At 74.8% G+C, this 48,244-nt stretch carries 41 protein-coding genes, 2 tRNA genes and 2 pseudogenes; 31 read left to right on the top strand and 14 right to left on the bottom strand.

The window, feature by feature from the left end:
* Window positions 1-107 precede the first annotated feature (107 nt).
* Window positions 108-521, bottom strand: a complete 414-nt coding sequence (locus ACWGB8_RS17950) for a winged helix-turn-helix transcriptional regulator (RefSeq protein ID WP_452214455.1) — start codon at window positions 519-521, stop codon at window positions 108-110.
* 106 nt (window positions 522-627) lie between these two features.
* Between ACWGB8_RS17950 and ACWGB8_RS17945 the strand changes: the two genes are divergently transcribed.
* The 12 genes and pseudogenes from ACWGB8_RS17945 (at window position 628) to ACWGB8_RS17890 (ending at window position 13,054) form a co-directional block, all read left to right on the top strand.
* Window positions 628-1,266 (top strand): FMN-dependent NADH-azoreductase, encoded by a 639-nt coding sequence (locus ACWGB8_RS17945; protein ID WP_452214454.1) that lies wholly within the window; start codon window positions 628-630, stop codon window positions 1,264-1,266.
* A gap of 253 nt (window positions 1,267-1,519) precedes the next feature.
* Window positions 1,520-2,530 carry an MBL fold metallo-hydrolase gene (locus ACWGB8_RS17940; RefSeq protein ID WP_452214453.1) on the top strand — a complete coding sequence of 337 codons (1,011 nt, stop codon included), beginning with the start codon at window positions 1,520-1,522 and terminating at the stop codon, window positions 2,528-2,530.
* Between the two features lie 42 nt (window positions 2,531-2,572).
* Window positions 2,573-3,142, top strand: a pseudogene (mobA, locus tag ACWGB8_RS17935) (molybdenum cofactor guanylyltransferase); the annotation flags it as partial.
* A gap of 127 nt (window positions 3,143-3,269) precedes the next feature.
* Window positions 3,270-3,548, top strand: a pseudogene (locus tag ACWGB8_RS17930) (DUF6457 domain-containing protein); the annotation flags it as partial.
* Window positions 3,545-4,741, top strand: coding sequence for a molybdopterin molybdotransferase MoeA (locus ACWGB8_RS17925; protein ID WP_452214452.1), 1,197 nt, complete (start codon window positions 3,545-3,547; stop codon window positions 4,739-4,741). The pseudogene ACWGB8_RS17930 and the gene ACWGB8_RS17925, both read left to right, overlap by 4 nt.
* A 17-nt stretch (window positions 4,742-4,758) precedes the next feature.
* Window positions 4,759-5,814 (top strand): potassium channel family protein, encoded by a 1,056-nt coding sequence (locus tag ACWGB8_RS17920; RefSeq protein WP_452214456.1) that lies wholly within the window; start codon window positions 4,759-4,761, stop codon window positions 5,812-5,814.
* Window positions 5,814-6,374 (top strand): YbaK/EbsC family protein, encoded by a 561-nt coding sequence (locus ACWGB8_RS17915; protein WP_452214451.1) that lies wholly within the window; start codon window positions 5,814-5,816, stop codon window positions 6,372-6,374. The genes ACWGB8_RS17920 and ACWGB8_RS17915 overlap by 1 nt, the downstream gene beginning before the upstream one ends.
* 47 nt (window positions 6,375-6,421) lie before the next feature.
* Entirely contained in the window at window positions 6,422-7,399 is a 978-nt protein-coding gene (locus tag ACWGB8_RS17910) for an NAD(P)H-quinone oxidoreductase (RefSeq protein WP_452214450.1), read from the top strand.
* A 234-nt stretch (window positions 7,400-7,633) separates the two neighbouring features.
* Window positions 7,634-8,770 carry a hypothetical protein gene (locus ACWGB8_RS17905; protein WP_452214449.1) on the top strand — a complete coding sequence of 379 codons (1,137 nt, stop codon included), beginning with the start codon at window positions 7,634-7,636 and terminating at the stop codon, window positions 8,768-8,770.
* Window positions 8,771-8,934: 164 nt separating this feature from the next.
* Window positions 8,935-9,537, top strand: a complete 603-nt coding sequence (locus tag ACWGB8_RS17900) for a bacterial proteasome activator family protein (protein WP_452214448.1) — start codon at window positions 8,935-8,937, stop codon at window positions 9,535-9,537.
* A gap of 266 nt (window positions 9,538-9,803) precedes the next feature.
* A complete protein-coding gene (locus ACWGB8_RS17895; RefSeq protein WP_452214447.1) occupies window positions 9,804-11,195 on the top strand; it encodes a protein kinase domain-containing protein in 1,392 nt (463 codons plus the stop codon).
* A gap of 110 nt (window positions 11,196-11,305) precedes the next feature.
* The gene (locus ACWGB8_RS17890; protein ID WP_452214446.1) at window positions 11,306-13,054 is read left to right on the top strand and encodes a protein kinase domain-containing protein; all 1,749 of its coding nucleotides are present in this window, start codon (window positions 11,306-11,308) and stop codon (window positions 13,052-13,054) included.
* A 47-nt stretch (window positions 13,055-13,101) separates the two neighbouring features.
* On the opposite strand, the gene ACWGB8_RS17885 is transcribed toward ACWGB8_RS17890, so the two are convergent.
* Window positions 13,102-14,190, bottom strand: coding sequence for a phosphotransferase (locus ACWGB8_RS17885; RefSeq protein ID WP_452214445.1), 1,089 nt, complete (start codon window positions 14,188-14,190; stop codon window positions 13,102-13,104).
* 65 nt (window positions 14,191-14,255) lie between these two features.
* A complete protein-coding gene (locus tag ACWGB8_RS17880) occupies window positions 14,256-14,915 on the bottom strand; it encodes a response regulator (RefSeq protein ID WP_452214444.1) in 660 nt (219 codons plus the stop codon).
* 390 nt (window positions 14,916-15,305) lie between these two features.
* Here ACWGB8_RS17880 and pdhA point away from each other — a divergent pair, with 390 nt between their 5' ends.
* The 7 genes from pdhA (at window position 15,306) to ACWGB8_RS17845 (ending at window position 24,745) form a co-directional block, all read left to right on the top strand.
* Window positions 15,306-16,460, top strand: a complete 1,155-nt coding sequence (pdhA, locus tag ACWGB8_RS17875) for a pyruvate dehydrogenase (acetyl-transferring) E1 component subunit alpha (RefSeq protein ID WP_452214443.1) — start codon at window positions 15,306-15,308, stop codon at window positions 16,458-16,460.
* A complete protein-coding gene (locus tag ACWGB8_RS17870; protein ID WP_452214442.1) occupies window positions 16,460-17,434 on the top strand; it encodes an alpha-ketoacid dehydrogenase subunit beta in 975 nt (324 codons plus the stop codon). Before pdhA ends, ACWGB8_RS17870 begins: the two co-directional genes overlap by 1 nt.
* Before the next feature lie 15 nt (window positions 17,435-17,449).
* Window positions 17,450-18,898, top strand: a complete 1,449-nt coding sequence (locus tag ACWGB8_RS17865) for a dihydrolipoamide acetyltransferase family protein (protein ID WP_452214441.1) — start codon at window positions 17,450-17,452, stop codon at window positions 18,896-18,898.
* Between the two features lie 245 nt (window positions 18,899-19,143).
* Window positions 19,144-20,304, top strand: coding sequence for an alkaline phosphatase PhoX (locus ACWGB8_RS17860; protein ID WP_452214440.1), 1,161 nt, complete (start codon window positions 19,144-19,146; stop codon window positions 20,302-20,304).
* Between the two features lie 245 nt (window positions 20,305-20,549).
* Window positions 20,550-21,779, top strand: coding sequence for a benzoate/H(+) symporter BenE family transporter (locus ACWGB8_RS17855; RefSeq protein ID WP_452214439.1), 1,230 nt, complete (start codon window positions 20,550-20,552; stop codon window positions 21,777-21,779).
* Between the two features lie 268 nt (window positions 21,780-22,047).
* Window positions 22,048-23,280, top strand: a complete 1,233-nt coding sequence (locus tag ACWGB8_RS17850) for a M64 family metallopeptidase (RefSeq protein ID WP_452214438.1) — start codon at window positions 22,048-22,050, stop codon at window positions 23,278-23,280.
* Between the two features lie 76 nt (window positions 23,281-23,356).
* A complete protein-coding gene (locus ACWGB8_RS17845; RefSeq protein ID WP_452214437.1) occupies window positions 23,357-24,745 on the top strand; it encodes an MFS transporter in 1,389 nt (462 codons plus the stop codon).
* 101 nt (window positions 24,746-24,846) lie between these two features.
* Here ACWGB8_RS17845 and ACWGB8_RS17840 read toward each other — a convergent pair whose 3' ends face one another.
* Window positions 24,847-25,668: a maleylpyruvate isomerase family mycothiol-dependent enzyme gene (locus tag ACWGB8_RS17840; protein WP_452214436.1), complete on the bottom strand. Its 822-nt coding sequence runs from the start codon at window positions 25,666-25,668 to the stop codon at window positions 24,847-24,849.
* 171 nt (window positions 25,669-25,839) lie between these two features.
* On the opposite strand from ACWGB8_RS17840, the gene ACWGB8_RS17835 reads away from it, so the two are divergent.
* The 3 genes from ACWGB8_RS17835 to ACWGB8_RS17825 all read left to right on the top strand — a co-directional run bounded on the left by ACWGB8_RS17835 (window position 25,840) and on the right by ACWGB8_RS17825 (window position 28,658).
* A complete protein-coding gene (locus tag ACWGB8_RS17835; protein ID WP_452214435.1) occupies window positions 25,840-26,637 on the top strand; it encodes a carbon-nitrogen family hydrolase in 798 nt (265 codons plus the stop codon).
* Window positions 26,638-26,778: 141 nt separating this feature from the next.
* On the top strand, window positions 26,779-27,885 hold the full coding sequence (locus ACWGB8_RS17830; protein ID WP_452214434.1) for a GntR family transcriptional regulator: 1,107 nt from the start codon (window positions 26,779-26,781) through the stop codon (window positions 27,883-27,885).
* A gap of 125 nt (window positions 27,886-28,010) precedes the next feature.
* Window positions 28,011-28,658, top strand: a complete 648-nt coding sequence (locus tag ACWGB8_RS17825) for a hypothetical protein (protein ID WP_452214433.1) — start codon at window positions 28,011-28,013, stop codon at window positions 28,656-28,658.
* Between the two features lie 111 nt (window positions 28,659-28,769).
* Here the strand turns inward: ACWGB8_RS17825 and ACWGB8_RS17820 are convergent, their stop codons facing one another.
* A complete protein-coding gene (locus ACWGB8_RS17820) occupies window positions 28,770-29,558 on the bottom strand; it encodes an SLATT domain-containing protein (protein ID WP_452214432.1) in 789 nt (262 codons plus the stop codon).
* A gap of 513 nt (window positions 29,559-30,071) precedes the next feature.
* On the opposite strand from ACWGB8_RS17820, the gene purD reads away from it, so the two are divergent.
* The 4 genes from purD (at window position 30,072) to ACWGB8_RS17800 (ending at window position 36,239) form a co-directional block, all read left to right on the top strand.
* Complete coding sequence (gene purD / locus ACWGB8_RS17815; protein ID WP_452214431.1) at window positions 30,072-31,319, top strand: phosphoribosylamine--glycine ligase; 1,248 nt, start codon at window positions 30,072-30,074, stop codon at window positions 31,317-31,319.
* A 569-nt stretch (window positions 31,320-31,888) separates the two neighbouring features.
* Window positions 31,889-33,442, top strand: coding sequence for a hypothetical protein (locus tag ACWGB8_RS17810; protein WP_452214430.1), 1,554 nt, complete (start codon window positions 31,889-31,891; stop codon window positions 33,440-33,442).
* Window positions 33,443-33,688: 246 nt separating this feature from the next.
* On the top strand, window positions 33,689-35,230 hold the full coding sequence (locus ACWGB8_RS17805) for a N,N-dimethylformamidase beta subunit family domain-containing protein (protein WP_452214429.1): 1,542 nt from the start codon (window positions 33,689-33,691) through the stop codon (window positions 35,228-35,230).
* Between the two features lie 109 nt (window positions 35,231-35,339).
* A complete protein-coding gene (locus tag ACWGB8_RS17800; RefSeq protein ID WP_452214428.1) occupies window positions 35,340-36,239 on the top strand; it encodes a phosphoribosylaminoimidazolesuccinocarboxamide synthase in 900 nt (299 codons plus the stop codon).
* A gap of 45 nt (window positions 36,240-36,284) precedes the next feature.
* On the opposite strand, the gene ACWGB8_RS17795 is transcribed toward ACWGB8_RS17800, so the two are convergent.
* The 7 genes from ACWGB8_RS17795 to ACWGB8_RS17765 all read right to left on the bottom strand — a co-directional run bounded on the left by ACWGB8_RS17795 (window position 36,285) and on the right by ACWGB8_RS17765 (window position 41,148).
* Entirely contained in the window at window positions 36,285-36,905 is a 621-nt protein-coding gene (locus ACWGB8_RS17795; RefSeq protein WP_452214427.1) for a response regulator, read from the bottom strand.
* A gap of 74 nt (window positions 36,906-36,979) precedes the next feature.
* Window positions 36,980-38,242, bottom strand: a complete 1,263-nt coding sequence (locus tag ACWGB8_RS17790) for a sensor histidine kinase (protein WP_452214426.1) — start codon at window positions 38,240-38,242, stop codon at window positions 36,980-36,982.
* A 187-nt stretch (window positions 38,243-38,429) separates the two neighbouring features.
* Window positions 38,430-39,272: an ABC transporter permease gene (locus ACWGB8_RS17785; RefSeq protein ID WP_452214425.1), complete on the bottom strand. Its 843-nt coding sequence runs from the start codon at window positions 39,270-39,272 to the stop codon at window positions 38,430-38,432.
* Window positions 39,269-40,276 (bottom strand): ABC transporter ATP-binding protein, encoded by a 1,008-nt coding sequence (locus ACWGB8_RS17780; RefSeq protein ID WP_452214424.1) that lies wholly within the window; start codon window positions 40,274-40,276, stop codon window positions 39,269-39,271. Before ACWGB8_RS17780 ends, ACWGB8_RS17785 begins: the two co-directional genes overlap by 4 nt.
* 222 nt (window positions 40,277-40,498) lie before the next feature.
* Window positions 40,499-40,574: transfer RNA gene (locus ACWGB8_RS17775), tRNA-Gly, on the bottom strand.
* Window positions 40,575-40,614: 40 nt separating this feature from the next.
* Window positions 40,615-40,687, bottom strand: a tRNA-Gly gene (locus ACWGB8_RS17770).
* 143 nt (window positions 40,688-40,830) lie between these two features.
* Window positions 40,831-41,148 (bottom strand): histone-like nucleoid-structuring protein Lsr2, encoded by a 318-nt coding sequence (locus ACWGB8_RS17765; RefSeq protein ID WP_452214423.1) that lies wholly within the window; start codon window positions 41,146-41,148, stop codon window positions 40,831-40,833.
* A gap of 466 nt (window positions 41,149-41,614) precedes the next feature.
* On the opposite strand from ACWGB8_RS17765, the gene purS reads away from it, so the two are divergent.
* From purS to ACWGB8_RS17745, 4 genes are all read left to right on the top strand, one after another.
* Complete coding sequence (gene purS, locus ACWGB8_RS17760) at window positions 41,615-41,869, top strand: phosphoribosylformylglycinamidine synthase subunit PurS (protein WP_033250393.1); 255 nt, start codon at window positions 41,615-41,617, stop codon at window positions 41,867-41,869.
* The gene (purQ, locus tag ACWGB8_RS17755; protein WP_452214422.1) at window positions 41,866-42,543 is read left to right on the top strand and encodes a phosphoribosylformylglycinamidine synthase subunit PurQ; all 678 of its coding nucleotides are present in this window, start codon (window positions 41,866-41,868) and stop codon (window positions 42,541-42,543) included. The genes purS and purQ overlap by 4 nt, the downstream gene beginning before the upstream one ends.
* A complete protein-coding gene (gene purL / locus ACWGB8_RS17750) occupies window positions 42,543-44,798 on the top strand; it encodes a phosphoribosylformylglycinamidine synthase subunit PurL (RefSeq protein WP_452214421.1) in 2,256 nt (751 codons plus the stop codon). The genes purQ and purL overlap by 1 nt, the downstream gene beginning before the upstream one ends.
* Window positions 44,799-44,863: 65 nt before the next feature.
* Window positions 44,864-45,691 (top strand): sterol carrier family protein, encoded by an 828-nt coding sequence (locus ACWGB8_RS17745; protein ID WP_452214420.1) that lies wholly within the window; start codon window positions 44,864-44,866, stop codon window positions 45,689-45,691.
* An 18-nt stretch (window positions 45,692-45,709) separates the two neighbouring features.
* Here ACWGB8_RS17745 and ACWGB8_RS17740 read toward each other — a convergent pair whose 3' ends face one another.
* Together ACWGB8_RS17740 and ACWGB8_RS17735 are read right to left on the bottom strand one after the other, a co-directional pair.
* A complete protein-coding gene (locus ACWGB8_RS17740) occupies window positions 45,710-46,414 on the bottom strand; it encodes a hypothetical protein (RefSeq protein ID WP_452214419.1) in 705 nt (234 codons plus the stop codon).
* 132 nt (window positions 46,415-46,546) lie between these two features.
* Entirely contained in the window at window positions 46,547-47,335 is a 789-nt protein-coding gene (locus ACWGB8_RS17735) for a DUF3152 domain-containing protein (protein ID WP_452214418.1), read from the bottom strand.
* A gap of 437 nt (window positions 47,336-47,772) precedes the next feature.
* Between ACWGB8_RS17735 and ACWGB8_RS17730 the strand changes: the two genes are divergently transcribed.
* Window positions 47,773-48,192: a DUF3151 domain-containing protein gene (locus tag ACWGB8_RS17730; RefSeq protein WP_452214417.1), complete on the top strand. Its 420-nt coding sequence runs from the start codon at window positions 47,773-47,775 to the stop codon at window positions 48,190-48,192.
* The last annotated feature ends 52 nt before the right edge of the window (window positions 48,193-48,244 follow it).

The raw sequence follows: 48,244 nt of genomic DNA, 5'->3' as shown, positions 1-48,244 counted from the left end.
CGGCCCGGGCCGGGCGGGTCCGGTTTGGTCTCGGGGCCGGCCCCGCCCTGTGCAGACAGGCGGGCCCTTCCGCTTTCCGCACTCCGCTTTCCGGGTCCCGGGGGTGCTCAGCAGCCGGTCGCCGGCTTCGCGGGGACGGCCGGCAGGTGCAGTTCGGCCCAGCGGGAGAGCTCGGACAGGGCCGGGCCGAGCGCGGCGCCGGCCTCGGTGAGCTGGTAGCTGACCCGCAGCGGCGGGCCCGCGTCGACGTGCCGCAGCACCAGGCCGGCCTCGGCGAGCTCGGTGAGCCGGTCGGAGAGCATCCGCTCGCTGATGCCGGGGATGGCCCGGCGGATCTCGGAGAAGTGCGCGGGGCCGTGCCGCAGGACGGCGACCACCAGGCCCGTCCAGCGCTTGCCGAGCAGGGCGAACACCCGGGTCAGCGCGATGTCGACGCCGGTACAGACGGGCGCCGCCGCCTCGGTGCACGGGTGGGCGCCGTCGGCGCCGACCGTGCTGATCGCTGCTTCGTGCTGGGCCATGACTACAGCCTACTCGGCAGGAACATAGTGACTGCAGAAAAGTAAGCTGCTACGGTGATTGCAGTTGCAGCGGAATTCGCAGCTGCTTACTACTTGGAGGTACGTCATGGCCACTCTGCTGCACCTCGACGCGTCCGCATTCAGCGAGGGCTCGGTCTCCCGCGAGGTCTCCGCGGCCTTCCGCGCGGCCTGGCAGGCGGAGAACCCGGACGGCACGGTCGTCCACCGGGACCTCGCCGCGCAGCCGCTGCCGCACCTCGACGCCCACGGCATCTCGGCCGGCTTCGTCCCCGCCGAGCAGCGCACCCCGGAGCAGGCCGCGGCCTTCGCCCTGCGCACCGAGCTGATCGAGGAGCTGGAGCGGGCGGACGTCCTGCTGATCGGCACCCCGATGTACAACTTCACGATCCCGTCCAGCCTCAAGGCCTGGCTGGACCAGGTGATCCTGGTCGGGCGCACCGCCGGGGAGAAGCCGTCGGCCGCGGGCAAGAAGGTCACCGTGGTGTCGGCGCGCGGCGGCTCGTACGCCCCGGGCACCCCGCGCGAGAGCTTCGAGTTCGTGACCACCTACCTGGAGAAGGTGCTCACCGGCATGCTCGGGCTGGAGGTCGACTTCATCGTGCCGGAGTTCACCCTGGCACCGACCACCCCGGCGCTGGCGGACTTCGTCGAGCACGCCCGGACGTCCAAGGAGCAGGCACTCGCGGAGGCGGCCCGCAAGGGCAAGGCGGCGCTCGCGGCCTGAGCCGGCGCGGACGGCCGGGCGGCTCCGGGGCAGCGGGACGGCGGGGGAGCGGGGAGCACGGGGAACGGGGAGCACCGAGGGGGCGGTGCAGGGGAAGGCGCGTCCGGCACCGGGCGCGCCTTCCCGGCATTCGGCGGCCGGTGCTCCCATGCTGTAGGGCGCGGACCCTGCGCCGGCGGGACCGTCCGCCGACCCGTCCGACCTGCCGATCCGTCCGACCCGCCGACCGCCGGCCGACCCGAGGGAGCACCCCGTGACGTCGTCCCCGCCCGACGAGAGCGCGGACCGCGCCGCCGAGCCCGGAGCGGACGCCGCGCCCCTCCGCCCGCTGGAGACCGCCGTCTTCACCGGACCCGAGTCGGCCTTCTTCGCCACCTCCACCCTGATCCTCGGCGAACAGGCCGCGATCCTGGTCGACGCCCAGCTCACCCGTAGCGCCGGCCGGGAGCTCGCCGAGTGGATCGCCGGCAAGAACCGCCGGCTGCTCGCCGTGGTCATCACCCACCACCACCCCGACCACTACTTCGGCGTGGAGGAGGTGCTGAAGCTCTTCCCGGACGCCCGGCTGCTCGCGGCGCCGCCGGTGGTCGACGGCATCCTGCGCACCGCCGCCGCCAAGGTCGCCCAGTGGAAGCCGGTCTACGGCGACGACATCCCCGACCACCCGCTGGTGCCGGCCCCGCTGCTGCCGCAGCCGCTGGTGCTCGACCGCCAGGTCATCCCGGTGCTGCTGCTCGGCCAGGGCGACTGCGGCGGCTCCACCGTGGTGCACGTGCCCAGCATCCGCACCGTGATCGCCGGCGACTTCGTCTGGAACGGCACCCACGTCTGGACCGCCGACACCGACCCCGAGGAGCGGATCGAGTGGGGCCGCAACCTCGGCCGGATCGCCGAACTCGGCGCCGACAGGGTGATCGCCGGCCACCGCGCCCCCGACCGGGGCGACGACGCGGCCCCGGTGCTGGCCTTCACCGGCGAGTACCTGCAGGACTTCGACCGGCTGCTGGCCGAGCACCCGGCCGACAGCGAGGCGCTGGTCGCCGCGATGGGCGAGCGCTACGGCGAGCTGACCCTGCCCGGGGTGCTGGAGCTGTGCGCGGCGGCGGCCGTCGCCCGGCAGGCCGCGGAGGAGGCCCCGGCCGAACGGGAGGCCCCCGCGGCCGCCGAACCGGACGGGGCGGGCGGGCCGGACGGGGCGGGCCCCGGTGCGGAGGCGGCGGACGGCGGGGACGAACGCGGCGAGGGGGCGACCGGACCGCGCTGAGGCCGCACCGGGCCCGTACCGAGCCCGCGCGATACTGGCCGCATGACGCCGTACGACGCGATCGTCCCGGCCGGCGGCGCCGCCCGCCGGCTCGACGGGGCCGACAAGCCCGGCCTCACCGTCGGCGCCGCCACCCTGCTGGACCGGGTGCTCGCCGCCTGCGCCGGCGCCCGCACCACGGTCGTCGTCGGCCCGGCCCGGCCCACCGCCCGCCGGGGCGTGCGCTGGACCCGCGAGCAGCCCCCCGGCGGCGGACCGGTGGCCGCCGTCGCCGCCGGACTCGCCGAGGTCACCGCCGAGGTGGTGCTGCTGCTCGCCGCCGACCTGCCCTTCCTCGACGAGCCGACCGTGCACCGTCTGGTCGCCGCCCTCGACGCGGCCGGCCCGGACACCGGGGCCGCCGTCCTGGTCGACGCCGGCGGACGCGACCAGCCGCTCGCCGCCGCCTACCGCACCGCCGCCCTGCGCGGCGCGCTCGCCGCGGCCGGCGACCCCGACGGGCTCCCGCTGCGCCGCCTCACCGGCGCCCTGCGCACCCTCCGGCTGGCCGACCCCGACGGCGCCTCGGAGGACTGCGACACCTGGGACGACCTGGCCCGGGCCCGCGAGCGGGCGGGGAGCCCGGAGCGCTGACCCGGCGCCGCCGGAGCGCGGCCCGACGGCTCACGGCGCGCCGCACCGACCGGTGAGCGAAACGACGCGCGCCGCTCACGGCCCGAACATTCCCGGCGCACCGACGATCAGGCAGCATGGGGCCATGGAGCGCACGCTGGACGAGTGGATCGCCGAGGCCCGGGACGAACTGGGCATCGAACTGGACGTGGACGTCCCCGGACTGCTCGACCTGGCCAGGGTGGTCGCCCACGGGGTGGCCCGGCCCGCCGCCCCGCTGACCGCCTTCCTCGTCGGCTACGCGGCGGCCCGGCAGGGCGGCGGCCCGGAGGCCGTCGCCGAGGCCGTGCGCCGCACCGGGGCGCTCGCCGAGCGGTGGGCCGCCGCCGGCCCGGAGCAGACGTGAGCGCCACCGTGGCCGGGCCGGAGTCCGCCGTGACCGCGTCCGGCTGGGCCCGGGCCCGGGAGCGCGCCCGCCGCGCCGGACTGCGCCCGCTGCCGCCGCAGAGCCTGCCGCTCGGCGAGGCCCTCGGCCGCACCCTGGCCGAACCGCTGGCCGCGCTCACCGACCTGCCGGCCTTCGACACCTCCGCGATGGACGGCTGGGCCGTCGCCGGACCGGGGCCCTGGCGGGTCGCCGGCCGGCTGCTCGCCGGACGCCCGGCCACCGAGCCGCTGCCCGACGGCGACGCCGTGGAGATCGCCACCGGCGCCCAGCTGCCGCCCGGCGCCACCGCCGTCCTGCGCCGCGAACACGGCGTGCAGCGCGGCACCCTGCTGCACGACCGCGGCCCCGGCTCGCCGACCACCGGCCAGGACGTCCGCCCGCGCGGGCAGGAGTGCCGCCGGGGCGAGGCGCTGCTGCCGGCCGGCACCCCGGTCGGTCCGGCGGTGCTCGGCCTCGCCGCCGCCTGCGGGCACGACCGGCTGGCGGTCCGCCGCCGTCCGGTGGTCGACCTGCTCGTCCTCGGCGACGAACTGCTCGGCTCCGGCCTGCCGCAGCCCGGCCGGGTCCGGGACGCGCTCGGCCCGCTGCTGCCGCCCTGGCTGCGCGCGGCCGGCGCCGAGGTGGGCGAACCGCGCCCGGTCCGGGACGACTTCGGCCTGCTGCGGGACGCCGTCCGGCACTCGACCGCCGACGTCGTGGTCACCACCGGGGGCACCGCCGCCGGACCGGTGGACTTCCTGCACCGGGCCCTCGCCGAGACCGGCGCCCGGCTGCTGGTCGACGGCGTCGCCGTCCGCCCCGGTCACCCCATGCTGCTCGCCGAACTCCCCGGCGGACGGCACCTGGTGGGCCTGCCCGGCAACCCGCTCGCCGCGGTGGCCGGCACCGTCACGCTCGCCCTGCCGCTGCTGCACGCGCTGGCCGGCCGGGCCGTCGGGGAGCCCGACCGTGCGCCCGCCGCCGTCGACCTGCCGGGCCACCCGGCCGACACCCGGCTGCTGCCGGCCCGGCGCACCCCGCACGGCGTCGTCCCGCTGGCCTTCGACGGACCGGCGATGCTGCGCGGCCTGGCCCGTGCCGACGTGATCGCGGCGGTCCCCCCGGGCGGTACGGTGGCCGGTGAGCTCGTCGAACTCCTGGAGGCCCCGTGAGCGCCCGCAGGCCGGGTCTGCTGCGTCCGCTGAAGTCCATCACCGAACCCTGGGCGGACTCGGGCATCGTGCTGCCCGCCCGGCCCGCGGTGCCGGCGGTGCGCCAGGTCGGTTCGCGGCTGCTGATGGCCCTCGCGGTGCTGATCGCGACGACCGTCATCGTCTGGCTCGACCGCGCCGGCTACAACGACAACGCGGGCGGCGGCCTGTCCTTCCTGGACTGCGCGTACTACGCCACCGTGACGCTCTCCACCACCGGGTACGGCGACATCACCCCGTACAGCGAGAGCGCCCGGCTCACCAACATCTTCGTGATCACCCCGCTGCGGGTGGTGTTCCTGATCATCCTGGTCGGCACCACGCTCGAAGTGCTCACCGAACGCACCCGTCAGCAGTGGCGGTTGAACCGCTGGAGGTCCACCGTGCGGGAGCACACCGTCGTGATCGGCTACGGCACCAAGGGCCGCAGCGCCGTCGACACCCTGCTCGGCCAGGGTGTCCCCAAGGACGAGATCGTGGTGGTCGACCCGCAGCGCAAGGCGATCGACCAGGCGGCCCAGCACGGCTTGGTCGGCGTCGTCGGCGACGCCACCCGCACCGACACCCTGATCCGCGCCTCGCTCCCCAACGCGGCCCGGGTCGTGGTCGCCCCCGAGCGCGACGACACCGCCGTCCTCGTCACCCTGACGGCGCGCCAGCTCAACAAGGCCGCCACCGTGGTCGCCGCGGTCCGCGAGGACGAGAACGCCCCGCTGCTGCGCCAGAGCGGCGCCAACGTCGTCGTCACCAGCTCCAGCTCGGCGGGCCGCCTGCTCGGCATGTCGATGCTCAGCCCGCACGCCGGCGCGGTCATGGAGGACCTGTTGACCTACGGCAACGGCCTGGACGTCTACGAGCGCCCGGTGACCAGGGCCGAGGCCGGGCACAGCCCGCGCGAGTGCGAGGACCTGGTGGTCGCGGTGGTCCGCGGTCGACGGGTGATCAACTACACCGAGCCGGAGGCGGCGACGCTCCAGCTCACCGACCGCGTGATCGTCATCAAGGGCCCGGTCACCCCGGCGGAGGTGCGCTGATGACCGTGCAGCCGACCGCCCCCTTCGGCAGCTTCACCCACGTGCTGCCCGCGCTGGAGAGCGGCGACCTGGCCGGCCCGGTGGCCGCCCTGCTGGCCGGCTGGGCGGACCGCGACGCCGCCCGCTCGGTGCTGTACGTGGACAGCGATCCGGAGCTGGCCGACACCGCGGTGTTCTGCGAGGCGTACGGCGTCCCGGCCGAGGCGTCCGCCAACTGCGTGGTGGTGGCGGCCAAGCGCGGCGGGGAGACCACCCTGGCCGGCTGCCTCGCCCTCGCGCACACCCGCGTCGACGTCAACCGGGCCGTCCGCAAGCGCCTGGACGCGCGCAAGGCGTCGTTCGCGCCGATGGACACCGCGGTCGCCGCGACCGGCATGGAGTACGGCGGGATCACCCCGCTCGGACTGCCCGCCGACTGGCCGCTGCTGATCGACGCCACCGTGGCGGCGACCCCGTACGTGCTGGTCGGCAGCGGTCGGCGGCGGGGCAAGCTGATCCTGCCCGGCTGGGCGCTGGCGAGGCTGCCCGGCGCGGAGGTGCTGGACGGCCTGGCGGGCTGAGCCCGTCGCGCGGGATCCCGGGGGCCCGCACCCAGTAGCTTCGGGGCATGCATGCGATGACGATTCCCCGTCCCGGCGGCCCCGAGGCCCTGGTGTGGGCCGAGGTCGACGATCCGGTGCCCGGCGAGGGCGAGGTCCTGGTGGAGGTCGCGGCTACCGCCGTCAACCGCGCCGACCTGCTGCAGCGCCAGGGCTTCTACAACCCGCCGCCCGGCGCCTCGCCCTACCCCGGCCTGGAGTGCGCGGGCCGGATCGCCGCGGTCGGCGCCGGCGTGGCCGGCTGGGCGGTCGGCGACGAGGTGTGCGCGCTGCTGTCCGGCGGCGGGTACGCCCAGCGGGTCGCGGTGCCGGTCGGGCAGTTGCTGCCGGTGCCGGAGGGGCTGCGGGTCGAGGAGGCCGCCGCCCTGCCGGAGGTCGCCGCGACGGTCTGGTCCAACGTGTTCATGGTGGCCCACCTGCGGCCCGGCGAGACCGTGCTGGTGCACGGCGGCGCCAGCGGCATCGGCACCATGGCGATCCAGCTGGCCAAGGCGGTCGGCGCCCGGGTCGCGGTGACGGCGGGCAGCCCCGAGAAGCTCGCCCGGTGCGCGGAACTCGGTGCCGACATCACCATCGACTACCGGCAGCAGGACTTCGTGGAGGTCCTGTGGGAGGCCACCGGCGGCGCCGGGGCGGACGTCGTGCTGGACATCATGGGCGCCAAGTACCTGCAGCGGAACGTGGACGCGCTGGCCGTCAACGGGCGCCTGGTCATCATCGGCCTGCAGGGCGGCGTCAAGGGCGAGCTGGACCTCAACACCCTGCTGCGCAAGCGCGGCGCGGTCGTGGCGACCAACCTGCGCGGTCGCCCGACCTCGGAGAAGGCCGCGATCGTGGCGGCGGTCCGGGAGCACGTCTGGCCGCTGGTGGAGGCCGGGGTGGTGAAGCCGGTGGTGCACACGGTGCTGCCGCTCACCGAGGCCGCCGCCGCGCACCGGCTGCTGGAGGCGGGCGAGCACGTCGGCAAGGTCGTCCTGCGGGCCTGAGGGCTTGCGGCCTGAGGGCCACGGGGCTGAGGGCTGAGGCCGGGCCCTGGGGCGGGACGGGGTCGGTGGCGGGGTCGGTGGCGGGGCGGGGCCTGATCGGGCCCCGGCCGGGGCGGGAAGCGGGCGGCGGGCGTTCGGAATGCCCGGATTGCCGGATTGTGTGAGGCTGGTTCGGAGCTGTCCCGCCGCCGACCCCGCCCCCCGCGCGGTCGGCCGTCGGAAGGACCTCCGACCGTGGCCGCATCCTCGTACGCACGCCTCGGGCCGCTGCCCGCCGCGACCGTTCCCGCCCGGCCCCGCCCCGCCGTCCCGCGCCGGCAGCGGCTGCTCGCGGCGGTGGTGCTCGGACTGACCCTTCCGCTGGCCTCCGCCACCGTCGCCCTGGCCGCCCCGGGGGAGGGCATCGGCGTGCCCGCGTCGGCGGTGTCGGACGCCGCGGTACCGGAGCCCGCGCCGTCGGAGCCCGCCGCCCCCGACGACGCTGCCCCCGATGGTTCAGCTCCCGATGCCGCCGTTCCCGATGATGCGGCTCCCGAGCCGGATGCCCCTGAGTCCGGTGCGGCCGGGTCCGGGGCCCCGTCGCCGTCCACCGCGCCGGAGCCGTCCACGGCGCCGGAGCCCGGGGACGGCGAGGCCGCGGGGCCGGTCGAGCCGTCCGTTCCCGTGGTCGTCCCGCCGGCGTCCTCGCCCTCGCCCCGGACGGCCTCCCCCACCGCCGGACCCGCCGGGCCCGCCGGAGCCGCCGGATCCGCCGTCCCGGCGCTCCCCGGGCCGGTGGCCTCCGCGGTGGCCTCCCCGACCGCGGCCGCCGGTCCGCCGCTGCCGGAGCCGGCCGGCGGCGGGTGGTGGCCCGACCGGCCCGTCGGACCTCCCGGCCCGGGCGGTTCCGTCGGCGCCGCCGGTCCGCAGGGCGGCCCCGCCGAGGACCGCACCGAGGCCCGCACCGAGGACCGTGCCGAGGCTGCCGGGCAGCAGGCCGCCCCGGCCCGGCCGGCCGCGGCGAAGCCGGTCCCCGCGAAGTCGGACCACACGCAGTGGGCCGACCGGGAGCGGTGGGGCCGGGACCAGCGCGGGCACTGGCACCGGCCCGCCTCGGCACCCGAGCGGGCCGTGCCCGGCCGGGGGGCCGAGCGGGCCCCGTCGTCCGACCCCGGTTCGCAGGCGTCCGCGTCCGACCTGGCCGGTGCGGAGGACCTGGCGACCGTGGCCGGGGCCGACACCGCCGACCGGGCCGCGGCCGTCGGCCCGGTCACCGTGGTCCTGCCGACCCGGTGGAGCGACGCCTCGACGGTCGAGCTGCCGCTCGGCGTCGGGCTGGGCATGATCGGCTGCGGCCTCGCCCTGATCGGTCTGCGGCTGCGCCGGGGCTGAGTCCGACCCGTGCGCAGGGGGTGGGCGGGCCGTGCGGAAGGGCGGCGATCTGAGTATCCGTACGGATATCCGGGCCGCTGCCCCGGCGCGTAGCGTCGTGCCCGGCCGCGGCGGCGCGCCGGGGGCTTCCGCCGGAGCAACCCCAGTGAGAGAGAATGTTGTTCATGACGAATCCGATGAACGAGCGCTCGCAGCAGGAGTCGTACCAGGCATCGGGCGGGCAGGCGCACGACGGTCAGAGGGTCCTGATCGTCGGACCGGACGGGATGCCGGTCGGCCCGGGGTTCGCGGTGCCGGGGGACGGCGCGGTCGAGCCGCGTGAACTGCCGGTGACCGAGATGGTGGAGCAGCCCGCCAAGGTCATGCGCATCGGCAGCATGATCAAGCAGCTGCTGGAGGAGGTCCGGGCGGCTCCTCTGGACGAGGCCAGCCGGGCCCGTCTGAAGGACATCCACGCCAGCTCCATCAAGGAGCTGGAGCTCGGCCTGGCGCCCGAACTGGTCGCCGAACTGGAGCGGTTGTCGCTCCCGTTCACCGAGGACAGCATCCCCACCGAGGCGGAGCTGCGGATCGCGCAGGCCCAGCTGGTGGGGTGGCTGGAGGGGCTGTTCCACGGCATCCAGACGGCGCTGTTCGCCCAGCAGATGGCGGCGCGGGCCCAGCTGGAGCAGATGCGCCGGGCGCTGCCGCCCGGTCTGCACGGCGCGGACCCGGAGGACGGCGAGCCGGGCGAGGGCCGCGGCGTCCGCTCGGGCCCGTACCTGTAGCCGGACCGCCCGCCGGGGGCCCGCCGACCGCGGGAGAGCCGCCGGGAGGGTTCGCATGCACCGGATCGCGGGCCGGACACAGTATCGGCCCTGCGCCGAGCAGTGTCGCCGCGAGCCGATACCCTGACCCCTGTCGCAGGCCCGACCGAGGCCGCGGCAGGGGCGGTCGGCGCCGGGAGAGCAGTGCCGGGCCGACCGGCGAGCACGGACGAGACCGAACGTCACGGCAGCGGTGCCGCCACCGCGCCGAGGGGGAGCGAAGGACCATGAGCGAGCACGGGAACGCGGCGGTCGAGGGCTACTCCCTGGGCAACGGACGGTACGTCCTGCAGAGCCTGCTGGGCGAGGGCGGCATGGCCTCCGTCCACCTGGCGCACGACAACGTGCTGGACCGCAAGGTCGCGCTGAAGACCCTGCACACCGAGCTCGGCCGCGAGGCGTCCTTCAAGGAGCGCTTCCGCCGCGAGGCACAGGCCGTGGCCCGGCTGGAGCACCCCAACATCGTCACCGTGTACGACAGCGGCGAGGACGTCGCCCCCGACGGCTCGGTGACCCCGTACATCGTGATGCAGCTCGTCGACGGCAAGGGCCTGCGCGACGCGCTCAACGACGCGATCGCCCAGCACGGTGCGATGCCGACCGAGGAGGCCCTGCGGGTCACCATCGGGGTGCTCGCCGCGCTGGAGGCCTCGCACGAGCACGGCCTGGTCCACCGCGACATCAAGCCCGGCAACGTCATGTTCGACCGCAAGGGCACCGTCAAGGTCATGGACTTCGGCATCGCCCGGGCGCTGGAGTCGGGCGTCACGTCGATGACCCAGACCGGCATGGTGGTCGGCACCCCGCAGTACCTGTCGCCCGAGCAGGCGCTCGGCAAGCCGGTGGACGCCCGCTCCGACCTCTACACGGTCGGCGTGATGCTGTTCGAGCTGCTCACCGGGAAGCTGGTCTTCGACGGCGACTCGGCGTTCTCCATCGCGTACAAGCACGTCCAGGAGGAGGCCGTCCCGCCGTCCTCGATCAACCGCGCGGTGGGCCCGGCGCTCGACGAGTTCGTCGCCCGCTCGCTGCGGAAGGACCCGGCGCACCGGTTCCAGAGTGCGGCCGAGATGCGCGAGGAGGCCGAGCGCCTGCTGGCGGCGGCCAAGGGCGGCGGCAGCCCGCTGCAGGCCAGCCCGCTGGTGATCGGCGAGGGTCCGCGGGCGCACACCGCGGCCCCGCAGGCGCACACCCCGCCGCCGGCCCCGCACACCCCGCAGCCCTTCCAGCAGTACCAGACGCCGCCGCCGGCCTTCCAGACCCCGCCGCCGGCGCCGCACACCCCGCAGCCGTTCCCGCAACAGCAGTACCAGACCCCGCCGCCGGCCTTCCAGACCCCGGCGCCGTTCGTCCCGCAGGCGCACACCCCGCCGCCGCAGCCCATGCCGATGCCGCACCCGGTGCCGTTCCAGCCCGCCCCGGCGGCGAGCAGCGGCAACGGCTGCGGAACCGCGCTGGTGATCGTCGGCATCATCATCGGCGTGATCGTGCTCGCGATCATCATCATCGCCATCGTGGCGACCAAGGCCGACGAGAAGTCCAGCTCCTCGCGCAGCGCCGACCGTCCCTCGATCGTCCTGCACCAGGACGACCCCGCTGCCCGGAATGGCCTTCTCTGAGGCCATCCGCCCGGATCGCCCGGGAACGGTGAGCGGCCGGAGGCGGTAGCGTTCAGGGATACGAAGCGACAGGGCACCGCGATCCGAGCGACGGCCCGGGGCGAGGAGCGATGGCACAGACCCACCAGCCGGACGACGACGAGGGGGCCTGGGCGGCCGGTGCGGGCGGCGGGGCCGCGCGCACTCCGGCGCCGGGCGACGAGACCGCTGCGACCGCCGCACTCCCGCCGGTCATCGGCGCCCCCGGCGGCCAGCAGACGCCCGGCCGCGGTACGGCCGCCCCGCTCGGCACGGTGGGCGACGGCCGCTACCGGATGACGCACCGGCTGGGCCGGGGCGGCATGGCCGAGGTCTTCGCCGCGCAGGACGTCCGGCTCGGCCGCACGGTCGCGGTGAAGCTGCTCCGCTCCGACCTCGCCCAGGACGACGTCGCCCGGCTGCGCTTCACCCGTGAGGCGCACTCGGTCGCGGCGCTCAACCACCACTCGATCGTCTCGGTCTACGACACCGGTGAGGAACTGGTCGGCGAGGAGTCGACCCCCTACATCGTGATGGAGCTGGTCGAGGGCCGGACCGTCCGCGAGCTGCTGGTGGACGAGGAGGCGCCGCCGGTCGACCAGGCGCTGATCATCATCGCCGGGGTGCTGGAGGCGCTCGCCTACAGCCACCGGCACGGCATCGTGCACCGCGACATCAAGCCCGCCAACGTGATCATCACGACCGGTGGCGCGGTCAAGGTGATGGACTTCGGCATCGCCCGGGCGCTGACCGGCGCGGCGACCACCATGACCCAGACCGGCATGGTGATGGGTACCCCGCAGTACCTGTCGCCCGAGCAGGCGCTCGGCAAGCCGGTCGACCACCGCTCCGACCTGTACGCGGCCGGCTGCATGCTCTACGAGCTGCTGACGCTGCGCCCGCCGTTCACCGGCGACACCCCGCTGTCGGTGGTCTACCAGCATGTCCAGGACCCGCCGGTACCGCCGTCGCACGCCAACCCGCGGGTGCCGACCGCGCTCGACCCGCTGGTGCTGCGCTCCCTGGCGAAGAACCCGGACGACCGCTTCCAGGACGCCGACGAGTTCCGCGCCCACCTGCAGCACGCGCTGCGCGAGATGCACGGTGCGGCCGGGGCCGGCTGGGTGGCGGGCTCCGCCGCGGCCGGGCTCGCGGCGATCGGGCAGGGCGGCCGCGGCGGCGACAGCGGCGAGCTGCCGACCCCGTACGGCGGGACGGCCGGGAGCGACCCGACGGCGGTGCTGCCGTACCAGGTGCCCGGCGGGCACACGCCGGCGACGCCCTACCAGGGTGCGGGCGGCCCGTACGGCGGCGGGGGCGGCGGCCACCACGGCCACGGCGGTGGCGGCGGGGACGACGACCGCGGACGGCGCCGGCGCGGGCCGCTGGCCTGGATCGCGGGCATCGCCGCGGTGGTGGTGGCGTCCGGTGTCGGCGTCGCGCTGGCGCTCAGCGGGAACGGCAAGACCCCGGACACCACGCCGACCACGCCCCCGGTGGTGAGCACGGCGCCGACGACCGCGCCGACCACGACCGGGACGGTCCCGTCGCCCACCGGCACGGTGCCGACCACGAGCACGGCGACCCGCCGGCCCCAGCAGCCGACCGACAACAACCAGAGCCCGCCCGCGACGATGCCCGGCACCCGGACGCCCACGCCGACCGGTACGGCGACGGGGACCAGGACGCCCACCGCGACGGGGACCGGGACGGGCTCGCCGACGGCGGGGACGTCCCCCTCGGGAACCACCAAGCCGACGGGCGGGGCCACCGCGACGCAGACCAACCCCGCGCCGACGACCCCGGCGCCCGGGGGCGGCGGCGGGGGCGCCCCGCGCTGACCGCGGCGGACGGCCGGCCCCGGTGACGGGCCGGCCGCCGGGCGGGGTCAGTTGGCGAAGGCGTCCAGGACCTGTTCGTACTCCTGGCACCACCACGCCAGCTGGCCCGCGGCGGCGGGGAAGAGCGGGTCGGCCCGGTGGTCGGCCCGCTGGTAGCGCCACTGCAGCATCCAGAAGTCGTTGAGCCGCTCCCACCAGACCCGGTGGACGGCCGCCGCGAGCTGGTCGGCGCAGGCGGCGCCGGTGGCACGGTACGCCTGCGAGTAGTGGCGGACCCGGACCAGGTCGAGGACCCCGGTGGTCCGGTCGTTGAAGAGCAGGGTGGCCGCGCGGACGGCCTCCTCGGCGCGCGGCTGCGGGCCGAGCTTGTCCCAGTCCAGGACCGCCGAGACCCGGCCGTCCCGGTGCAGCAGGTTGAGCCCGTGGAAGTCGCCGTGCGTCCAGCCGGTGGGCGGGGCGGCCTGCGGGGCGGGCCGGCGGTGGGCGTACTCGGCGAGCAGGTCGAGGCGCTCGGTCAGCCGGCGTTCGGCGAGCGCGTCGAGCTCGCCGTACGGGCGGTGGCCGCGGGCCCGGTGCAGCAGGTCGCGGGCGAGGGCGGCGCTGTCGAGGGGGTCGGCGGTGCGGTACCCGGCGGGCTGGACGAGTGGGGCGCAGACCTCGTCGAGTGCGCCGTGCAGGTGGCCGAGGAGCGCGCCGAGCCGGTCGCACTGCAAGAGGTCGAGGTCGGTGCCGTGGCGGTGGCCGCCCTCCACCCAGGGGAAGAGCGCGAACAGCCGGCCGTCGGAGGAGACGACCGTGCGGCCCGTGCCGGTGGCGGCGAGCGGAGGGGTGACGGGCAGGGCGCGGGCCTGCAGGGCGGCCATCGCGCGGTGGTGGGCGGTGATCGCCGGCCGGTTGGCGGTGGCGGCGTCGACGTAGCACTTCAGGAAGTACGGGCCGGCCTCGGTGGTGGCCAGGTAGCCGCGGTTCAGCAGGCCCTCGGCCACCGGCTCGGCGGTCAGCAGGCGACCGACCCGGTAGTGGCGCAGGACCTCGGCGAGTGCGGAGTGCGGTACGGGCGGACTGAGGGTCCCTATCGGGGGAGCGGAGAGGTCGGGGCGGGCCGGGGCACAGGCGAGGGTCTGGCTGAAAGTCACAGCCAGACCCTAGGGCCCCCGCGCAGGGGTGCTTGACAATCCGTCAGGGATGTGTATCCGCAGGCTCAGTGGCGCTGGTCGGCCTGTCGCCGGGCCACGAAGGCGGCCACCTGGGTGCGTCGCTCCATGCCCATCTTGGCGAGCAGACTGGAGACGTAGTTCTTCACCGTCTTCTCGGCCAGGTGCAGCTCGTTGCCGATCTGACGGTTGGTCATCCCCTCGCCGATCAGTTCGAGGATCCGCCGCTCCTGCTTGGTGAGCTGGGCGAGCCGCTCGTCCTCCTTCTCGCCGCCCTCCCGCAGCCGCTCCAGCACCCGGCTGGTGGCCACCGGGTCGAGCAGCGACCGGCCGGCCGCGACGTCCCGGACGGCGGTGATCAGGTCGGTGCCGCGGATCGCTTTCAGGACATAGCCGGAGGCGCCCGCCATGATCGAGTCGAACAGCGCCTCGTCGTCCGAGAACGAGGTCAGCATCAGGCACTTGACCGCCGGCTGCCGGGAGCGGATCTCCCGGCAGACCTCGACCCCGTTGCCGTCGGGGAGCCGGACGTCCAGCACGGCGACGTCGGGTTCGACGGCGGGGATCCTGGTCAGCGCCTCGGCCGCGGTGCCGGCCTCGCCGACCACCTCGATGTCCTCCTCGACGGAGAGCAGGTCGTGGACGCCCCGCCGGACGACCTCGTGGTCATCGAGAAGGAATACCCTGATATGTCCGTTATCAGTCACGCCCAAAGCCTCCCATATCACCGTACAAATGACCTGCCCCGCGCACCGGTCCTACGGCGCTATCCGGCCAGAGCGGTCCGGAACCGGTCGAAACCGTTGCCGGTAACCCCCTTACGCAGCGGCCTTCGCCCGGATAACGTGCGCAGGTGTCCTGAAGGCGACCGAATTGAGAGCTGCGCCACACCCGCAGTTGTCGGAGCCCAACAACTAGGACGTCCTAGCGCAAGCGCGCCAAGGGCTGCCGCTGGGTAACGTTCTCGTGAGGGACGCCGTCGGAACAGGATCACCACCTGCCCCGCGACAGTCGCGCACACCCACGCGCGCTCCGCGAGGCGGTGACCGGACCGGTCACCGGCGACCCCGGGCGGCCGGACAGACCGAGGAGTGAACGTGACCGTCAAAAGCACGGCGAGGGCTCGCAAGAAGGCGGCCCCCGGCGTCCCTGACACCCTCCGCGCCACGGGTAAGGACGCCCAGCCGGAGCTCGTACAGCTGCTCACCCCGGAAGGAGAGCGGGTCGAGCACCCGGACTACCCGCTCACCACCACCCCGGACGAGCTCCGAGCCCTCTACCGTGACCTGGTGCTGGTGCGCCGGTTCGACGCCGAGGCCACCTCGCTGCAGCGCCAGGGCGAGCTGGGCCTGTGGGCCTCGCTGCTGGGCCAGGAGGCGGCCCAGGTCGGCTCCGGTCGCGCGATGCGCACGGGCGACTACGCCTTCCCGACCTACCGCGAGCACGGCGTCGCCTGGTGCCGCGACGTGGACCCGCTGAACCTGCTCGGCATGTTCCGCGGCGTGAACCACGGCGGCTGGGACCCGAACGAGAAGAACTTCCACCTGTACACCATCGTGATCGGCGCGCAGACCCTGCACGCCACGGGTTACGCGATGGGTGTCACCAAGGACGGTGCCGACGACGCGGTGATCGCGTACTTCGGCGACGGGGCCTCCAGCCAGGGCGACGTCAACGAGGCGTTCACCTTCGCATCGGTCTACAACGCGCCGGTCGTGTTCTTCTGCCAGAACAACCAGTGGGCGATCTCCGAGCCCACCACCACCCAGACCAGGATCCCGCTGTACCGCCGCGCCTCCGGCTTCGGCTTCCCCGGCGTCCGGGTCGACGGCAACGACGTGCTGGCCTGCCTGGCGGTCACCCGCTGGGCGCTGGACCACGCCCGCAGCGGCAACGGTCCGGTGCTGATCGAGGCGTTCACCTACCGGATGGGCGCGCACACCACCTCGGACGACCCGACCCGCTACCGGCCCACCGAGGAGACCGAGGCCTGGAAGGCCAAGGACCCGATCTCCCGGCTGAAGGCCCACCTGGAGAAGGAGGGCCTGGCCGACGAGGAGTTCTTCGCCTCGATCGACGCCGAGAGCGAGCAGCTGGGGCTGCGGGTCCGCGAGGGCGTGCGCAGCATGCCGGACCCGGACCCGACCCTGATCTTCGACCACGTCTACGCCGAGCCGCACGCGCTGGTCGATGAGGAACGGGCCGAGTACGTCGAGTACGCGGCCTCCTTCGAGGCGGGGGAGAACCTCTGATGGCCGGTCAGCTCAGCATCGCCAAGGCGCTCAACGGCGCCCTGCGCAAGTCGCTGGAGAACGACCCGAAGACCGTCCTGATGGGCGAGGACATCGGCAAGCTCGGCGGCGTCTTCCGGATCACCGACGGCCTGCAGAAGGACTTCGGCGAGGACCGGGTCATCGACAGCCCGCTCGCCGAGTCCGGCATCGTCGGCACCGCGATCGGCCTGGCCCTGCGCGGCTACCGCCCGGTGGTGGAGATCCAGTTCGACGGCTTCGTCTACCCGGCCTTCGACCAGATCGTCTCCCAGCTGGCCAAGATGCACGCCCGCGCGCTCGGCCACGTCAAGATGCCGGTCACCATCCGCATCCCGTACGCGGGCGGCATCGGTGCCGTCGAGCACCACAGCGAGTCGCACGAGGCGTACTTCGCGCACACCGCCGGCCTGCGGGTGGTCAGCCCCTCCAACGCCAACGACGCGCACTGGATGCTGCGCCAGGCCATCGAGTCGGACGACCCGGTGATCTTCCTGGAGCCCAAGCGCCGCTACTGGGACAAGGGCGAGGTCGGCGACGCCGCCGACCTGCCGCTGCACTCCGCGCGGGTGGTCCGCCCCGGTGCCGACGCCACGCTGATCGCGTACGGCCCGATGGTCAAGGTCTGCCTGGAGGCGGCCGCGGCCGCCGAGGAGGACGGCCGCCGGCTGGAGGTCGTCGACCTGCGCTCGCTCTCCCCGGTGGACTTCACCACGCTGGAGGAGTCGGTCAAGCGCACCGGTCGCGGCATCGTCGTGCACGAGGCCCCGGTCTTCCTGGGCATGGGCGCCGAGCTGGCCGCCCGGCTCACCGAGCGCTGCTTCTACCACCTGGAGGCGCCGATCCTGCGGGTCGGCGGCTACTACGCCCCGTACCCGCCGTCCCGCGTGGAGGAAGCCTTCCTGCCGGACCTGGACCGCGTGCTCGACGCCGTCGACCGCGCGCTCGCCTACTGAACCGGAGGAGCGCAGATGACCACCGAAGTTCGCTCGCTCCGCGAGTTCAAGATGCCCGACGTCGGCGAGGGCCTCACCGAGGCCGAGATCCTCAGCTGGTACGTCAAGCCCGGTGACACCGTGACGGACGGCCAGGTCGTCTGCGAGGTCGAGACCGCCAAGGCCGCCGTGGAGCTGCCGATCCCGTTCAACGGCGTCGTCGAGCAGCTGTTCTTCCCCGAGGGGGCGACGGTCGACGTCGGCACAGCGATCATCTCGGTCGCCGTCGCCGGTGCGGCACCCGCCGCGGCCCCGGTCGCCGCCGCGCCCGCCCCGGCGGCCCCGGCCCCGGCCCCCGTCGAGGCCGAGCCGGCCGAGGGGGAGCGCCGCGCGGTGCTGGTCGGCTACGGCCCGCGGACCGGCGGCACCCAGCGCCGGGCCCGCCGGACCACGACCACGACCACGACCACCACGGTCGTCGCCCCGGCCCCAGTCGCCGTGCCGGTCGCCCCGGCCCCGGTGCAGCCCGCGCAGACCGTGCTGCCGGAGCAGCCGGCCGGGGAGCGCCCGCTGGCCAAGCCGCCGGTGCGCAAGCTCGCCAAGGACCTCGGCGTCGACCTGCGGTCGGTCACCCCGACCGGCCCCGGCGGCGTGGTCACCCGCGAGGACGTGCACGCGTACGCCTCGGCGGCCGCGGCTCCGGCTCCGGCCGCGCCCGTGGTCGTGCCGGTCGTGGAGCCGGTCGCGGCCGCCCCGGTCGAGCAGGCCCCGGTGGGTGCCTCCGGCGACGTGCGGGTGCCGATCAAGGGCGTCCGCAAGGCGACCGCGCAGGCGATGGTGGCCTCGGCCTTCACCGCTCCGCACGTCACCGAGTTCGTCCAGGTCGACGTGACCCGGACGATGAAGTTCGTCCGCCGGCTCAAGGAGAGCGGCGAGCTGGGCCGGGACGTCCGGGTCAGCCCGCTGCTGCTGGTCGCCAAGGCGCTGCTCACCGCGATCAAGCGGCACCCCGAGATCAACGCCCAGTGGGACGAGGCGGCCCAGGAGATCGTGATCCGGGGCCAGGTGAACCTCGGCATCGCCGCGGCCACCCCGCGCGGCCTGATCGTGCCCAACATCAAGGACGCCGGCGCCAAGACCCTCTCCGGGCTGGCGGCCTCGCTGGGCGAGCTGATCGACACCGCCCGCCAGGGCAAGACCTCGCCGGCCGACATGCAGGGCGGCACGGTCACCATCACCAACGTCGGCGTCTTCGGCGTCGACACCGGCACCCCGATCCTCAACCCGGGCGAGGCCGCCATCCTGGCCTTCGGCGCGGTCCGGGAGCTGCCGTGGGTGCACAAGGGCAAGGTGGTCCCGCGTCAGGTGACCACGCTGGCCCTCTCCTTCGACCACCGCCTGGTGGACGGGGAGCTCGGCTCCAAGGTGCTGGCGGACGTCGCCGCGCTGCTGGAGCGGCCCAAGCGGCTGATCACCTGGGGCTGATCCGACGCCCCGCACGGCCCGCCCCGCCGGTACCCCCGGCGGGGCGGGCCGCTTCGCGTCCGGACCCTCCGCATGGTGACGCTGTGCAGTCGAACGGTGTGTGAACGGTGAACAACGTTGTTCCCGCCGGTCGGGGCGGCCGTTCACCGCTCGTTGCCGGTCCGTCCACCCCCGCTCCCTAGCCTTCCGGGGCGCGATCCACCACCCGGCCGGGTGGTGGACCCCCACGTCCCCATGGAGTCAGCGTGGAAAGACGTACCTTCCTGCGCGGTGCCGTCGTCGGCGCCTCCGCCGCCGCCTTCGGCGGCACCCTGATGCCGGGCGCGGCCTACGCGGCGCCCGCCCAGAACGGACCCAGCCCGTACGGCTCGCTGCTGGCGGCCGACGCCAACGGGATCCAGCTGCCCGGCGGCTTCACCAGCCGGGTGATCGCCCGCTCCGGCCAGCTGGTCTCCGGCACCTCGTACACCTGGCACAACGCCCCCGACGGCGGGGCCTGCTACACCGACGGGACGGGCTGGATCTACGTCTCGAACTCGGAGATCAACCCCGGCGGCGGTGCGAGCGCCGTCCGCTTCAACTCCTCGGGCACCGTCACCGGCGCCCACCGGATCCTCTCCAACACCCGGCAGAACTGCGCGGGCGGCAAGACCCCGTGGAACACCTGGCTCTCCTGCGAGGAGGTCGGCCTCGGCTACGTCTACGAGGCCGACCCGTACGGCGTGAACGCGGCCGTCCGGCGCGACGCGATGGGCAGGTTCAAGCACGAGGCGGCCGCCGCGGACCCGGTCCGGCAGGTGGTCTACCTGACCGAGGACGAGAGCAACGGCTGCTTCTACCGGTTCGTCCCGACCACCTGGGGCAACCTGTCGGCCGGCACCCTGCAGGTCCTGAAGGCCGGCTCCGGCACCTCCGGCACCTTCACCTGGGGCACCGTCCCGGACCCGGACGGCTCCCCGACCGTGACCCGGGACCAGGTCTCCGGCGCGAAGCGCTTCAACGGCGGCGAGGGCTGCCACTACGCCAACGACACGGTGTGGTTCACCACCAAGGGCGACAACCGGGTCTGGCAGGTCAACCTGGCGGCCGGCACCTACGAGCTGGCCTACGACGACTCGCTCGTCAGCCCCGGCACCGCCCCGCTGACCGGCGTCGACAACGTCACCGGCTCCAGCTACGGCGATCTCTACGTGGCCGAGGACGGCGGCAACATGGAGATCTGCATCATCACCCCGAACGACATCGTCGCGCCGTTCCTGCGGATCACCGGGCAGTCCTCCTCGGAGATCACCGGCCCGGCGTTCTCCCCGGACGGCACCCGCCTCTACTTCTCCAGCCAGCGGGGCACCAGCGGCAGCTCCTCCGGCGGCATCACCTACGAGGTCACCGGGCCGTTCCGCACCTGAGCCGCGCCCCTTCCCCGGCGCGCACGCAGCGGGGCCGTTCCTCCCCACCACCGGGGGAGGAACGGCCCCGCCGTTCGCGGCCGCCGCGCCTCAGCGCTGCGGACGCAGCCGGCGCACGGACAGCAGGACGCCCGCGCCCAGGGCGCCGAACGCGGCGGCGGACCAGGCCAGGAAGCCGTTCGGGGTGTCGGCGCCGGTCTGCGCGAGCAGCCCCGCGGCGGGGGCCGCTCCGGGATACTGCCGGGATGGCAGAGGAGCTGATAGCCCGTTCGGCGGAGGATCGGACCGGCCCGGGGGAGGCGCGGCGCTCGCTGCGCCGGGACGTCTCGGTACCCGCGCTGTTGGCCGGGCTGGTCTGCATCGTGGTGTCGTTCTCCGGGCCGCTGGTGGTGGTGCTCGCGGCGGCGGCGGCCGGGCGTCTGGACCCGGCGCAGACGGCCTCCTGGATCTGGGCGGTCTCGGTGGGCAGCGGACTGACCTGCCTGCTGCTGAGCTGGTGGACCAGGACGCCGGTGATCACCGCCTGGTCGACTCCGGGGGCGGCGCTGCTGGTCACCAGCCTGGGCGAGTACCCCTACCGGGAGGCGGTCGGGGCCTTCCTGGTGAGCGGCCTGGTGGTGGCGCTGTTCGGGATCACCGGGCTGTTCGGGCGGCTGGTCGCGGCGATCCCGGCCGGGATCGTCAACGCGATGCTCGCGGGCATCCTGTTCTCCTTCGGGGCGGGCATCTTCGGTGCGGTGAAGGGTGCGCCCGTCCTGGTGCTGGGCGCGTTCGCGGCCTTCCTGCTGGCCAAGCGCGGGGCGCCGCGGTACGCCGTGCCGGTCGCGCTGCTGGTCGGCGGGGTGCTGGCGGCGGCCACCGTCGGACTCCCGCTGGAGTTCGGCGGGGGCGGCCCGACCCGGCCGGTCTGGACGGCGCCGGCGCTCTCCTGGTCGGCCCTGGTCGGGCTGGGGCTGCCGCTCACCATCGTCGCGCTGGCCTCCCAGAACGCGCCGGGCCTGGGGGTGATGCGGGCCTTCGGCTACCGTCCGGACGACCGGCTGGTGATCGGGGCGACCGGCGGGGTCTCCGTCCTGCTGGCGCCCTTCGGCTCGCCGGGGATCAACCTCGCCGCGATCACCGCGGCGATCTGCGCGGGTCCGGAGAGCCACCCCGATCCGCGCCGCCGCTACCCGGCGGGCATGTCGGCGGGCGTGCTGTACCTGCTGGTGGGCAGCTTCAGCGGGCTGCTGGTGGCGCTGTTCACCGGGCTGCCGGCGGAACTGGTCGCGGTGATCGCCGGGGTGGCGCTGCTGGCCTCGCTGCAGGGCAGTCTGGCCGCCGCGGTCGCCGAGGAGCGCGGGCGGGACGCCGCGGTGGTGACCTTCCTGTCCACTGCCTCCGGGATGAGCCTGTTCGGCATCGGTTCGGCCTTCTGGGGCCTGCTGCTGGGCCTCGGTGCGCACGCGGTGCTGCACGCCGGCCGGAAGGGCTGATCGCGGGCGGGAGTGCAGGTCGCGGGCGGAACGGCCGGTTCGGGGCGGTTCGGGCCCCGGGCGGGCCGTTCGGGGGCGTACCGGGGTTACGGGCGGCCGGGCGCCGCCACCTGATCGGACTCATAGGTATGACTGGGATGGTCATGGACGTTCGGCCAGCTCGGTGACTTTTTCGGTGGCCGGTGGGGGAGGGCGGCCGGCCCGGGTACGTCTTCGCGTCCACCGCCCGGCCACCGCCGGGTGACCGGATCGCCGAGGACGTACCGCAATGACGTCTGGCCGACCCGGCCGGCTCCTCCGGAGCCTGGCCGCCCTTGTGCTGGTGTCCACCGCCGTACTGCCGGCCGCCCTGGAACTGGCCGGGCCGGCGCCGTTCGGAGTGATCGGGCCGGGGGCGCCCGCGGACCGGGCGGTGCCCCCGCACACCGTCCGGCAGGCGGACCTGCGGGTCGCCGGGACGGCCCCGACCGTCGACATACGGCGCAGCGGGGACCCGTCCAACCGGATCACCCTGGTGCTGCTCGGCGACGGCTACACCGTCCAGGAGCAGGACGTGTTCCGGGAACAGGCCGACCGGGCCTGGCGGGCGCTGATGGAGATCGAGCCGTTCCGCAGCTACCAGGGCTTCTTCAACATAAGGCGGGTCGAGGTGGTCTCCCCGGTCTCCGGCATCGCCGAGACGGAGAGCCGCAGCCGGCACGCGGCGACCCCGCTGGGCATGCACTTCTGGTGCGAGGGCACCGCCCGGCTGCTCTGCGCCGACGAGGACGCCGCCGCCCGGTACGCCGGGGAGGGCGAGGGCCCGCAGTACCTGATCGCGCTCGCCAACTCCACCGAGTACGGCGGGGCCGGGGGCACCGGGGTGACCACGCTGGCCGGCGGCAGCCCGGACGCCGGGCGGATCATCCAGCACGAGATAGGGCACACCGTCGGCGACCTCGGCGACGAGTACGACAGCGCCCCGGACGACGCCGACTACCCCAACCTGGCCACCGAGAACGCCGAGGAGATGATCCGCAAGCAGGTGAAGTGGTGGCGCTGGCTGGGCGCCGAGTCGCCCGACGGTGCCGGGACGGTCGGGGCGTACCGCAGCGCCAACGGCGTCTACCGGCCCACTCCGGACTCGGTGATGCGTACGCTCGGCGGGGCGTACAACCTGCCCTCGCGGGAGGCGATCATCGAGGAGATCTACCGCCGGATCCGCCCGTCCGACGCCCCGGAGCCGCCGCCCGGCGAGGTGGAGGGGCGGCCCAAACTGGAGGTCAGGCCGCTGCCGCTGGCCGGTCCCCGGCAGCTGCGGGTGGAGTGGCACGTGGACGGCGTCCCGGTGGAGCCGCAGGCGTCCGACCGCACCTGGCTGGACACCGCGCTGCTGGCGTTGGCGCCCGGGCAGAGCGCCACGGTGACGGCCACCGTGCGGGACACCACGGACTGGGTGCGGGACGAGGTGTTCCGGGACCGCTTCATGACCCGGTCGGTGTCCTGGACGGTGCGTGGCTGAAACAGGTGCTTCGTGTCCGATCCGCTGTGACCCCTGCGTAGGCATCGAATGATGGGATGACTAATCTGGGGCCACTATGACCGTGGACCCCGCCAGTTCCGCCCGCCCGCTCGCCGTCCCCGGTCCCGCCGCCGCGCCCGGTGCCGGCGCCCCACCCGTGGCTGCACCCGTGGCCGCCGCACCGGTCGTGCCCGTGCCGTCCGCGGCGCCGGTGCCACCCGGGGGACGGGCCGCCTGGTTCGCCTGGTCCATCGGCGTCACCGTCTACGTCCTCGCCGTCACCCACCGGACCAGCCTCGGGGTCGCCGGGCTGGACGCCGCCGACCGCTTCGGCATCGGCGCCTCCGCGCTCTCCACCTTCTCCATCCTGCAGGTGCTGGTCTACGCGGCCATGCAGATCCCGGTCGGCCTGCTGGTCGACCGCTTCGGGCCCCGCCGGGTGCTGCTCCTCGGCGTGCTGCTGCTCTCCACCGGCCAGCTGGCCTTCGCCTTCTCCGCCGACTTCGCCCCGGCGCTGGTCTCCCGCGCGGTGCTCGGCTGCGGCGACGCGATGAGCTTCATCAGCGTGCTGCGGATCGCCGCCCGCTGGTTCCCCGCGGCCCGCAACCCGCTGGTGGCCCAGCTCACCGGCCTGGCCGGGATGGGCGGCAACCTGGTCACCACCGTGGTGCTCACCCAGGCCCTGCACAGCCAGGGCTGGACGCCCACCTTCACCGCCATCGCGCTGCTCGGCGCCGCCGTCTTCGCCCTGGTCGCGCTGCTGCTGCGGGAGGCCCCGCCCGGCGCCGTCCCGCTCGCCGCAGGCGGCGGGCCCCGGCCCGCGGTCGGCCGGCAGATCCGCGACGCCTGGCGTGAGCCCGGCACCCGGCTCGGCCTCTGGGTGCACTTCACCACGCAGTTCCCCGGCAACGCCTTCGGCCTGCTCTGGGGCCTGCCCTACCTGGTCGAGGCGCAGGGCCTGGAGCGGGCCGAGGCGGGCGGGCTGCTCACCCTGCTGGTCTTCAGCAACATGGCCTTCGGCCTGCTCTTCGGGCGGCTGCTCTCGCGCGGGGCCCGGGCCCGGATGCCGATCGTGCTCACCGTCATCGCCGTCACCACGGCCGTCTGGACCCTCGTCCTGGCCTGGCCCGGCGGCCGCCCGCCGCTCTGGCTGCTGGTCGCCGTCATCCTGGTGATGGGCAGCAACGGCCCGGCCTCCCTGGTCGGCCTGGACTACGCCCGCTCGCACAACCCCGCCGAACGGCTGGGCACCGCCTCCGGGATCGCCAACATGGGCGGCTTCATCGGCACGATGATCACCCTGTTCGGCATCGGCGTGCTGCTCGACCTGCTCACCACGGGCGGCGGCGCCGGCGGCTACTCCGCCGACGCCTACCGCTGGGCGTTCTGCTGGCAGTACGTGCCGATGGCGCTCGGCACGGCGATGATCCTCGGGCTGCGCCGGAAGGTGCCCGCAGCCGGCTGACGGCGGGCCGACCGCCGCCGGCCGGGCCGCCGGGGGCGGGACCGTCCGGGGCGGCGCTCGGGGCGGGACCGCTCAGGGCGGCCCGCCGGGGGAGGGACCACTCAGGGCGTGACCGAGAAGTTGGCGAGCACCCGGGCGGCCAGCTCCTCGTCGCCCTCGATCCGGACCGGACCCGGGCGGCCGCGCCCGCAGGCCAGCCGGAGGTAGGTCTCCCAGTCGAGGGTGAACTGCACGTCGGGCGCCAGGCTGATGGACTCGTCCACACTGCCCCGGCCGTCCGCGTCGACCCGGACGGTCCGCAGGAACTCCAGCGGCCCGGTCACGTCCACCACCACCGTCGTCCCGGCCGGCGCCCCCGCCTGGCGGGCGACCACCTTCGGCAGCGCGGAGATCAGCACGTCGCGGACGACCGCCCCGGCCGGCGAGTCCAGGTTTCCCGGCGCCCCGAGGGCGCGGCGCAGGTCCTGCTCGTGTACCCAGACGTCGAAGACCCGGGTGCGCAGCAGCTCGTGGTACGGCATGTCGCGGGACTGCGGGCCGGCCGGCCAGCGGACCGGCTCGTTCGGGGTGTACTTGGCGTTCCGCAGCGCCCGGGAGCGGCGGATGATCGTGTACTCCAGCTCGCCGGTCATCTCGGGCGCGGTGTGGCAGCGACGCTTGTCGACCGGCAGCTCGATGTACCGGGCGAACTCGGTGGTGACGTGGCGCAGGTCGCGGGGGAGGGAGTGGATCGGGCGGGGGTCGCCCAACAGCTCGGACTCGCAGGCGATGACGTGCGAGACGACGTCCCGCACCGACCAGCCCGGGCACTCGGTCGCCCGGTTCCAGGCGTCTGCGGGCAGGGCGGCGACCAGCTCGGATATCGCCTCGATCGACTGCGTCCACGCGTCCGTGTACGCCTGCACGGTCTGGTTGTCCGTCACGGGAATCTCCGGCCCTCCGTCAGCTGCCTTGCCGCACCGCCCAGGCTGGGGGGAGGCCGGGCGGGTCCGGCTTCCGGGCGGATGCGCTAGTCGCACGTTACGCTGCCCGATGAGAGCAGGGCAGCGCTTTCGGGTGACGATCGTAGGACTCTTGCCGTGGACGGTGGTACTGTGCGCGCTTCATTGATCCAACTCGCGGTCTCCGACACCGAGCCGCCGGCCGAGCGCAGGGCCCGCGCAGCCGCGCTGGTACGGGCCCAGCAGGGCGCCGACCTGGTGGTCCTGCCGGAGCTCTGGCCGCTCGGCGGTTTCGCGTACGACCTCTGGTCGGACGGCGCCGAGGCGCTGGACGGGCCGACCTCCGACGCCATGGCGGCCGCCGCGAAGGCCGCCGGGGTCTGGCTGCACGCCGGCTCGATCGTGGAGCGCGACCCGGACGGGCCGATCTACAACACCTCGCTGCTGTTCGCCCCGGACGGCGAGCTGGTGCACACCTACCGCAAGATCCACCGCTTCGGCTTCGACAGCGGCGAGGCGGTGGTGATGGGCGCCGGCCGGGAGATCGTCACGGCGGCCACCGACTTCGGCACGCTGGGCCTGGCCACCTGCTACGACCTGCGGTTCCCCGAGCTGTTCCGGGCCCTGCTGGACGCCGGCGCGCAGCTGCTGGTCGTCCCGGCGGCCTGGCCGGAGCGGCGGCGCGAGCACTGGACGCTGCTGGCCCGGGCCCGCGCGGTGGAGGAGCAGGCGTACGTACTGGCCTGCAACACCGCGGGGACGCACGGCGGGGTCGAGCAGGCCGGGCACAGCCTGGTGGTCGACCCGTGGGGCCGGGTGCTGGCCGCGGCGGGGGCGGGCGAGGAGGTGCTCAGCGTGGAGTTCGACCCGGCCGAGGTGGCGAAGGCCCGCGAAGAGTTCCCGGTGCTGCGCGACCGCCTGCTGGGCATTCCGGTGCCCGCCCAGCGCTGATCCGCGGCGGCCGGCCGAGGTCGGCGACGGTGATTCTTCTCTCGCCCTGGTCTGCACCAAGGCCTGGTTTGAGAAGATGAGCCGCCGTCGTGTTTTCGGCCGGGACCAGGCCGGCCCAGCCAGCCCGAGGAGGTCGCGCGCATGTCCGGCACCGGCGCAGGCGGCACCCGCCCCGTCATCCAGCGCAACAGCCTGCGCGAGCAGATCGCCGGGGCGCTGCGCGAGGAGATGATGGCCGGGCGACTGGCCGCGGGCCGCAACTTCACCGTGAAGGAGATCGCCGAGCTGTACGGCGTCTCCGCGACCCCCGCCCGCGAGGCGCTGGTCGACCTCGCCGCCCAGGGCCTGCTCCGGGCCGAGCACCACCGCGGCTTCACGGTGCCCGAGTTCGGCTGGGACGACTTCCTGGAGATCTTCGAGACCCGGGTCCTGATCACCGACGCCTTCTTCCGCCAGCTCACCCTGCGCCCGGAGCTGCCGGACGCCACCCGGCTGCCCTCGCTGCGCCGCCGCGCCGACGCGGCGGTCCGGGCCGCCCGGGCGGGCAACCTGGACGTGATGGTGGGCTGCGACCGGCGGTTCTGGCAGGGGGTCGCCGGGCTGACCGGCAACCGCCGGATCGCCGACCACCTGGACTGGCTGCGGGTGCAGTCCTGGATGTACGCCGCGCCGCTGCTGCGCGCGATGCCGCTGGCGGGGGTCTGCTGGACCGGGCACCTCGACCTCGTGGACGCGATCGAGGCGCGGGACGCGGCGACCGCGAAGCGGATCCTGGACGAGTACAACCTGTTCACCGCGCAGCTGCTGGCCGAGCTCTCGGGGGAGCCGCTGGAGTCGGTGGGCGTCCTGCCGCTGCTCACCGAACCGCCCGCCCCGGCCGCTGAACCGGTGACCACGGCCGAACCGGCCGCCCCGGGTGCCGAACCGCCCGTGCCTGTGCCGACAGAACCGCCCGTGCCGCCCGCCGAACTGCCCGTGCCGACCGTGCCGACCGAACCGACCGCCGCCGGGCCCGTCCGGGAGGGCGACGGGACGGAGCGCGGGGCGGCCGCCGGGGAGGCGCGCGCCGATGCGCGCCGGGGCGGGTACCCGGAGCTGCGGCGGAGCACCACGTTCGGGCTGGGCCTCGGGCTGGTGCCGCAGCCGCGCTCCGTCCCGTTCGGGCGCTTCGCGGGCCGGCCGGCCGACCCCGTCGCCGAGCCCGGACCAGGGGCTCGGCCCGACCCGTACGGCACTCCGGGCCGGTAGGGTGGGCGATCGTCGCCCCGGCCGGTCGTCGCAGTGCCCGACCGCCCGGCCCGGAGCCGACCCCGACCGTCCGTCGCCCGCCCGCGCGGGGGCGATCCCCGCCGCCTGAGAGGAAGAGCCGGCCCATGGCCTGCGACCTCTGGCTCGTCCCGCTGGTGGACGTGCTGACCCACAGCCCCGACAACCCGTTCCGGGACGACCTCGCGCTGTACAACGAGGCCCTGGCCGCCCGCGGCTTGCCCGAGGTGCCGGTGTACCAGTTCGTACCGGGGCTCAGCGGGGCGGTCGAGCCGATAGCCGGGTTCGACTACGACTCGCTGCACCTCCTGCGCCGCGCCTACCTGTTGGGCCTCACCGGGCTGGACATCACCCCGGTCGACGCGCTCGGCGGCGACTACGAGCAGCTGCTGGAGATGTTCGAGAGCACCGCCGAGCAGTCCCATCTGGTCTGGCACTTCGACCACGCGGGCGCGTACGTGCCGATCGAGTTCGCGGTGCCGCTGGTGGACGACACCCTGCTCGCCTCGGGCGGCCCGCTGGGCTCCAGCTTCGGGCTGCTGCGCGAACTGCAGGCGGTGGCACCGGCGATCGGCATCGACCCGGCGAACCCGCCGGCCCCGACCAGGCCGCTCGGGCCGACCGGTCTGGAGCAGCCGTTCGGGCCGCCGCTGGACGACCTGCACCCCTTCGCCCGCGAGCGGCACGCCTGGGCCGGCCTCTGGGCGGCGGGGACCCGCAGCCTGAGCCAGGGCTCGATGGTGGTCTTCGCCTGACGTCCGGCCCCGACCGCACGACCCGGCCCGGCCGCCCCCGGCGACCGGCCGGGCGCCGCGGGACCCCGGACCGCCGGACGGGCCCGGCCCAGCGGGCTCAGTACAGCGGGCTCAGCGGAGCGGGCCCTCCGGCGGGCGCTGGCGCGGCATGGTGGGCCGGGTGCCCGGCGGCGGCAGGATCCGCACCTGGGCGCCGACCCCGGTCTCGGTGCGCCCGCCCCAGGTGCCCGGCGTCTGGGTGGGCAGCTGGGTCATCCCGGCGCGGAACTCCAGCATCCACTCCGAGGTCTCGCTGCGGACCATGTCCGAGACGTCCTCGCAGAACCGCCGCAGCACGCCCAGGCAGCGCTCGGCGGCCTCGCCCGCGGTGCCCTCGGTGGGGCCGAGCACCTCGCGCACGCACTCCGAGGCCCAGTCGAACTGGAAGGCCTCCAGGCGGCGTTGCAGTGCCTGCGCGGTGGAGACGTCCCGCATCCAGCCGGAGGTGAGGCCGAACACCCGGTCCGCGCCGAAGCAGGCGGCGGAGAGCGCCAGGCCGACGTACCCCCAGCTGGTGGCGTGCACGACGGTGCCGGTCAGGTCGACCAGCGGGGCGGTCACCCCGCCGACCGCGAAGCCGGCCGCGCCGAAGCGCAGCAGCCGGGCCCAGCGGCGCTTCCAGATCCGGTCGCGGCGGTACCAGTCGATGGCCTCCACCGCCCGCTCCTCGGACCAGCGGTAGAGCTCCTCCAGCCGTTCGGCGGGCTCGCCCCAGTCCCCGAGCGGGAACTGGCGTGCGCTCAGGTCGGTACGGCGGCGGGTGGACGCCCGGCCCGCGGCGGCGACGGCGGCGGGCTGGTCCTCCTCGCCGACCTCCTTGCCCCAGGGACTCTCCTCGGGCTGCATTTCCGGCTGGCTCACCTGTGGGGCTCCCTGTGGCGGGCGGACTGCTGCGGTCTTGCCACCGGACCCGGCCTGGCTGGACCGGCCCCGGACTGACGGTGCGTCGCGCGGGTGCCTCCTCGGTCCGACGGACCGTGAAACTTTAGGCGACGCATCGGACGTACGACGCCCACGGGTGAGTGTGGGCACCCGTAGGTTCGCGTACCGGCGGGGTGCCGGGACTTGTCCAACAGCACTTCTTACCGCCAAATGGCTGACCGTGGGGGCGCTTCGCCAATGATCGTTACCGGAATCCGCCACCGGATGCCGAGGTGAGCGGGTTGCGGCGGCCGGCGGGATTTCACCCGTCCGAGCGAGCCCCCGGTGACCCGCCGTTCTGACCCGGGCACCCTGCGCCCCGCCCGGAGGCCGTCGGCTCGTAGGTTCCTCCAAGTAGATGCCCCGTACGGGTGCGAGGTCTGGAGCTTCCCACCATGTCACCCCGTGGACCGGCGAGCAGCGCGAACCGGCCACCGGCTACCCTTGCCAAGCGTGAAGGTCCTCGTCATCGGCGGCGGCGCCCGCGAACACGCCCTGTGCCGCTCTCTGTCCCAAGATCCCGCCGTCACCGAGCTGCACTGCGCCCCGGGCAACGCCGGGATCGCGCAGGTGGCGACGGTCCACCCGGTCGACCAGCTGGACGGCGCGCAGGTCGCGGCGCTCGCCCGGCAGCTCGGCGCCGAGCTGGTCGTGGTCGGCCCGGAGGCCCCGCTGGTCGCGGGCGTCGCCGACGCCGTGCGCGCGGCCGGCATCCCGGTCTTCGGCCCGTCCGCCGAGGCCGCGCAGCTGGAGGGCTCCAAGGCCTTCGCCAAGGACGTCATGGCCGGCGCCGGCGTCCCGACCGCCCGCTCCTACGTCTGCACCGACGCCGCCGAGGCCGCCGAGGCGCTGGACGCCTTCGGCGCCCCGTACGTGGTCAAGGACGACGGCCTGGCGGCCGGCAAGGGCGTCGTGGTCACCTCCGACCGCGCGGCCGCGCTGGACCACGCCGCCTCCTGCGACCGCGTGGTCATCGAGGAGTACCTGGACGGCCCCGAGGTCTCGCTGTTCGCCGTCACCGACGGCACCACCGTGCTCCCGCTGCAGCCCGCACAGGACTTCAAGCGCGCGCTGGACGGCGACGAGGGCCCGAACACCGGCGGCATGGGCGCGTACTCGCCGCTGCCCTGGGCCCCCGAGGGCCTGGTCCAGGAGGTCCTGGACACCGTGCTGCAGCCGACCGTGGACGAGCTGCGCCGCCGCGGCACCCCCTTCTCCGGCCTGCTCTACGCCGGTCTCGCGCTCACCTCGCGCGGCACCCGGGTGATCGAGTTCAACGCCCGCTTCGGCGACCCGGAGACCCAGGTCGTGCTGGCCCGGCTGCGCACCCCGCTGGCCGGCGTGCTGCACGCCGCCGCCACCGGCACGCTCGGCCAGCTGGAGCCGCTGCGCTGGGACGAGGGCGCCGCGGTCACCGTGGTGATCGCCTCCGAGGGCTACCCGGCGGCGCCGCGCACCGGCGACCCGATCGAGGGCCTGGCCGAGGCCGAGGCCGACGGCGCCGCGTACGTGCTGCACGCCGGCACCAGGACGGGCGAGGACGGCGAGGTGCTGAGCGCCGGCGGCCGGGTGCTGTCCGTGACCGCGGGCGGCGCCGACCTGGCCGAGGCCCGGACCCGCGCCTACGCGGCGGTCGGCCGGATCTCGCTCAAGGGCGGCCAGCACCGCACCGACATCGCGGCGAAGGCCGCCGCCAGCTAGGCGGGGCCTAGGCCGGTCGTCCGGGCGCGGCCGCCGGCGGCGCCCGGGGAACACCCGTTCGGGGCGCTGTGCCGGGAGGACACTCCCATGGCACAGCGCCCCGCGGCGTTTCCACGGTCGGAGCGGGCCGGGTGGCCGACGCGCCGTTCGGCGGCCGGAATCAACCCATCGAGTGATACCGCCCGCATCCGGCTGACGTAACCGCGCCCCCGGCCTTATGGTGCGCTGGATCGCAGGGTGACGGGTCGGGCCGTCGTGCCCGCCGCCGGGTGGCGGCGGACGCACGGGGGGATGCTGGACAGCGTCCGGCCGCAGCGCTGCACGCCGGGCTGCCCATGCACGGGGTCCGGATGCGGACGTCCGGAATGCGGGCGGCGTCACCGGGACGAGTGGTAACCGGGGCGATCCGGAACACCCACCCGTACGCGGGCGTCAGAACTGTCAGAAGCGCCACGCAGCATGCACTACCGGGATCGGACGCCGCCGATTCCCGGTCGGAACTGATCGTTTCGAGCCGGTTCAGGCCCATCGCCGGGTATCTGGGGGCTCCGAAGGGGGTGCCGCACCGTATGGCCGCTGTCGACACCGCGCGCGCTCATGCCCAGGCGGTCCTGCGGATCCGGGGCCGTGCCCTGGCCCTCGCCGCGCTGCCCGCCGCCACCGCGGTGGTGCTGCTGGCCGGCCGGCTCACCGGACGCATCGGCGCGCCCGGCGCCCCCGACGCCTCCGCCTGGGACGCCGTCCGCTGGACGGTCTGCGCGGTCGCCGCCGCCACCCTGCTGCTCGCCCGGCAGGTCGTCCGGGCGCACCGCAGGGCCGTCCCGCCGCAGACCCCGGTCGTGCCGCTGGGGCGGGCCGAGGCGCCCGAGCTCTACCGGATGATCGACGAGCTGGCCGACCGCCTGGAGGTCCCCGCGCCCTCCGCCGTCGCCCTCACCCCGGACTGCGACAGCTGGCTGGAGGACGTGCCCGCGCCCCCGGGCCACCGCCCGCACACCGAGCAGCCCGCCCCCGTCCTGGTGATCGGCTCGCCGTTCCTCTGGTGGATGCGGGCCGGCGAGCTGCGCGCCCTGCTCGCCCCGGTGCTCGCCGGGACGGCCGCCGCCGCCGACCCCGAGATCGCCGCCGCCCGCCGCTTCCTGCGCAGCCTCGACGCCAGCCTGGACACCGGCGGCACCACCGGCGCCCCGGTCGGGGCGGTCGCCGCCCCGCGCCCGCCCCGCCGCGGTCCGGCCGCCCTGGTCGACCGGATCACCCGCCGGCTGCTGTCCGCCTGCCGCGAGCACTCCGCCGAACTCGAACGGGCCGTCGCCGGCTGGGCCTCCGAGCAGGCCAGGACGGTCGACTACGGCCTGCGGATCGCCGCCCAGGAGCAGGTCGGCCTCGCCTACGCCGGCTGGGACCGGCTGCTCACCCGGGTCGCCCTGCCCGCCTGGCGGCTCGGCCGGCTGCCCGCCCACCTCAACGCCGGGGTGGTCTCCGCCCTCACCGAGCTGTCCCGCCGCGACCGGCTCGCCGACGGCTACGGCACCCGGCTCGGCGACCGCCCGGCCTGCGACCTGCTGGAGGAGCCCGGCGAGGTCGACCGGGCCGTCTCGCTGCTCGCCGCCGACCTGTTCTTCGGCCGCCCCGACGCCGGCGGCTGGCACGAGCTCGACTGGGCCGACTACCCCGCCGAGGTGGTCGACGCCGGCTGGCGGGCCCGCGCCGCGGCCCTGCAGAGCGCCCTGGACCGGCGGGCCCCGCAGTCCCGCCCCGGCGCCCCCACCCTGACCCGGCTGCTCGCCCGGCTCGCCGAGGACGACGGCGAGCAGCTGGCCGCCGCACTCACCGCCGAACTGGCCCGCAGCACCGCCCCCGCCCCGCTGCTGGAGCCCGCCCGCACCGGCCGGGACGTCCTGGTCGACCACGTCACCGCGATGGTCTGCTGTGCCGCCGTCGACACCGCCGGCGCCACCCCCGGCCTGGACTGGCTGGACGGGCCGGTGCTGGTCCTCGGCGGCGTGCGGCGCGGCGACCTCTCCGGCCCGGTCGCCGACGCCGTCGAGCAGGGCGACGACGGGCCGCTGCGCGCCTGGCTGGACGCCGCGGACGTCCGGCTGGAGAAGCCCGTGCGGCTCTGACCGGCGCGGCCGGGCCGCCCCGCGGACCCGGCCGGAGGGCGCTCGCCACCCCCGCTCGCGCCCCCGGTTCGCCGGCCCCCGCCAGGTCTTCGCAGGCCGGAGGCCGTGTTCCGGTTCGCCCGGGGGAGCGGCCGCCACGAGTTGCCACCGTTGAGTGACGCAGCGCCAGCACGGTGTGGTGTATTAGTCCGCACGCACATCCGGGAGGCACGTGCCATCCCGGCGGAGGGCCTCTGGGAGGGGCGTGTGGGGACGGAACTCAACCGCCGCTGGGAGTCCGGCACGTACGCGCACGGCGTCTCCGACCCCTTCGGGCAGGGCCCGCTGCCCTGGCTGCGCGGACCCGATCAGTACCTGGAGGGCGCCGGCGGCGCCGTCCCCTGGTACGTCTCGCTGGACGCCCCCGGACAGCAGCCGCTGGCCGCCGCGGCCCGCAGCCGCTCCGCCGTCGGCTCCCCGCGCGGCGCCAACGACGTCGACCAGCAGATCAAGGGCTTCGCCTCGGGCGGCGTGGTCCGCCCGGGCGGCTCGGTCGACTTCCGGGTCACCGTCAACCCGCCCCGCGAGTTCACCGTCGACGTCTACCGGATCGGCCACTACGGCGGCGACGGCGCCCACCACATGACGTCCAGCCCGATGATCGCCGGGATGGTGCAGCCCGCCCCGATGGTCGCCGGGCGGACCGTCTCCTGCCACCACTGGTGGCACACCTGGCGGCTGCAGATCCCCACCCACTGGCGGCCCGGAGCCTACGTCGCCGTCCTCACCACCGCGGACATGCTGCACCGCAGCCACATCCCGTTCACCGTCCGGGACTTCGAGGACCGGCTGCAGACCTCCGAACTGCTCCTGGTGATCCCCGACGTCACCTGGCAGGCGTACAACCTCTTCCCCGAGGACGGCCGCACCGGCGCCAGCCTCTACCACGCCTGGGACGGCACCGGTCGGCTGCTCGGCGAACCCGACGCCGCCGTGACCGTCTCCTTCGACCGCCCGCACGCCGGAGCCGGACTGCCGCTGCACGTCGGCCACGCCTACGACTTCGTCCGCTGGGCCGAGCGCTACGGCTACGACCTCTCCTACGCCACCGCCTCCGACCTGCACGCCGGACTGGTCGACCCGTCCCGGCACCGCGCGCTGATCTTCCCCGGCCACGACGAGTACTGGTCCGAGCCGATGCGCCGGGCCGCCGAACGGGCCCGCGACGGCGGCACCTCACTGGTCTTCCTCTCCGCCAACACCATGTACTGGCGGGTCGAGCTCTCCCCGGCCGCCAACGGCGAGCCCGACCGGCTGCTCAACTGCCGCAAGCGCCGGAAGGTCCCGGCCGGCAGCCCGGCCGCCGGGGTCGCCGGCACCGCCAGCGCCCTGTGGCGCGACGCCGGCGAGCCCGAGCAGCACCTCCTCGGACTGCAGTACTCCGGGCGGGTCGCCGCGCCCGTCCCGCTGGTCGCCCGGCACACCGGGCACTGGCTCTGGGAGGGCACCGGCGTTCAGGAGGGCGACGAACTGCCCGGGCTGGTCGCCGGCGAGGCCGACCGCTACTACCCGAAGGTCGCGCTGCCCGAGTACACCGAGCGGGTCCTGCTCGCCCACTCCCCGTACCTCGACCCGCAGGGGCGGCTGCGCCACCAGGAGACCTCGCTCTACCGGGCCCCCAGCGGCGCGTACGTCTTCGCCTCCGGCACCTTCGCCTGGTCGCCGGCGCTCGACCGGCCCGGGCACACCGACGACCGCATCCAGCAGGCCACCGCCAACCTGCTGGACCGGCTCTGCAAGAGCGGTTGAGCGGCGGGCGTCGGAGGGGGCCGCGGGCGTTCGTGAAAGACTCGGAGGCAGTGACCTCCCCTTTCGCGCCCCACACGCCCGCGAACCACCCCTGAGGACTGAGACGACCTTGAGCGGATTTGTCACCAAGCCCGAGCCGGTCCAGGTACCCGGCCTGGTCCACCTGCACACCGGCAAGGTGCGCGACCTCTACCGCGCCGCGTCGGGCGACCTGGTGATGGTCGCCAGCGACCGCACCTCCGCCCACGACTGGGTGCTGCCGAACGAGATCCCCGACAAGGGCCGCATCCTCACCCAGCTCTCGCTGTGGTGGTTCGAGCGGATCGCCGACCTGGTGCCCAACCACGTCGTCTCCACCGAGGTCCCGGCCGGCGCCCCCGCCGACTGGAAGGGCCGCACCCTGATCTGCCGCAGCCTCGACATGATCCCCGTCGAGTGCGTCGCCCGCGGCTACCTGGCCGGCTCCGGCCTCGCCGAGTACAAGGCCGACCGCACCGTCTGCGGCATCGCGCTGCCCGAGGGCCTGGAGGACGGCTCCGAGCTGCCCGCCCCGATCTACACCCCGGCCCTCAAGGCCGACGTCGGCGACCACGACGAGAACGTCCCCTACGAGGAGACCGCCCGCCGGATCGGCGCCGAGCTGGCCGCCCGGCTCCGCCGGACCACCCTCGACGTCTACTCCCGGGCCCGGGACATCGCCCGCGAGCGCGGCCTGATCCTCGCCGACACCAAGTTCGAGTTCGGCCTGCTCGACGGCGAGCTCGTCATCGGCGACGAGGTGCTCACCCCCGACTCCTCCCGCTACTGGCCCGCCGACCAGTGGCAGCCCGGCCGTGCGCAGCCGTCCTTCGACAAGCAGCTCATCCGCGACTGGCTCACCTCGCCCGCCTCCGGCTGGGACCGCACCAGCGAGGAGCCGCCGCCCGCCCTGCCCGACGAGATCGTCGAGCTGAGCCGCGCCAAGTACATCGAGGCGTACGAGCGGCTGACCGGCACCGGCTGGGTCTGACCCGCCCGCGCCCGCGGGCACGGCGGCGGCGGACCCCCCGGGGTCTCAGATCCAGCCGTGCTCGCGGGCGATCCGCACCGCCGCGTGGCGGTTCTCGGCGCCCAGCTTGGTGACCGCCGAGGAGAGGTAGTTGCGGACGGTGCCCTGCGAGAGCGACGCCCGCTCGGCGATCTCCGCGATCGAGGTGCCGTCCGCCGCCAGCTCCAGCACGTCCGTCTCGCGCGGCGTCAGCGGCGTCTCGCCGGCACTGATCGCGTCCGCGGCCAGCTCCGGATCCACGTACCGGCCGCCCGCCCGGACCGTCCGGATGATCCCGGCCAGGTCCGCCGCCGACACCGTCTTCGGCAGGAAGCCCCGCACCCCCACCTCCAGCGCCCGCTTGAGGTAGCCCGGGCGGCCGTGGCCGGTGACGATCATCGCGCGGCAGTCCGGCAGCAGCAGCCGCAGTTCGGTCGCCACCTCGATCCCGTCCATCCCCGGCATCTGCAGGTCCAGCACCGCGATGTCCGGACGGTGCGCCTTGGCCATCGCCACCGCCTCCGGGCCGGACGCCGCCTCGGCGACCACGGTGATGTCCTCCTCCAGGGAGAGCAGCGCGGCCATCGCGCCCCGGATCAGGTGCTCGTCGTCGGCGAGCAGGACGCGGACGGTGGCGGTGTCGGTCATCGGGCCCTCCCGGGCGGTGGCGGGTCGGATTCGGTTCGTCGGCGCCGGGGCGGCCCGGCGCAGCGCCGGGTGGGTCAGGCCGACGGCACCGGGACGGTGGCGAGCAGCTTGAAGCTACCCGGTGCGGCGTCGGGCACCGCCAGCTCCCCGTCGTGCGCGGCCAGCCGCTCGCGCAGCCCGCGCAGACCCGTGCCGCCGCCCTGGGACGGCAGCCGGACCGCCGGCACCCCGTCGTTCTCCAGCTCCAGCACCACGCGGTCCGGCTCCAGGCGCAGCCGGATCGTGCAGCGGGCCGCCTCGCTGTGCCGCAGCACGTTGGTGGTCGCCTCGCGGATCACCCAGCCCAGCACCGACTGCACCTGCTGCGGCAGCCCGTCCGCCTGGTCGCCCAGATCGATCTCGCAGGCCACGTCCGCCGCCCGGAGCACCGCGCGGGCCCCGATCGCCTCGGCGTGCAGATCCGCCGTCCGGTAGCCGCGCACCACGTCGCGCACCTCGCGCTGGGACTCCTGGGCGATCCGCTGCACCTCGGTCATCTGGTCCGCGGACGCCTCCGGACGGCCCCGGCGGGCCAGCTGGACGGCCAGCTCGCTCTTCAGCGCGATGGTGGTGAGGTTGCGGCCCATCACGTCGTGCAGGTCGCGGGAGAAGCGCAGCCGCTCCTCGGCGACCGCCAGCTGCGACTGCGCCTCGCGGGCGGCGTCCAGCTCCCACACCACCGACTGCAGCCAGGCGAAGCTGCGGCAGCTGGAACCGATGAACGCCATGACGATCAGCGACCCGACCACCAGACCGGCGGAGGTCGCCGCGTCGATGCCGGTCAGCAGGAACGCGGGGAACACCAGCACCAGACCGCCGGCGGCGGCCAGCGAGGCGGCCCGGACGGACAGGCCGACGCTCGCCGCGCCGAGGGCCGAGGCCAGCATGGAGGAGGACAGCGCGGTGCCGGGCGGCAGGGCGTCCGGGACGTCCGCGGCGTGCGGGCCGAACAGCAGCACCGCCCAGCTGCCCGCCACGGCGACCGCACCGGCGGCGGCGAGCCGGCGCAGGTGGTCGCTCGGGCGCTTCAGGTAGTGGTCCAGCGCGGAGCGGTACGCGCGGATGTTCATGACGGTCGCGGCGAGGGCGATGACGACGGAGACCTGGGGGAAGGCGGGGGCGGAGTCGCCGTGCTCGGTACTGGCGGCGACGCCCAGCAGGGCGGTCGGGACCAGCATCAGCGCCATCAGGTAGAGCGACCACCGGAGGTACAGCTCGGTGCGCTGGGGCTTGCCGAAGCCCCGCCACCGTCGGACCGGCCGCAGCACGTTCATCTCGTTCGTCCCCCGTTCGCTCATGATCTTGCTGCGGTCTTCCTATCAGGAGGGCGGCGGGTGCGGAACCGCCGATGTGCGGGGTGGCCTCGGGTGGGGCGGGTGCGCTGCGTGCGGGCGGTGGGGCGGTGCCGGGCCGGGCGGGTGCGCCGGGAACGGGGGAGGCGGCCCGTGGGGTGCGGGCCGGCCTCGGGGTGGTGCGGGGTGCCGGTCAGCGGCGGGGCTCCCAGCGGAACCAGCGGAGGGTGGCCCAGACGGCGAGGGCGAGCCAGACGCCGCCGGTGAGCAGGTGCGGGGCGGCGGTGGACCAGGTGCCCGCGAAGCCGGTGGCGGCGGCCGAGCCGTCGGTGCCGAACCAGCCGAGGCGGATCAGCTGGAAGGCCGGGGTGGTGGGCAGCAGGCGGCAGATGTCGGCCATCCGGTCGGGCATGACCTCCAGCGGCACCAGCAGACCGGAGCCGAACTGGGAGACCAGCAGGACGGGCATGGTGGTGATGCCGGCGCTCTCGACGGTCTTGGTGAAGGCGCTGGAGAGGGCGGCCAGGGCGATGAAGACGCCGACGCCGAGGGTCAGGCCGGCGACCATCAGCAGTGGGTTGACCGGCGCGGAGAGGTCCAGCGCCACGGCGCCGCCGACGCCGATCACGGTGCACATGGCCAGCGCCAGCCCGACCGAGGGCACCGCGGTGCCGGCCAGGATCTCCAGGTCGCGGGCCTCGCCGGTGCGCAGGCGCTTGAGCACCAGCTCGCCCCGGCGGGCCACGTACGCGGCGGTGAGGTTGTAGTAGACGACGAAGGCCAGCACCATCCCGAGGGTGCCGTTGACCAGGGCGGAGTCGACGTCCAGGCCGGGGGTGTGCTTGGCCTGCTCGCCGAGCATGTTCTTCAGGCCGACGAGCAGCAGGAGGGGCAGCAGCAGCGCGGTGGTCAGCGCGGTGCGGTTGCGCAGCAGCAGCGTGGCCTCGGCGCGGCCGAGGGCGAGCAGGCGGCGGACGGTGGTGGAGGGGGCGCCGGGCCGGGCGGCGGACTGCGGGGCGGTGGTGGCGGTGGTCATCGGGCGAGTCCGATCAGGCGGCGGCGGGCGGTGGGGGCGGCGGGGGTCTCGGCGGGCGGCTGCTGGGCGGCCTCGGAGGCGATGGCGAGGAACGCCTCCTCCAGTGAGGCGCTGCGGGCGTCTAGGGCGCCGAGCGCGATGCCGTGGTGGTTGGCCCAGCCGAGCAGGTCGGTGAGGGTGGCCTGGAGCTGCGGGGTCTTCACGGTGATCCGGCGGCCGTCGGCGGTGACCTCGGTGCCGTCCAGCGGCGGGAGCGCGGTGCCGGCGTACTCGGGGAGTTCGAAGGTGATCCGGGACGGGCGGCCGGCGATGACCTCGGAGACCGTGCCGGCGGCGACGATCTGTCCGCGGTGCATGATGGCCAGTCGGTCGGCCAGCTCCTCGGCCTCCTCCAGGTAGTGCGTGGTGAGCAGCACCGTGGTGCCCTGGGCGCGCAGTTCGCGGACCAGGCGCCAGACGGCGGCGCGGGCCTCCGGGTCGAGGCCGGTGCTGGGCTCGTCCAGGAACAGCACCTCGGGGCGGCCGAGCAGCGCCATGGCGAGGTCGAGGCGGCGACGCTCGCCGCCGGAGAGCTGCTTGACCCGGACGTTGCGGCGGTCGAGCAGGTTGACCAGGTCCAGGGCCTCGTCGACCGGGCGGGCGCCGCTGGTGAGGCCGGACCAGGTGCGGCCCGTCTCGGCGACGGTGAGGTCGCCGGGGAAGCCGCCCTCCTGCAGCATGATGCCGATCCGCGGGCGGACGACGGCGCGCTCGCGGTACGGGTCGTGGCCGAGGACGCCGACCCGGCCGCCGGTGGGGGCGGCGAGGCCCTCGATGAGCTCCATGGTGGAGGTCTTGCCGGCCCCGTTGGTCCCCAGCAGGGCGAAGAGCTCGCCGCGGCGGACGGTGAGGTCGAGGCCGCGGACCGCGTCGTAACCGCCGGTGCCGGCCGGGCCGTACCGGCGCTGCAGGTCGGTGACCTCGATCACGGTGTCCGCGGGGGAGTGGGGCTGGCTCTTTTCCATGTCCCAAGCCTCCCGTCGGACGGGCCGCGCGGGCAGTGTGCGCCGTCATGAGAACCGGGTGCACATCCACGGGTCGGCGGTGACAAATGTCATGGCCGGTGGGCGGGGCTTTCGCGGCCCGCTTTCGGGACGGCGGCGCCGGTGCCGGAGCGGTGGAACGTCGTACCGGAAGGAGTGCCGGAATACGCCGGAGGCCCCCTCGATCGAGGGGGCCTCCGGTACTGGAGCGGACGACGAGATTCGAACTCGCGACCCTCACCTTGGCAAGGTGATGCTCTACCAACTGAGCCACGTCCGCAGGATGGAACTATTGAGTTGTGCTGTGCTCGCGCACTGCGAGCGGACGACGAGATTCGAACTCGCGACCCTCACCTTGGCAAGGTGATGCTCTACCAACTGAGCCACGTCCGCCTGGTGCCCGGTGGGACACCCGCCGCCTCTTCGGATCTCTCCGTTGCGGCGACGAGGAATACTCTACCCCATCGATCGGGGTGGTCGCCCCACCCTTTCGGTCGGGTGGGGCGACCGCTCGCCGGCGGGGCCGGGGAGGCGGGTCAGTTCGCCTCGGCGAAGGCCTCGTAGACCGACTTGGGGATGCGGCCCCGGGCGGGCAGCTCCATGCCGTGCGACTGGGCCCAGGCCCGGACGGCGGCGGGGTCCGGCGTGAGCGCGGTGCGGCGGAAGGACTTCCCGGCGCGGCTCTGGCGGCGGCCGGCCGCGACGAACGGGGCGAGGGCCTCCCGAAGCTTTTCCGCGTTGTCCTGGGACAGGTCGATCTCGTACGACTTCCCGTCGACGCCGAAGTGGACGGTTTCCGCGGCGGCGCCGCCGTCCAGGTCGTCGGAGAGCGTGACGACTACACGCTGAGCCATGGGTGTCAATCCTCTCGGGCAATTCGGCCGCGGGGCGCGGGGATGCGCGGTCGGGGCCTGTTGTGCACCTCGTCGCGCAAGCGCATACGGGCAGGCGGAGGGCCGACCGGATACGCAGCACTTGCCGCAGCAGGTGGCCCTATTCTGCACCCGAAGCGGGTCGAAATCGAAGAGTCCGGCATTCTTTTCCGGATATTCACGTGTCTTCGCCGGACTGCCGGATACCGGTGGAGCGGTTGGCCGATCTGTCCGGTGTGCCGGTATTCGGGCGTTCTTCGGGTGCTCTTGATCGGGGCGCCGAATGCGGCGAAATGGGGCGGCCGGGCAGGGGGTGGGAGGGCCCGGAACCCTTGCGGCGTAAGGGTCGCAGGTCTACGCGCGTCGCTCGGCCCGGCCAGCAAAGCCGCCCGAAACCCCCGGTAGTCTGGAGTTCCCCCGCCTCACGAAGACACCACCGGGAGTGCCAGTGGCACGCGTCGTAGTCGACGTCATGCTCAAGCCGGAGATCCTCGACCCCCAGGGACAGGCGGTGCAGCGTGCACTGCCCCGCCTCGGATTCGCCGGGATCGCCGACGTCCGCCAGGGCAAGCGTTTCGAGCTGGAGCTGGAGGGCCCGGTCGACGACGCCGCGCTCGCCCGCATCCGCGAAGCCGCCGAGACCTTCCTCGCCAACACCGTGATCGAGGACTTCACCGTCCGCGTCGAGGAGGAGGGCAAGTGACCACCCGAGTCGGCGTCGTCACTTTCCCCGGATCCCTCGACGACCGCGACGCCCAGCGCGCGGTCCGCCTGGCCGGCGCGGAGCCGGTCGCCCTCTGGCACCGTGACAAGGATCTCCACCAGGTCGACGCCGTCGTCCTGCCCGGCGGATTCAGTTACGGCGACTATCTGCGCTGCGGTGCGATCTCGCGCTTCTCGCCGGTCATGGAGACCGTCATCGAGCAGGCCAGGCTCGGAATGCCGGTTCTCGGTATCTGCAACGGCTTCCAGGTGCTCTGCGAATCGCACCTGCTGCCCGGCGCGCTCACCCGCAACGACTCGCTGCACTTCATCTGCCGCGACCAGAAGCTGCGGATCGAGAACGCCGGCACCGCCTGGACCCGGGATTACTCGGCCGGCCAGGAAATCGTCGTCCCGCTGAAGAACGGCGAGGGCCGCTTCGTCGCCGACGCGCACGTCCTCGACGAGCTGGAGGCGGAGGGCCGGGTGGTCGCCCGTTACGTGGACGTCAACCCGAACGGTTCGTACCGTGACATCGCCGGCATCACCAACGCCGCCGGCAATGTCGTCGGCCTGATGCCGCACCCGGAGCACGCCGTGGAGCCGCTCACCGGCCCGACCACCGAGGGCCTGGGCTTCTTCACTTCCGTACTGAAGCAGCTGGTGAACGCCTGATGTCCCTGGACACCGTCAAGAACGCCGAGCAGACCCCGGACGCCGCCCAGCCCTGGGCCGAACTGGGCCTGAAGGAAGACGAGTACGCGCGGATCCGCGAGATCCTGGGCCGCCGCCCCACCGGCGCCGAGCTCGCGATGTACTCGGTGATGTGGTCGGAGCACTGCTCCTACAAGAGCTCCAAGGTCCACCTCAAGCAGTTCGGCGAGAAGGCCCCGGAGAACGACGCGATGCTCGTCGGCATCGGCGAGAACGCCGGTGTGGTCGACGTCGGCCAGGGCTACGCGGTCACCTTCAAGGTCGAGTCGCACAACCACCCGTCGTACATCGAGCCCTACCAGGGTGCGGCCACCGGCATCGGCGGCATCGTGCGCGACATCCTCGCCATGGGCGCCCGCCCGGTCGCCGTGATGGACCCGCTGCGCTTCGGTGCGGCCGACCACCCGGACACCCGGCGCGTGCTGCCCGGCATCGTCGCGGGCATCGGCGGCTACGGCAACTGCCTGGGCCTGCCGAACATCGGCGGCGAGGTCGTCTTCGACTCCTGCTACCAGGGCAACCCGCTGGTCAACGCGCTCTGCGTGGGCGTCATGAAGCATGAGGACATCCACCTCGCCAAGGCCTCCGGCCCCGGCAACAAGGTCATCCTGTACGGCGCCCGCACCGGCGGCGACGGCATCGGCGGCGTCTCCGTGCTCGCCTCGGAGACCTTCGACGCCACCGGCCCGGCCAAGCGGCCCGCCGTCCAGGTCGGCGACCCCTTCCAGGAGAAGCTCCTCATCGAGTGCACCCTGGAGATCTTCAAGGAGGACCTGGTCGCGGGCATCCAGGACCTCGGCGGCGCCGGCCTGTCCTGCGCCACCTCGGAGCTGGCCTCGGCCGGTACCGGCGGCATGCGGATCGAGCTCGACACCGTCCCGCTGCGCGACAACACGCTCTCGCCCGAGGAGATCCTCATGAGCGAGTCGCAGGAGCGCATGTGCGCCATCGTCGAGCCCGGCAAGGTCGACCGCTTCCTGGAGATCTGCGAGAAGTGGGACGTCATCGCCACCGTCATCGGTGAGGTGACCGACGGCGAGCGGCTGGAGATCTTCTGGCACGGCGAGCAGGTCGTCGACGTGCCGCCGCGCACCGTCGCCCACGAGGGCCCGACCTACCAGCGCCCCTTCGCCCGCCCGAGCTGGCAGGACGCGCTGCAGGCCGACGCCCCGACCGGCGAGCGCCTGGCCCGGCCGCAGACCGGTGCCGAGCTGAAGGCCGACCTGCTCAAGGTCGCCGCGCACCCGAACCAGGCCTCCAAGTCCTGGATCACCGACCAGTACGACCGCTACGTGCTCGGCAACACCGTGCTCTCGGTCGGCGAGGACTCGGGCATGATCCGGATCGACGAGGAGACGAACCTCGGCGTCTCGGTCGCCACCGACGGCAACGGCCGCTACACCAAGCTGGACCCGTACACCGGCGCCCAGCTGGCCCTCGCCGAGGCGTACCGCAACGTCGCGGCCGGCGGTGCCAAGCCGCTCGCCGTCTCCGACTGCCTCAACTTCGGCTCCCCCGAGGACCCGGACGTGATGTGGCAGTTCGCCGAGGCCACCCGCGGCCTGGCCGACGCCTGCCAGGTGCTCGGCACCCCGGTCACCGGCGGCAACGTCTCGCTGTACAACCAGACCGGCGAGACCGCCATCCACCCGACCCCCGTGGTCGCGGTGCTCGGCGTGATCGACGACGTCACCCGCCGCACCCCGGTCGGCTTCGCCGAGGAGGGCCAGCTGCTCTACCTGCTGGGCGACACCGCGGACGAGCTCGGCGGCTCGGCCTGGTCGCAGGTGGTCCACGAGCACCTCGGCGGCCTGCCGCCCGTGGTCGACCTGGAGCGCGAGCGGCTGCTCGGCGACATCCTGATCGCCGCCTCGCGCGACGGCATGATCGACGCCGCGCACGACCTGTCCGACGGCGGTCTCGGCCAGGCGCTGGTCGAGAGCTGCCTCAAGGGCGGCCACGGGGCCCGGATCATCGTGCCCGAGGGCCAGGACCCGTTCGTGTTCCTGTTCTCCGAGTCGGCGGGTCGCGCGGTCGTCGCGGTGCCGCGCAGCGAGGAGCTCCGGTTCAACGACATGTGCACCGCGCGTGGCCTGCCGGCCGCCCGCATCGGTGTCGTCGACGGCGAATCCCTGGACGTCCAGGGCCAGTTCGAGGTCACCCTGGCCGAGCTGAAGGACGCCCACACCGGCGTCATCGAGGCTCTGCTGGCCTGACGCACGGCTGCCGAGGGGTGGACGGTTCGCTCGAACCGTCCACCCCTCGGCGTATGTTGGGGCCCATGCCTGCCAAGTCCCGTACGTACCGGCCCGAGAAGGTGCGCGCCGCGCTGGCCGCGCAGACCGAGGCACTGCGCGGAGCCGTCCGCGCCCTGTGCGCCCGCCCGGACGCCGAGGAACTGCTCGCCCGGCCGACCCGGCTGGGGGAGTGGACGGTGCGCGAGCTGGTCGCCCACCTGGCGGTCCAGATCGACTGGGTGCCCGCCCACCTGGACGACCCGCAGCAGGGCCGGGCCGCCCTGGACCTGCCGAACTGGGTGGGGGCGGTCGCCGCCATCGCACCGCTGCTCGACGCACAGGCGCGGGAGGCGGCCGACGGGGAGTTCGCCGGGGGGCCGGCCGAGGTGGCCGCCGCCTTCGACCGGGCCGCCGACGCGCTGCTCGCCCTCCTGGACGGGCCCGCCGCCGCCGACCCGCTGCGGCGGTTCGAGATCCGGCTGGGGTCGATGCCGCTCTCCGACATGCTGGTGACCCGCCTGGTGGAGACCGTCGTGCACGCCGACGACCTGGCCGAGGCGCTCGGCGGGGCCGGCTTCCCGCACGACCGGCAGGCCCTCGCCGCGGTCACCCGGCTGCTGGCCGACGCCCTCGCGGTCAAGGCCCCGGGCGGGGCGGTCGAGCTGCGGGTGCCGCCGTACGCGGTGGTCCAGGCCGTCGAGGGGCCCCGGCACACCCGCGGCACCCCGCCGAACGTGGTCGAGACCGACCCGCTGACCTGGATCCGGCTGGCCACCGGCCGCACCGACTGGGCGCGGGAGCTGGCCGCCCACGCGGTCACGGCCAGTGGCGAGCGCAGCGACCTGGGGCCCCACCTGCCGCTCCTGGGCTGACCGGAGCGGGCGGCGGCGCTACGGGCGGAGTTGGCCGACGAGCTGTTCGGCGGCCTTCCGCAGGGCCTCGCCGCGCAGGGCCCTGCCCTTGGCGTCCAGCGTCTGCGCCCGCTCGGTGGCGGACAGGGCGAGGTCGCCCCCGCCGGCGACCGGGATCCGGGCGATCGCCGCGCGCCCCTCGCCGGGGGTCAGCCGGACCGTCCCGGGGGCCTGCCGCTCCGCGGCGAAGGCGGTGAGCTGCTCGCCGCTGAGCCGGTCGGCGGACTGCAGCTGCGGGAGCAGTAGGTTGACCGCCGGCCCCTCCACCGGCACGGCCACCAGCTGAACCTCGAAGGCGCTGGAGCCGACGGTGAAGTAGCAGGTGACCTCGCTGACCGCCGGCCGGGCCGGGACGGTGGGCAGCGGCGGCGTGCGCGAGGCGCCGTCCGGGAAGGCCGAGGCCGGGCGGGCCGCCGCGAGGTGCGTCCGCACCGCGGGGCCGCCGTCGGAGCCCGGGGTGACGCCCCGTTCGTCGCCGGCCGCCCGGAGGGCCGCGGCGAGGTCGATGCCGAACGGGCAGGGGCCGTTCCCGCCGGTGGCCCCGACGGTGGCGGTGAACCCGTCGTAGGAGAGTTTCGGGCTGCCGCCCGCCGGGGCGTCGGAGGAGGTGCAGGCCGCCGTGCCGAGCAGCAGCCCGGCGGCCGCCGCGAGGGCGGCACGCCCCTTCGTACGATCACGTGTCATGGCGTCAGCCTAGGGCGCGGCCGGCAATTCCCGCCGGGCACAAGGCTTTTGTGTACGACCGCTCCCGCGATGACCGCTCCCGCCAGGACCGCTCCCGCCAGGACCGCTCCCGCCGGGACCGGGCCCGGCGGGTCACTCCACCGAAGGTCCGCCGATGTACTTCCCCTCCGCGGTGTACGGCCAGGCGTTGGGGGTGCAGCCCTTGAGGCCGTAGATCTGCTGCATCATGGCGGGCGCGGGCTTGCCGGGGGCGGGGCAGGCCTCGTGGCCGTGGCCGATCCGGTGGCCCACCTCGTGGTTGACGATCAGTGCCCGGTACTCCTCGATCGGGCCGCTGAACTGCGGCGAGCCGGTGTTCCAGCGCTTGACGTTGACCAGCACCTGGTTGCCGACGTTGCAGTTGACCTCGCCGTGGGTGTCGAGGCCGGCGGCGCCGCAGATCTTGTCCACGGTCGCCGGTGAGGCGATCTTCACGGTGAAGTTGTAGCTGCCGGTGGCGACCAGCTGGAAGCCGTTCCTGCCGTCGTTGGTCCAGCCGCGTTTGTCGGCCAGGATCGCGTGGACCTGGGCGGCGGCGTCCGCGGGGTCGATGCCGATGCCGTCCTCGACCTCGACCCGGTAGCGGCGGACGTTGCCCTTGCCGACCGCGGCGCCGGCGCCGGGGGCGATCGCGAAGGTGCCCTTGCCGGCGGCGGGGCCAGGGTCGGGGGCGGTCGTGGTCGGCGTGGCGGCGGGGGCCGGTGTGCTCGGCGGTGCGGGGCTCGGCGGCGGGGTGGTCGCGGCCGGGCCGGTGCGGGTCTCGGCGGGCGGCGCGAGCCGGCCCTGGGCGGTGGGGCCGCCGCCCGGTTCGGCGGCGGGGCGGTTGAGTGCGAAGACCGTGCCGCCGAGCACGGCCAGCGAGGCGGTCAGCGCGATCAGCATTCCCGGTCCGAGGCGGCGGCGCGGGCGGCGTCGGCGGCGTCCGCCGGCGGCACGGGGGCGCCCGGGGGCTCCGGAGCGGGCGGTTCCGCGGCCACGGCCGGCGCGGCGGGCGGGTCGGGCTGGGGGCACGTCGTGGGCTTCCTGGTCGGCCTGTCGGGGCCCACGAACCGCTCGAACATCCGTCTGTGCGCCCCCCTTCGCGCACCCACCCTGGCACGTGCGGCGATCGGCTGTCCATATACCCGGTATGCAGGGACTGCTACAGAACTGCCACAACGCCCGCACCCCGGCTGCCCGAGGGGGCGCCGGGGAGGGGGGCGGGTCCGCTCGTCGCGGCGGGCTTCAGGCGACGGCGGCTGCCGTCAGGGCGAGCGCCGGGACCGCCGCCCCGGCCGGGCTCGGTTGACCTGTGGGTCGCGAGTGGCAGACTGCACTCCATGGCGATTCACAAGAACCTTCTCGACGGCCCGGAGCCGACCCTCCTCCCGGAGGACGAGCAGCCGTACAGGATGCTGGCCGAGCAGTCCGCCTCGCCGACCCAGGTGGCCGCCGACTTCCCGACCTTCTGCCTGGCCTGGGCGATGCTCGCGGACGACGCGTACGCGGCCGGCCGGTACGTCGAGTCCTACGCCTACGCCCGGACCGGCTACCACCGTGGCCTGGACGCGCTGCGCCGCAACGGCTGGAAGGGCCACGGGCCGGTGCCGTGGGAGCACCGCGGCAACCGAGGCTTCCTGCGCTGCCTGGCGGCCCTGGCCCGGGCGGCCGGTGCGATCAAGGAGACCGAGGAGGAGGCCCGCTGCTGGCAGTTCCTCCGGGACAGCAGCGCCGAGGCGTACGCCGAGCTCAAGCCGTAGCCCGCAGCACGACCCGCGGACGACGCGTGCCCCCCGGTGATGACCACCGGGG

Source organism: Kitasatospora sp. NPDC054939, from assembly GCF_053610105.1.
The sequence above is the reverse complement of the archived record's forward strand: the minus strand, read 5'-3'. Positions and strand labels throughout refer to the sequence as shown.

Coding starts and splice junctions, on each gene's coding strand:
- ACWGB8_RS17950 (WP_452214455.1), bottom strand. CDS start 521: ATGGCCCAGCACGAAGCAGCGATCAGCACGGTCGGCGCCGACGGCGCC.
- ACWGB8_RS17945 (WP_452214454.1), top strand. CDS start 628: ATGGCCACTCTGCTGCACCTCGACGCGTCCGCATTCAGCGAGGGCTCG.
- ACWGB8_RS17915 (WP_452214451.1), top strand. CDS start 5,814: ATGACCGTGCAGCCGACCGCCCCCTTCGGCAGCTTCACCCACGTGCTG.
- ACWGB8_RS17910 (WP_452214450.1), top strand. CDS start 6,422: ATGCATGCGATGACGATTCCCCGTCCCGGCGGCCCCGAGGCCCTGGTG.
- ACWGB8_RS17900 (WP_452214448.1), top strand. CDS start 8,935: ATGACGAATCCGATGAACGAGCGCTCGCAGCAGGAGTCGTACCAGGCA.
- ACWGB8_RS17895 (WP_452214447.1), top strand. CDS start 9,804: ATGAGCGAGCACGGGAACGCGGCGGTCGAGGGCTACTCCCTGGGCAAC.
- ACWGB8_RS17890 (WP_452214446.1), top strand. CDS start 11,306: ATGGCACAGACCCACCAGCCGGACGACGACGAGGGGGCCTGGGCGGCC.
- ACWGB8_RS17870 (WP_452214442.1), top strand. CDS start 16,460: ATGGCCGGTCAGCTCAGCATCGCCAAGGCGCTCAACGGCGCCCTGCGC.
- ACWGB8_RS17865 (WP_452214441.1), top strand. CDS start 17,450: ATGACCACCGAAGTTCGCTCGCTCCGCGAGTTCAAGATGCCCGACGTC.
- ACWGB8_RS17855 (WP_452214439.1), top strand. CDS start 20,550: ATGGCAGAGGAGCTGATAGCCCGTTCGGCGGAGGATCGGACCGGCCCG.
- ACWGB8_RS17850 (WP_452214438.1), top strand. CDS start 22,048: ATGACGTCTGGCCGACCCGGCCGGCTCCTCCGGAGCCTGGCCGCCCTT.
- ACWGB8_RS17845 (WP_452214437.1), top strand. CDS start 23,357: ATGACCGTGGACCCCGCCAGTTCCGCCCGCCCGCTCGCCGTCCCCGGT.
- ACWGB8_RS17830 (WP_452214434.1), top strand. CDS start 26,779: ATGTCCGGCACCGGCGCAGGCGGCACCCGCCCCGTCATCCAGCGCAAC.
- ACWGB8_RS17825 (WP_452214433.1), top strand. CDS start 28,011: ATGGCCTGCGACCTCTGGCTCGTCCCGCTGGTGGACGTGCTGACCCAC.
- ACWGB8_RS17810 (WP_452214430.1), top strand. CDS start 31,889: ATGGCCGCTGTCGACACCGCGCGCGCTCATGCCCAGGCGGTCCTGCGG.
- ACWGB8_RS17795 (WP_452214427.1), bottom strand. CDS start 36,905: ATGACCGACACCGCCACCGTCCGCGTCCTGCTCGCCGACGACGAGCAC.
- ACWGB8_RS17790 (WP_452214426.1), bottom strand. CDS start 38,242: ATGAGCGAACGGGGGACGAACGAGATGAACGTGCTGCGGCCGGTCCGA.
- ACWGB8_RS17785 (WP_452214425.1), bottom strand. CDS start 39,272: ATGACCACCGCCACCACCGCCCCGCAGTCCGCCGCCCGGCCCGGCGCC.
- ACWGB8_RS17780 (WP_452214424.1), bottom strand. CDS start 40,276: ATGGAAAAGAGCCAGCCCCACTCCCCCGCGGACACCGTGATCGAGGTC.
- ACWGB8_RS17765 (WP_452214423.1), bottom strand. CDS start 41,148: ATGGCTCAGCGTGTAGTCGTCACGCTCTCCGACGACCTGGACGGCGGC.
- purL (WP_452214421.1), top strand. CDS start 42,543: ATGTCCCTGGACACCGTCAAGAACGCCGAGCAGACCCCGGACGCCGCC.
- ACWGB8_RS17745 (WP_452214420.1), top strand. CDS start 44,864: ATGCCTGCCAAGTCCCGTACGTACCGGCCCGAGAAGGTGCGCGCCGCG.
- ACWGB8_RS17740 (WP_452214419.1), bottom strand. CDS start 46,414: ATGACACGTGATCGTACGAAGGGGCGTGCCGCCCTCGCGGCGGCCGCC.
- ACWGB8_RS17735 (WP_452214418.1), bottom strand. CDS start 47,335: ATGCTGATCGCGCTGACCGCCTCGCTGGCCGTGCTCGGCGGCACGGTC.
- ACWGB8_RS17730 (WP_452214417.1), top strand. CDS start 47,773: ATGGCGATTCACAAGAACCTTCTCGACGGCCCGGAGCCGACCCTCCTC.